The organism is Cellulomonas sp. ACRRI (genome assembly GCF_022346185.1).
Lineage (GTDB): Bacteria > Actinomycetota > Actinomycetes > Actinomycetales > Cellulomonadaceae > Cellulomonas.
In genome coordinates this window covers 1-51,095 of record NZ_JAKRMS010000011.1, presented here as the reverse complement: position 1 = coordinate 51,095, position 51,095 = coordinate 1, and the positions used below count along the sequence as shown (strand labels likewise).

Genomic DNA, 51,095 nt, shown 5'->3' with positions numbered 1-51,095 from the left:
GGGTGGGGGTGGGCGGGTCAGCCCTTGCGGCCCTGCGTCGCCACGCCCTCGATGAAGTACCGCTGCCCGAACGCGAACAGCGCGAGCATCGGCAGCGTCACGAGCAGGGAGGCCACCATCACGTACTGGTAGTCGCCCTGGCCGCCGGCCGTCGGGGAGTACTTCGTCATCGCGTAGGCGATGCCGAGGGGCGCCGTGAAGTCCTCCGGGCTGCCGGCGTTCAGGTAGATCAGCGCCGCCTGCAGGTTGTTCCAGGACGCCTGGAACTCGAACAGCAGCACGATGATGAACGACGGCAGCGACAGCGGGAACACGATCCGCCAGTAGGTCCGCCACTGGTTCGCGCCGTCGATGCGGGCGGCCTCGAACAGCTCGCGCGGCAGACCCAGGTAGAACTGCCGCTGCAGGAAGATGTAGAACGCCGAGCCGAACAGGTTCGCGCCGAACAGCGGGACCCAGGTGCCGAGGAACCCCAGCTCCTTCCAGATCAGGTAGATCGGGATCATCGTCACGGCGCCGGGCAGCATCATCGTCGCGAGCACCAGCCCGAACAGCGGGCCGCGCAGCGGGAACCGGAAGTGCGCGAAGCCCCACGCCACCAGCGACGACGACACCGCGACGGAGACCGCCGCGAGCACCGCGATGCCGATGCTGTTCATCATCCAGCTGGCGAGCGGCAGCTCGTCGAACACCTTGACGTAGTTGTCCCAGTGGAACTCGCTCGGCCACAGGGAGTTGTCGAACACCTGGCCGCGGCCCTTGAGGCTCGCGGCGAGCAGCCAGGCGAACGGGTACAGGAACACGAACGAGATCGCGATGAGCGTCGCGATGACGACGCCGCGGCGGATGCGGCGGCCGGTGCGCCCGCCGGGGCGGCTCTCGTCGAGCGGCGGACGGTTCGGGTCGATCGGGCGGTCGCCCTGCCCGGTGGCGTCCTCCGGCAGGCCGGGGACCTGGCGGACGGGCGTGTTCGCGGTGCCGGTGCTGGCCATCAGTCCTTGCCCCCCTCGTAGTAGACGAACCGGTTGCCGAACTTCATCTGGATGGCCGTGATGATCATGATGATGACGAACAGCAGCCACGCCATCGCGGCGGCGAACCCGAAGTTGAACTGCCGGAACGCCTGCTGGAACAGGTAGATCGCGTAGAACAGCGACGCCTCGGGCGAGGCGTTCGACTGGTCGCGCCAGAACAGCAGGTACGCCTGGTCGAAGACCTGGAACGCGGCGATCGACAGCACGATCACGTTGAAGAAGATGGCGCTGGAGATCATCGGCAGGGTGATGTTGCGGAACCGGTGCCAGACGCCGGCGCCGTCGAGCTCGGCGACCTCGTACAGCTCGCGCGGCACGTTCTTGAGCGCCGCCAGGAAGATCACCATCGTGCCGGAGACGCCCCAGAGGGTCATCAGCACGATCGACGGCTTGATCCACGTCGGGTCGACGAGCCACTGCGGCCCCTCGATCCCGAAGATCCGCAGGAACTGGTTGACGGCGCCGCTGTTGCCGTTGAGCAGCAGGAAGAACACCGCCGCCGTCGCCACCGCGGGCGTCATCTTGGGCAGGTAGTACACCGTCCGGAAGAACCCGGCGCCCCGGCCCGCCTGGTTGAGCAGCGAGGCGAGGCCCAGCGCGACCAGGATCTCGAGCGGCACCGCCAGCACCGCGTAGAACAGCGTGTTCCCGAGCGAGGTCGCGACCCGGGGGTCGGTGAACAGCTGCGCGTAGTTGTCGAAGCCCGCGGGGCGGGCCGTGTTCGTCGCCAGGTTGTAGTGGCTGAACGAGATCACCAGGCTGTAGATCATCGCGCCGGCCGTGAAGACCAGGAACCCGACGATCCAGGGCGAGATGAACAGGTACCCGGTCAGCGCCTCGCGCTTGTTGTAGGGCACCTTGGCGCGGCGCTTGCGCGCGGGGCGTGACGTGCGTGCGACGGCCGGAGCGGCGTCGGCTCTCAGCTGCGTCATCGAGGCCTCCAGTCGGACCGTGGACGCCGGTAGGAGGCCTGCCCAGCTCCGCTGCCCGACGATGTGGCAACGATGCCACATGCCGTGACTATAGGTGTCGGGTCCGGCCGCCGCAAGGCTCCGGCGCCGCCCGCGACTTCACCGCACGGGCGATATGTCCGGAGCGTGGCACGGAGCGCGGTCGTCCGCCTCCGGAGGGCCGTGCTCCTGGCGCCTCGGTCGGCGACGGTCGCGCGGCGGCTTCCGGGTGCCCGGCTCCTCGGGTGCGCGGGGTGCTCAAAGCGTGCCTTCGTGCGGACGCGTGGCGGTTCGGGGTGGAGATGAGGGGCCCCGGTTCACCCCTAGCCTGCGAGCCGCGTCACCCCGACCCGGGGGTCGTCAGCCGCCGTTACCGGACGAACGAGTGAGGACGCTCATGCGACGCACCGCACGCACGACCGTGGGTCTGCTGACCGCGGCGACGATGGCGCTGACGACCGTGGGGACCGCGCAGGCCGCCCCGGTCCGCACCGCCCCCGAGCCGGTGCCCGAGGTCGCGCTGGCCGAGATGGTCGCCGAGGTGAACGAGGCCGAGCGGGCCCTGGGCTCGCTCGGCCTGTCGTTCGCCGACTTCGCCGACCTCGAGGACCGTGGCCCGGAGTTCCTGGCCGAGCTCGAGGAGCTGCTCGACGGGTTGGGCGGCGAGCCGGAGCCCGACCCGGATCCGGAGCCCGACCCGGACCCGGAGCCCGACCCGGACCTGGAGCCCGACCCGGACCCGGAGCCCGACCCGGGGCCGGGCGGCATGGTCGTCGGCCCGCCGATGCTCGGCGAGGGCGTGCTGTGGGGCAGTGGCCTGCCGGTCGGCCCGCTGGCGGAGCCGGTGCCGTCCGGCTCGGCCTCGGCCACGGGTGCCGACGACGCCGTCCGCGACCTGCAGGCGGAGTGGCTGGCGCACGCCTACGACATGGCGGAGCTGAACTCCCGGCGGGACCGCAACGCCCGGGACATCGGCTCCGAGACGGTCTCCATGTACCTGTCGCACTACGTGGACCTGCCGCAGGACCCGGCGCTGTACCCGGTCGACTACAACTCGCACGCGAACCGGTACGCCTCGTGGCTGACCGAGGAGGACCGGCTGGTCTTCGAGCGGTTCCTCCAGGTGGGTCCGAACGCACAACTCGGCAAGGACCTGAGCGACGCGGGGTTTGCGATGGCGAGCATCGCGAAGGCGCCCGCGAGCATCCGCGAGGTGTTCCAGGGGTCGAAGCAGGTGGTGGAGCGAATCGCTCGAGGCGCCGAAGAGTGGTGGGACTTGTGGCAGGTGGTCGACCACAGCGCCGCTCTGCAGCGTCTGAAGGACGCGTGGAAGGCCGGCGACAGCCCGGAGGTGATCGTCAACCGGATCGAGGAGGGGTTGAACGTCGGCGACTACCGCGACGAGATCGGTAAGGCGGTCGTCGGCGTCCTGCTCGCGACCGCGGTAGCGGCAGCCGGCTCCACTGGCGGGGTGGCCGTGGCGATCGCCCTTGCGGGGGTGTCGATCGCGACCCTGGCGATGAAGGACGTCATCAACCAGGCCGCCGTCGCGGGCCTGCTGCTCACGGCGACGAGCCGGGTGACGCTGCGGTACCTGCGGTCGATCGGCATGGACTGACTCCGGCGGTCGTGCGCTGATGCCGCACGAGGGGGTCGGGCGCGGGCCGCGTGAGCAGCCTGCGCCCGACCTGGCGGGGTGGAGCCGGCTGCTCGCCGAGTCGGAGCGGTTGCGCGCGCGTGCGCGGGCCCGGGTGCGCTCGGCCGTGACCGGCCTGCCGCTGTTCGTCCTGGTCGTGTCTCTGCACGCCCTGCTGCCCCGGGACCCGCACGGTTCGCCGGCCAACCGGTCCGTCGGGTCGCAGCTCGGGGTGGTGGTGATCGCGGTGTTCGTGGTCTGGGGGGTCGCTCCGATCTGCATGGCGCGGTGGGTGCGTTCGGGGGAGCGGCGCGGGTGGCTCTGGGGGGGCGCTGGCGGGTCAGTCGGTGCTGGCGGCGGTCTGGTTCGCGGTGGCGATGGCGGCGTACGACGCGTTCGACGATGCGCACCCGAGCTGGACCTCGAACCTGCAGCACTGGCTGGGGTTCGACCCGCAGACCAACACCGGGCTGCGCTACCTGGTGGCGGCGGGCGTCGTCGTGCTGCTGGTCGCGGCCCTCGTGTGGGAGGTGGTCGCGGTCGAGCGGGACGTGCGGCGCCTGGAGGCGCTCGGCGGAGTGCCGGACTGCCCGCGCCGCCCTGGCGTGACCTGCCTGACGTGGTGCGACTGTGAGCGGTGAGGCGGGGCGGAACGCGCTGCTGGCGGAGTCCGAACGGCTCCGCGCCCGCCGGCGGTCCCAGGTGCGCTCAGGCGTGACCGGCCTTCCGCTCTTCGTCCTGGTCATGTCCCTGGCTCTCCTGCTACCCCGGGACCCGCACGGCTCGGTGTCCAACCGGCACGCCGGGTGGCAGCTCGGAGTGGTGGCGATCGCGGTGTCCGCGGTCTGGGGAGTTGCTCCGGCATGCATGGCGCGGTGGCCGCGTTCGGGAGAGCGCCGCGGGTGGCTGTGGGGGGCGCTGGCGGGTCAGCCGGCGCTGGCGCTGGTCTGGTTCAGCCTGGCGACGGCGGCGCACGATGCGTTCGACGTCGCGCACCCGAGCTGGCTCTCGATCTCCCAGCAATGGCTGGGCTTCGATCGGGAGTCCAACACGGGGCTGCGCTACCTGGTCTCGGCGGCGGTCGTCGTGGTCCTGGTGCTGGCGGCGGCCTGGGAGGTGTACGCGGTCCACCGGGACGTACGGCGCCTGGACGCGCTGGGCGGAGTGCCGAACTGCTCGCGCTGCCGGGGTCCGGCCTGCGTCACGTGGTGCGCCGGCCGGTGAGAGCCGACCGCCCGGCCGCCCTCAGAGCCGGTCGGCCAGCTCCGTCAGCGTCTCCGACGCTCCCGCGTCCAGGGTCAGCGTCGCCAGCGGGTCCCCGCGGGTTGCGCCGCGGTTGAGGATCACGACCGGCTTGCCCTCCTCGGCCGCGTGCCGCACGAACCGCAGCCCGGACTGGACCGTCAGCGACGACCCCGCCACGAGCAGCGCGTCCGCCTCGTCGACCAGTGCGTACGCCTCCGCCACCCGGGGCCCGGGCACCGTCTCGCCGAAGTAGACGATGTCCGGCTTCAGCATCCCGCCGCACGGGCCGTCGCCGCCGTCGGGGTCGGGCAGCCAGCAGTCGACGACCCGGAAGTGCGAGGTCTGCTCGATGACGGCGTCCGCGTCGGGTGCGATCTCCACGTCGCCGACCGCACCGACCGACTCGGCGAAGCCGGGGTTGGCCGCCTCCAGCCGCTCGGCGAGCTCGGCGCGCGTCACGGTCCGGTGGCACCGCAGGCAGATCACCCGGTCGTACCGGCCGTGCAGGTCGATCACGCGGCGGGAGCCCGCCTGCTCGTGCAGCAGGTCGACGTTCTGCGTGATGACGCCGAGCACGACCCCGTGCGCCTCCATCGACGCCAGCGCGCGGTGCCCGGCGTTCGGGTGCGTGCGGTGCACGTACCGCCAGCCGACGTGGTTGCGCGCCCAGTAGTGCCGGCGGAACCCCTCGTCGCCGACGAACTGCTGGTACGTCATGGGGTTCCGCGGTGGGGAGTCCGGGCTGCGGTAGTCGGGGATGCCGGAGTCGGTCGACAGGCCGGCCCCGGTGAGCACCGTGAGGCGGCTGCCGCGGAGCAGCCGGACCGCGTCGTCGACGGTCCCCGGGTTCGGCCGGACGGCGTCGTGGAGCGGGATCGGCAGGCGCGGGGGTGTCACGTGCACCACCGTACGACTCCCGATGCGGAGGTTCTGCCTCGCATCCGGTACTGTTCTGGCCCGAGGTAGCGTGTCCGAGCGGCCTAAGGAGCACGCCTCGAAAGCGTGTGTGGGTGAAAGTCCACCGTGGGTTCAAATCCCACCGCTACCGCCAGCAGGAAGTCCCCTCACCAGGACCTCCTGAGTGACGAAACCCCCGCCGGGTCCCCGGCGGGGGTTTCGTCGTGTCTGAGCGTGGTGGGTCGCTCGGTGGTCGTGCCCGAGGGTGTGCCCGGCACGGTCGACCGCCCGGTCGACGCCGATGACACGACCGTTCACCCGATGTTCGGTTCGCGGTCCGGCGGTCTCGTAATTCCCGGCCACCTCGTCGAGTTGGAGTACGACCGATCTCGGAAGTCCCGTACTCCTCGAAAGGTCCCCCGATGCGCCGCTACCCGCTCCCCGCGATGGGCATGCTCGGCATCACCGCTCTCGCCCTGGCCGCGTGCCAGTCGCCGTCCGCCGACGCGGCCACCGCGACCGGCGCGCCCGACTCCCCGATCACCATCGCCACCCTGCCCGTCTCCGACGACCCGACCCAGGTCAACCCGGTCGAGGCGCTCGTCGACCTGCTCGAGGCGGAGACCGGCCGCGAGGTCGAGGTCACCGACGTCCCCGACTACCTCAGCGTCGTCGAGGCGATCCGTGCCGACCACGTCGACATCGGCATCATGAGCGGCTTCCCGTCCGCGCTGGCGGTCAACACCGGCGAGGTGGACGCGCTGCTGGCCTGGGAGGGCAGCGACGACCCCGTGTCCACCTGCGTGGTGCTGGAGGACTCGCCGATCCAGACGGTCGCGGACCTCGAGGGCGCGACGGTCGCGTTCGCCGACCAGGCGTCGAGCTCGGGCTACTTCATGCCGGTGTACATGCTGCACGAGGCGGGCCTGGAGCAGGGCTCGGACTACGAGGCGGTCTTCTCCGGCGGCCACGAGGGGAGCTTCGCCGCCCTGCAGCAGGGCCAGGTCGACGCCGCCTGCACCGCGGTCGTCCTGACCGAGATGGGCGCGCCGGTGTTCCCGTTCGCCGACGGCGAGTGGCGTGCCGTCGGCGAGAGCCCGGCGATGGAGATCATGGGCACGGTGCTGGCGCGCCAGTCGCTCGACGACGAGACCCGCGCTCTGCTCCAGGAGGCGCTCCCGCGGGTGTTCTCCGCGGAGAACGCCGAGGCCCTCGGCGCCTACGGCACGTTCGCGGGCCTGGACGTGACCATCGCCCCGGAGCCCGGTGCCTTCGCGTCGTTCGCCGAGATCGCCGCCGTCGCCGGCGTCGAGCTCGAGGACCTCGAGTGACCCTCGCGGCGGCGGGCACCACGGTCCCCGCCGCGACGGTGCCGCCGACGCTCCCCCTGGTGACCGTGCGCGACCTGCGGGTCGCCTACGACGAGCACGTCGTGCTGGACGGGGTCGACCTCGACCTCCGCCCCGGCGAGATGGTGGCGCTCCTCGGCGCGTCCGGTTCGGGCAAGTCGACGCTGATGCGGAGCCTGACCGGGTTCGTGCCGGTGAGCCGCGGCTCGGTGCGGGTCGCCGGGCACGACGTCACGAACCTGCCTCGCGGCGGGCTGCGGACGTTGCGGTCGGACGTGGGCCAGGTGTTCCAGCAGTTCCACCTGATCCCGCGCCTGAGCGTGCTGACCAACGTGCTCACCGGCGCGCTGCACGGCGCCGGGCCGGTCAACCTGGTCGGCGGCTTCTCCAGCGCGCACCGGGTCCGGGCCCTGCAGCTGCTCGACCGGGTGGGCATCGCGCACAAGGCGGAGGAGCCGGCCCGGTCGCTGTCGGGCGGCCAGCAGCAGCGCGTCGCCATCGCGCGTGCCCTGATGCAGCAGCCGAAGGTGATCCTCGCCGACGAGCCCGTGGCGTCGCTCGACCCGAAGCTCGCCGGCTCGGTCCTGCGGCTGCTCCGGCAGATCGCCACCGAGGACGGCATCCCGGTGCTGGTCAGCCTGCACGTGCTGCACCTGGCGCTGGAGCACGGCGACCGCGTCGTCGGGCTGCGGCAGGGCCGGGTCCTGGTCTCCGCGCCGACCGCCCGGCTGGACGCCGCGGCGCTCGCCGGGCTCTACGAGGAGGAGGACGACGATGACCACGACCTCTGAGGCGCCGGCCCGCCGCAGCGCCCCGCCCGCGCTCCCGCCGGGTGAGCGGGCCCGCCTGGAGCGTGCCTTCTCCGTCCCGCGCGCCCGGTTCCTGGTCGGGCTGCCGATCGCGCTCGTCGTCCTGATCTGGTCGATGGGCGGAGCGGAGTTCAACGTCGTCGAGCTCGGCGAGGGCACCGTGAACATGGGCGAGTTCCTGTCGCGCCTGTTCCCGCCGAGCTTCGCGAAGTTCGGCGTGATCGTCGAGCTGCTCGTGGAGACGCTGCAGATGGCGATCGTCGGCACGGTGCTCGGCGCCGTGCTGTCCCTGCTGGTCGCGTTCGCCGCGGCGTCGAACATCGCCCCGCGCTGGCTCTACTACCCCGCGCGCTGGGTCATGAACATCATCCGCTCGGTACCCGACCTCGTGTTCGCGCTGATGTTCGTCTCCGCCGTGGGGCTCGGGCCGTTCGCGGGCATCCTCGCCATGACCCTCGGGTCGCTCGGCTCCATCGGCAAGATCTTCGCCGAGGCGATGGAGTCCGTGGACCGCGGACCGATCGTCGCCATGCAGGCGGTCGGGGCGTCGAAGCGGCAGGTCATCCAGTACGGCGTCCTGCCGCAGGCGGCGCCCCTGCTCGTCTCCTACACGCTCCTGCTGTTCGAGGGGAACGTGCGCGGCGCGACCATCCTCGGGCTGGTGGGCGCCGGCGGCATCGGCCTGGAGCTCACCACGGCCATGCGCATGTACGACTACGGCCACCTCAGCGCCATCATCATCTGCATCATCGTGCTGGTCACGGTGATCGACCAGGGCAGCGCCCTGATCCGAAGGAGGATCACGTGACCACCACCACCGACCTCGTCCTCAGCGCACCGGTGAACCTGCGCGACCTCGGCGGCATCCCGGTCCACGGGGGCGTGGTCCGCCAGGGCGTCGCGATCCGCGCCGACGACCTGTCGACGATCACGGCGCGGGACGCGGACGCGCTCGTCGCCGCGGGGCTCACCGCCGTCGTCGACCTCCGGTCCCCGGCCGAGGTGGCGATCACCGGCCGCGGGCCGCTCGCCGCCCACCCCGTCGGGTACCACCACATCCCGCTGATCGCGGACGTCGGCGCCTCGACGCCGGACGGGTTCACCCACGAGGGCATGGGGGACATGTACGTCCGGCTGGTCGAGGACGCCGCCCCGCAGCTCGTCACCGCCCTCACGGTGATGGCCTGCGCCACCGGCGCGACCGCGTTCCACTGCGCCGCCGGACGTGACCGCACCGGCGTGCTCGCCGCCGCCCTGCTGCTCACGCTCGGCGCGGACGACGACGCGGTGGTGGCGGACTACGCCCGGACGGGGCCGAACATGCGCGCGATCATGGAGCGCACGCGCGCGCTGATGGCCGCGATGTTCGCCGCGCTCGACCTGGACGCGCTCACCAGCACGTCGGGTCTGCTGGAGGGGTCCATGGAGGTGGCCATGCGCCGGATGCTCGCGCGGCTGCGCGAGCGGCACGGCGACCCGCTCGCCCCTCTGCGCGCCGCGGGCCTGGGGGCGGAGACGACCGCCAGGCTGCGGGTCCGGGCCGTCGCGGCATGACGACCGGCACCGCGACGGCCGAGGGTGCGGTTCGTCGCGCGCCCGGCCGGCCGCGCGACGAGGAGCTCGACGGCCAGATCATCGCGGCGACGCTCGCCCTGATCGACGCCGAGGAGGAGGTGACGGTCGCCCGCGTGGTGGCCCGCAGCGGCGTGAGCCGGGCGGCGCTGTACCGGCGTTGGCCCTCGCTGACCACGCTGATCGCCGCGGCGCTCGACGTCGGTCGCACCGTGCCGCCGGACCTCCCGGCCGACGGCGACCTGCGCGCGACCGTCTTCGGCGCGATGTTCGGGGGCCCGGGCACGGTGACCGCCGTCGGCTACTCCGAGGCCCGGTTCCGCCAGCGGATCCGGCTGGTGATGAGCGACCGGGCGCTGCAGCGGGCGTACTGGACGTCGCACGTCGCGCGCCGCCGCGTGCCCGTGGAGACCGCCCTGCGGTCCGGGATGGAGCGTGGGGTGCTCCGCCCCGACCTGGACGTGGCGGCCTGCTTCGACGCGGTCGCGGGCGCGGCGTACTACCAGGTGGTGGTGCGCGGCGACCGGTTCGAGGACCCGGAGACGCAGGTGAGGCTCCGGGCCGCCTTCGACGTCGTGTGGCGCGGGATGCTCGCCTGAGCGTCCCGCGGCCGGTCGAGCGCCCCGGGTTCACGCACACCTCCCAGGTGGTCGGGAAGAGGGGGTAGCCTCGCACTACCGACCATGCGGTAGGTAGTGGCTCGCCCCGGCGTCCGCGCCCGCCGCAGCACGCGCGCGGGCGCCCGCGGCCGGGCGCCTGCGACCCGGGGCCGCCGTGGTCCCCGTGGACGACGAAGTGGAGTGTGCGATGCGCATCGCGAGCTGGACCAGCACGACCGAGCACGAGCGCTGGACGGACCTCGGCGCCGTCGAGCCCGCCGCGGTCGAGCGGATCCCCGACGTGTTCGTGCAGCTGGACGACGAGCGGCAGGAGATCGAGGGCTTCGGCGCCACGTTCAACGAGCTCGGCTGGACGTCGCTGGCCCACCTGACCGAGGACCAGCGCGCCGAGATCTTCCGGGAGATGTACGCCCCGGGCGTCGGCGGGAACTTCACGATCGGGCGGATGCCGATCGCCGCGAACGACTTCGCCCGCGACTACTACTCCTACGACGACGTGCCGGGGGACTTCGACCTCGAGCACTTCAGCATCGCGAACGACCACGAGACCCTCGTCCCGTACATCCGGGCCGCGCTGGCGCACCAGGGGTCGCTGAAGCTGTGGGCCTCGCCGTGGGTGCCGCCGCAGTGGATGAAGACCAACGGCCACTACGCCTCCGTCCAGCCGTGGATCAACGGCGTCGAGAACGGCCTGCGGCCCGACCAGGTGCAGGCCGAGGGCACCGACTCGTTCATCCAGGACGAGCGGCACCTCGCGACCTACGCGGCGTACTTCGGCAAGTTCGTCGACGCGTACCGCGAGCTGGGCATCGAGATCGGCATGGTCATGCCGCAGAACGAGTTCAACTCCGCCCAGCCGTACCCCAGCTGCACCTGGACCCCGGCCGGCCTCGCGGCGTTCCTCCGGCACCTCGGGCCCGAGATGCGCGAGCGCGGCGTCGAGGTGTTCCTCGGCACCGTCGAGCGGCCGAAGCAGGCCCTGGTCGACGAGGTGCTGGCGGACCCGGACGCCGCCGCGGCGGTCGCCGGCATCGGCGTGCAGTGGCACGGCAAGTCGATCGTGCCGTTCCTGACGAAGGACTACCCGGAGCTGCGGCTCTACCAGACCGAGCAGGAGTGCGGGGACGGCAAGAACGACTGGCGGTACGCCCGCTACGCGTGGCGCCTGATGCGCGACTTCCTCAACGACGGCGCGAACGCCTACCAGTACTGGAACCTGTCGCTGGAGCGCGGCGGCGTGAGCCGCTGGGGCTGGTCGCAGAACTCGCTCGTCGTCGTCGACCCCGACGCCGGCTCGTTCGAGTACACCCACGAGTACCACGTGCTCAAGCACGTCAGCCACTTCGTGCGCCCCGGCGCCCGCCTGGTGCCGACGCTGAGCTACGCCGGGTACGAGAACCAGGTCGCGTTCCGCAACCCCGACGGGTCGCTGGTCGTCGTCATGCAGAACGACACCGCGGAGGAGATGCCGGTCTCGGTGCTCGTCGGCGACCAGGTCGTCACCCCGGTGCTGCCCGCCGACTCGCTCAATACCTTCGTGCTCGAGGTCTGACGCCGCGGCACCCGTTCGTCGTGCCGCCGGGCGCGACCCCTGCCACGATGCCCGGATGAGGCGGTGGCGCATCCCGGCGGGCGCGGCCCTGGTGGCGGCGCTGCTGGCCGCGTGCGGGCCGGGGGCGACGGCCCGCGCGGCCGAGGACGTGGCGGTCGCGTTCTCCGCGGCGGTGGCCGACCGGGACGGCGACGCGGCCTGCGCGCTGCTCGCCGCGTCGGTGGCGCAGACCGTGGCCGCGGACGCGGAGGCCCCGTGCGCGCAGGCCCTGTCCGAGGGGCCGGTCGCCGACGACCTCGCGGAGCGCGCCGCGGACGCCCGGCCGGAGGAGACCCGGGTCGCCGGCCGCCAGGCGCAGGTGCGGCTGGGCAGCGACACGGTCTTCCTCGCGCGCTCCGGCGCCGGGTGGGTCGTCACCGCCGCCGGCTGCGACCCGCGCCCGGACCGGCCCTACGACTGCGAGGTGGCGGCATGAGGTCCCAGCGGGCGCTGTTCGCGGTCGTGCTCGGCGGCACGTACCTGGTGCTGCTGCTGGCGGTCGTGCTCGCGGTGGTGCGGCGGTGAGGGCGCCCCGGTGGGTCCGGGAGAACGGGCTGAGCCTGTTCTTCCTCGGGATCTTCCTCGCGGCGGTGGCCGGGCAGGCGGTCAGCGGCGTGGCCGTGTTCAACCGCGAGCAGGTGGCGGCCGGCCTCGACCCCGTGACGCTCGGCCAGTACGTCACGTCGTCGGCGTTCGCCGTCGACCTCAGCGAGAACTGGCAGTCGGAGTTCCTGCAGTTCCTGCTCTACATCGCCGCGACCGTCTGGTTCGTGCAGCGGGGCTCGCCCGAGTCGAAGCCGCTGGACCAGGCCGGGCGGGAGAGCGACGAGGAGCAGGCGGTCGGTGAGCACGCCGGCCCGCAGTCGCCGCCGTGGGCGCGCGTCCGGGGCTGGCGGCTGTCCGTGTACTCGCACTCGCTGACCCTGGTGATGGGCTCGATCTTCCTCGGGTCGTGGTTCGTGCAGTCGCTGACCGGCGCGGTGGCGTACTCCGAGGAGCAGATGCGCGACCTCCAGGACCCGGTGACGTGGCCGGAGTACCTGCGCGAGCCGGACTTCTGGAGCCGGACCCTGCAGAACTGGCAGTCCGAGTTCCTCGCCGTGCTGTCGATGGTCGTGCTGGCGATCTACCTGCGCGAGCGCGGGTCCCCGGAGTCGAAGCCCGTGGGCGCCCCGCACGGCGCCACCGGCATCGAGTCCTGACCCCGCCGAGCACTGGCGCGGCGGCCCGGCGGACCCGAGAGTGGTCGCATGACCGTCGTGAACCCGCCTCGCGACCTGCGCGAGTACATCGAGTTCCTCCGCGACAGCGGCTACACGGTCCGGGACGGGCACACGCCGGACCCGGACCTGATCGACCCGCAGGGCAACCCGGTCTACACCTGGCAGGAGGGGTACCCGTACCCCGAGCTGATGGACCGCGACGCCTACGAGCTCGAGAAGTACCGCCTCCAGGTCGAGCTGCTGAAGTTCCAGTACTGGCTCGAGGACAACGACAAGCGGGCGATCGTCCTGTTCGAGGGCCGCGACGCCGCGGGCAAGGGCGGCACGATCAAGCGGTTCACCGAGCACCTCAACCCGCGGACGTCGCGGGTGGTCGCGCTGTCGAAGCCGAGCGACCGCGAGCGCGGCCAGTGGTACTTCCAGCGCTACGTGCAGCACCTGCCCACGGCCGGCGAGATCGTCATGTTCGACCGGTCCTGGTACAACCGCGCCGGCGTCGAGCGGGTCATGGGCTTCTGCACCGACGAGGAGTACCAGACCTTCATGGCGCAGGCCCCGGCCTTCGAGAAGATGCTCGTCGACTCCGGCATCCACGTGACCAAGCTGTGGTTCTCCGTGTCCCGCAAGGAGCAGCGCACCCGGTTCGCGATCCGCCAGCTCGACCCCGTGCGCCGCTGGAAGCTGTCCCCGATGGACCTCGCCTCGCTGGACCGCTGGGAGGAGTACACCCGGGCCAAGGAGGAGATGTTCCACCGCACGGACAAGCGGCACGCCCGGTGGACGATCATCCGGTCCAACGACAAGAAGCGGGCGCGGATCAACGCGATGCGGTTCTTCCTCAACCAGTTCGACTACGAGGGCAAGGACCTGGAGGTCGTCGGGCGGCCCGACCCGCTGCTGGTGATCCGCAGCAAGAACGAGCCCGCGGACGAGTAGCGCCGGCCCGGGTCCGCCTTGTCGGGGGCTCGCCGCGCCCGGGATGCTGGCGGGATGGCCGGTGAGCGCATGTACCCGATCCTGCCCTGCCCCGACCTCGACGCCGCGGTGGCGTTCTACGAGGCGCTCGGGTTCCGCCCGACGTACCGGCAGAAGCGCCCGAACCCGCACGCCGTCGTGCGGCTCGAGGACATGCACATCCACCTCGCGGGGATCGACGGCTTCGACCCGGAAGGATCCTACGCCAGCGTGATCGCCGTGGTTCCCGACGCCGAGGCGCTCTACCAGCAGTTCGCCGCCGGCCTGCGCGCCCACCTCGGCCGGCTGCCGACGGCGGGTGTCCCGCGCCTGCTGCGGCCGCGGCGCAAGCAGGGCACCACCACCGGCTTCTCCGTGGTGGACGTCGGCGGGAACTGGCTCCGGTTCTACCGCGAGGCCGACGTGGGCACCGAGGAGCCCGCCGCGACCGGCCTCGCGCGCGCCGTCGAGGTCGCGGCCCGGCAGGGCGACGCGCGCGGCGACGACGCGCAGGCGCTGGTCGCGCTCGACGCCGGGCTGACCCGGCACCCGGACGCGCCGGCCGACGAGCGGGTCCGGGCGCTCGCGTACCGCGCCGAGCTGCTGGTCCGGCTCGGGCGGGCCGGGGACGCGGGGGCCGCGCTGGCCGAGGCGGAGGCGCTGCGGCTCAGCGCGGCGCAGGCGGAGGCCGTCGCGCCGGACCTGGCCCACGCGCGGGAGGTCCTGGCCGGCGCCGCGGGCGCCTGACCTCCGCGGTCAGAACCGGAACGGGATCGGGATGCCGCCGCAGCAGCACACCCCGCGCACGTCCGACTGCGCCAGCATGCCCGCGGCCTGGTAGCACGCGACGAACCGGGCGACGCTCGGCCGGACGCCCCGCAGCACCCCCCGGGCGACGACCGTCCGCCGGATCGCCTCCGAGCAGGACGTCCCGCCGTGCGCGACCCGGTGCGCGCAGGCGTAGCCCTTCCGCGGCGAGATCCGGCGCTGGTAGACCCGGATGAGGCGGTCGGCGGCAGAGGCGGCGAGGCTCATCGCGCCACGGTAGGCGCGGGTGGGAGCGGACGCGCGCCGACCGGCGCGCCGGTGCTCAGCGCAGCACCTGCGTCAGCACCGACCCCCCGTCGCCGTGCTCGACCGTGGCGAGCGCCCCGTTCACCAGCGCCAGGTGCGGCGGGACGTGCCCGCAGTCGACGTCGGCCAGCACCGGGACCCCGAGGTCGGCCAGGGCGTGCCGCGCGGCGTCGTGCTGCGTCAGTCCCGGCACGTCCGCGCCACGGGTCCGCCCGAGGAGCACGGCGTTCGCGCCGACGAAGAACCCGGCGTACCGGAGGCCGAGGAGGCGGCGGGCGACGTCGGCCGCGTCGGCCGCCGCGGCCTCCAGGTAGACGATGGTGCCCTCCGGGGCGTGCGCCGCGGCGAACGCCGCCACGTCGCCGTACGGCGTCCCGGCGAGGTGCGACACCGTCTCCAGGCACCCGCCCACCAAGCGGCCGGAGACGCGCACGGCGTCGTCCCCGTCGAGCCGGGTCCATCCTCCGGCGGCGTCGAGGGGCTCCTCCGTGGCCTCCGGATCGACGGCGACGTCGGTGAACCCGGCCGACCGGTACCGGGTCGCGGCGCCCTGGACGAGGGTCGCGCCGGGCTCGGCCTGCACGACGTCGAGCCACGGCAGCATCGGCGCCGGCACCCGGAACGGCGTCTCCATCAGGTTCTGCCCGTGCAGCGTGGCGACGCCCGTGCGGAGCGTCAGGGGCAGCAGCAGCGTCGAGATGTCGGAGTAGCCGACGAGCCACGTCGGGTCCGCCGCGAGGGTGTCCCAGTCGAGGCGGTCGAGCAGGTCGAGCGCGATCTCCCCGCCCCACGGCGGCACGACCGCCCGCACGGCGGGGTCCGTCATCAGCCCGGTGAGCTCGGCGGCGCGGGCGTCCACGGGCCCGCTGGTCACGCCCACGCCGCGGACGAGCGGCCCGAGCCGGACCTCGAACCCGCGGTCGGTGAGGTGCCGGACGGCCACGTCGAGCCGGCGGGCGTGCGGGGTGGCGACCCCCGCGGACGGGGAGGCCACGCCGATGACGTCGCCGGCGACCAGCGGACGCGGGTAGCGGATCATGCGCCGCAGTCTGGCAGCGTGCCCCGACCCCTGGTGGCCCCGAGACCCCGCGGCGTAGCGTCGTGTGGTGCCGGAGCACCAGCCGATCGCGCGAGGGGTGGATGAGCCATGAGCATGATGATGGACATGATGAAGTCGATGCCGACGGGCACGACGGGGATGGACATGACGGCGATGCAGCCGTGCATCGAGGCCTGCTCCGCCGCGGCGATGGCCGCGACCATGTGTGCCGACGCCGACGCAGGCGAGAACATGGCGCGATGTGCGTCCATGTGCACGAGCACCGCGGACGTCGCCACCACCACGATGCGGATGATGATGCGGCCCGCGGGCTACGACATGGCCGCCATGTCGGCGATGATGCAGGCCTGCGTCGCCATGGGCGAGGCGTGCGCGGCGGAGTGCGAGATGCACGCGTCGATGTCCGAGCACTGCCGCATCTGCGCCCAGGCGTGCCGGGCGATGGTCGACGCCTGCCGCTCGATGATGTCCTCGATGGCCTGACCGCCGACGCGACGCCGTCCGGCCCGGTCAGCCGCCTGGCCGGACGGTCGTCGCGACCGCGGGAGGCGGGGGCGACGTCAGACGGACGGCCGTGCGGCGTACCAGACGCCGCCGACGGCCAGCAGCTCGGCCACCGGGTGCACGGCGACCGGCTCGCCGGGCTGCGGGGTCGCGCGCGTCGTCAGCACGCGGCGCTCGCCGTCGAGCAGGACGACGGTCACCTGGGCGTCGCCCTGCGCGTGGACGAGGCCGTCGCGCCAGGCGCTGGGGGAGGCGGAGGCGACGACCTCCTGGATGGGGAGGACGTCGACGCGGGTCTGCTGCGGCACTGCGGGGCTCCTGGGGTCCGGCGCGGGGGTGCGGGTACGCCCGCGCGACGGGGACCGGCGGACCGGGGCGACGCGGAGGGCGGCTGCTGCGGGTGACGGGACGGGTCCCGGCCGGGCGCGCTCAGGCGCGGGCGGGGGACCGGTGGGGCGTCAGCGACACATTCGACAGCGGCACCGCACCGTCGGCACGGCGACGGGCCCCGCGGGGAGCGGGGTCGCGTGGGCGTGCCGGGCGGCGGACATGCCGACGAGTCTGGGCAGGCCGCCGGGACGTGTCAAGGGACGGCGGGCGAGGGTGCGCGGCTGCGCTGGTCACGCGGGGGAGCGTGGTCCCGGTCCGGTCCGCCCTGTGGACGGTCAGCCGGCGGCGAGGGTCCGCAGCTCGGCCAGCGCCGCCCGCACGTGGTCGTCGAGGCCGCGGCCGCCGTCGCCCGCGACCCACGCCTCGAAGCCCACCCGGAACGCCGCCACGGCGGCCTCGCTCGCGAGCGCCGCGGCCGGCTCGGGCGTGCCGCGGTCCCGGAGCGCCGCGGCGAGCGCCCGGCCGAGCGCGGCCATCTTGAGCAGCTCGCGCTCCTGCAGCCCGGGGTTCGCGGCGACGACCCCCGCGCGGGTGCGGGCGTGCTCGATCCGGTCGGCGAGGGCGTCGCAGCCCCGGACGACGCCCGCGCCGGCGGCCTCGAGCGGTCCCGCGCCGGGCGGAGCGCCGACGACTCCGGCGACGGCCAGGCGCTCGAGGGTGTGCGCGCCGTCGAACAGCACCTCGCGCTTGTCGGCGAAGTACCGGAAGTAGGTGCGCTCGGTGACGCCCGCCCGCTCGGCGATGTCCTGGACGGTGGTCTGCTCGTACCCCCGCTCGGCGTACAGCTCCAGCGCGGCGCGCGCCATCCGCCCCTGCGCGTCCGGCTCCCAGCGTCCCATGCGGTCAGTCTAGTGATGACAGCACCTGACATCAGGCGTACGGTGACGGCAGCGACTGACATCAGCCGCCCCGGGGTGTCCACCCCGGGTGCTCGTCCTGGAGGACTCCCATGCGTGTGTTCGTCACCGGTGCATCCGGCTGGATCGGCTCGGCCGCCGTGCCCGAGCTGCTCGCCGCGGGGCACGACGTCGTCGGCCTCGCCCGCTCCGAGGCGTCCGCCGCCTCGCTGGCCGCCGCCGGCGTGGAGGTCCGGCGCGGCGACCTCGACGACCTCGCCGCGCTCCGGGCCGGCGCCGAGGACGCCGACGCGGTCCTGCACCTCGCGTTCAAGCACGACTTCAGCGACATGGCCGGGTCCGGCCGCACCGAGCGCGCCGCCGTCGAGGCGCTCGGCGACGTGCTCGCCGGCACCGACCGGCCGCTGCTGCTCGCGTCCGGCATCGCCGGTGTCGCCCCCGGCCGGCTGCTGACCGAGGACCTGAAGTCGCCCTACGTGGCTCCGGACGCCCCGCGCGGCGCGAGCGAGACCTACGCCCTCGGGCTCGCGGAGCGCGGCGTGCGGCCCGTCGCGCTCCGGTTCGCGCCCACGGTCCACGGCTCCGGGGACCACGGGTTCGTCGCCGAGCTGGTCCGGGTCGCGCGGCAGCGCGGGGTCGCGGGCTACGTCGGCGACGGCTCGAACCGGTGGCCCGCGGTGCACCGGTCGGACGCCGGGCGCCTGATCGCGCTCGCGCTGGCGCGGGCGGCGGCGCAGGGCGACGTCCCGGTGGTGCACGCCGCCGGCGAGGAGGGCGTGCCCGCCCGCGACATCGCCGAGGCGATCGGGCGCTCGCTCGGGGTCCCGGCCGCGTCGGTCGCGGCCGAGGAGGCGACGACGCACTTCGGCTGGATCGGCGGGTTCTTCGCGCTCGACCTGCCCGCCTCCAGCGCGCTCACCCGCGAGCGGCTGGGCTGGCGGCCCACCGGCCCGACGCTGCTCGAGGACCTGACGGCGGGCGCGTACACACCGAGCCGGTGACGGGGGTCTAGGCACGCGCCGCGCGGGTGGGGTCTCATGAGGGACCCGCACCCGCGCGGCGCTGCGCGCCCGCCCGAAGGAGGACCCGCGATGGCGACGATCGTCTCCACCCTGTTCATCTCGCTCGACGGCGTGGCCGAGATCGACCCGGCGTGGCACTTCCCGTACTTCGACGACCACATGGGCGCCGCGGTCACCGAGGACTACGCGGGCGCCGACGTCCTGCTGCTCGGGCGGGTCACGTACGACAGCTTCGCGGGCGCGTGGCCGGAGCGGGAGGCCGCCGGCGACGTGGACGCCGCGTTCGCGACGCAGCTCGGCGACATCCGCAAGCTCGTCGCCACCCGCGGCAGCGCCGACCTCGGCTGGCGGAACGCCGAGCGCGTCGAGGGCGACCTGGTCGAGGCGGTGACCGCCCTCAAGGCGCAGCCCGGCGTCGGCAAGGTCGTCGTGCCCGGGTCGCTGTCCGTGGTGCGGCAGCTGCTCGCGGCGGGCCTGCTCGACGAGCTCCGGCTCCTCGTCCACCCGGTCGCCGCCCGGCACGGCGAGCGGCTGTTCGACGAGGGGTCGCCGGTCTACCCGCTGCGGCTGCTGGCGTCGGACGTGTTCCCGACCGGGGTGGTGCGGCTGGTGTACGCGCCCGGCGAGCTGCCGAACGCGCACGGGTACGAGGACGTGAAGGGCGAGGTGCCGGGCGCGGGCGAGGGGTGAGCGCGAGGACGGTCAGAACGTGAAGTTCCGCAGCTGGATCACGACCCAGACGTAGAACGCCACGACTGCGACGATCGCGGCCCCGGAGAACGTCAGGACGATCCGCAGGGCCCGGCGGGGCCGCTGACGCTCGCGCGGCTTCTTGCCACGCCAGGACCAGATCAGGCCGCCGGCGAAGGCGAGCAGCGCGGCGGCGAGGGCGCCGTTCACCACGAGCCAGTCCACACCAGTACCTCCTCGCTCGGCGGTATCGCCTGCGGCGGTGGGCCCGGCGCGGAACGCGTGCCCGGGCAGAGGTGAGTGACGAGACGGCTCACCGCATGTAGTAGTAAGACAGGCCGATCATCAGGTACGCGCAGTACCCGAGGTACAGCGCGATCACCGCCCCCGAGACCGTCAGGAGGGTCCTCCGCACCCTGCGGCGGATCGTGCCCTCACCTCGCTTCCTGCTCCGGCGCCACCAGATCAGGCCGCCGATGAAGACGAGCACCGCGGTGGCGAACGCCCAGTGGATCAGGACAACCGAGTCCATGGTGGTCCTCCCTGCTCGATGGTGCGGGACGTCGCGGTCAGAACGTGAAGTTCCGCAGCTGGGTCAGGAACCGGATGTAGGCCCCCACGGCGGGCACGATGAGGGAACCCGAGATGGTCAGGATGACCCGCAGCACCCGGCGGGGCCGTCGGTCCTCGCGGGGGGGGGGCGCCCGCCCCATCGCCACCAGATCAGGCCGACGACGAAGATGAGAAACCCGACCGCCATCGCGACGTTGATCAGTCCCAAGATGCCCACGGCGACCTCCGCGGTCGATGTCGTGCCTCACCCGCCCGCCCCGTCGGGTGGTCCGCCCACTGAGCGTCGGCGGACGGACACGACGGCCCCGGCGCCGAGGGTGGCGATCGTGAGCGTGACGAGGAGCCCGACCAGGGGCCCGGTGAGCGCGAGCCCGCCGCCGGCGTCGTTCCCCGGTGCGGGCGCCGCCGCCGGAGACGTCCCGGGGTCAGGCGTGGTGCCCTGCGTCGTCGGAACCAGGCCGGCGAGGTAGCCGGTGGCCGTGGACCCGATCCCGGGCAGCACGATCCCGGTGACCCGATCGCCGTCCGGTTCGCCGGGCAGGAAGCCGGCGTCGTCGTCGGCGGCCCCTCCCGCGTGGAGCAGGGCCCCGGGCACGTGCAGGTCGTACACCCCTGGCAGGAGCCCGCCGACCCTCCCAGGCGCCGTCCGGGCCGGTGACGCACCCTGCCCCAGCGCCGCCGTGCCATCTGTCGACTCCCAGCCGACCACGACACGGGTTGCGGCGGACCGGGCCGGCCCTGGTCGGCGGATGTGCGATCCCGGTGCGTCACCCCGGTGGCGCCTGTGCCGCACGGAGTGCTCCGGAACCTAGGAGCGCCGTGACCCGACCAAATCCCGGGTGACACCTACTCGAATGCGGGATTCCACGAGACCGTCGGTCGCGGTGGAGCCTGTCGGGGCGTGCGCGGCGTCCGGGGCGCGGACGCGGTGGTGGGGAGCGCCCGTCAGCCCGCCAGCGCCGCCGTCGCCGCCTCGACCGCGGTCCGCGCCTCCTCGGCCGCCGTCGTCGCGCCGATGACCGCGTCGATGTCCTCGGCGTCGACCGGCTGGGCGCCCACGGCCGCCGCGGCGTCCAGCGCGCCCTGGAGGGCGGCGCGGGCGTCGGCGTCGCCGGTGCCCGCGGCGAGCGCCCGCTGCCCGGCGGCGACCGCGCCGTCGAGCGCTGCCGTCGCGGCGTCGCGCGCCGTGGCCTCCTGCTGGAGGTCGAAGCGGTAGCTGTCCTCGAAGACCGCGGCGGACGCGTCCTGGATGGTCTGCAGGTGGTCGAGCGCCGCCGCGCGCGTCTCCTCGACCGCCGCGGCCTGCTCCGCCGGCGAGCCCGCGGTCGGCGCGGTGGTGTCCAGCGCCTCGGCCGCGGTCAGCGCGTCGGCGAGCGCGGTCCCGAGGGCCGGGTCGGTGAGCCGGCCCTCGACGGACGCGAGCGCCTCGTGCGAGGAGCCGATCGCCTGCTGCAGCTCGGTGGCGACGGGTGCCAGGCGGGCGACGGCCTCGTCGAGCGCGGCGGCGTCCTGGGCCCGGGAGCGCTGGGCGGACGCGAACCAGACGCCGCCCGCGACCAGCAGCAGGACCACGACCAGGGCCACGCCGGCGAGCCGGGCGCGGCGGGCGCCGTCGGCCGGCGCGTCGGTCCCCGGCGGCGTGCTCCCGGCCATGTGGTGCCCCCTGATCGGTTCGAGCGGTCGGTCCTCGCAGCGTACCCGGGGCCGCCCGGCCCCTCCGTCGCGCCCGGCTGCCGAGACGGTCTCCTCGCCGCCCGGCACCCCGGGCCCTCGGCCGCCGCGCACGCGGTGCGGGGTCCCGGGGGGTGGAGGCCCGCGGGGCGTGCACGGTCGGCGCGTGCGGTCCCCGGCGGGTGTCGGACGCGGCCCCTAGCCTGGGCGCATGCCCGAGGGTCACACCGTCCACCGCATCGCCCGGCAGTTCGCCCGGGACTTCGTCGGGCACCGCGTCGCGGTGTCCTCGCCCCAGGGGCGGTTCGCCCAGGGGGCCGCGCTGCTCGACGGGCGCGAGCTGCTGACGTCGGCGGCCGTCGGCAAGCAGCTGTTCCTCGGCTTCGCCGGCGGGCACGTGCTGCGGGTGCACCTCGGCCTGTACGGCGCGTGGGACTTCCTCGGCGTGGTGTCGCCGCTGGTCGAGGGCGGCGGCGCGGTCGCGAGCCTGGGCGCGCCGCGGGTGCGCCGGTCGGTCCGGATGGGCGAGGGGGAGCGCGAGGGCGACGAGGGCGCGGAGCTCGAGGACTTCCCGCCGGAGCCCGTCGGCCAGGTGCGGGTGCGCCTGGCGACCGAGCAGACGGTCGCCGACCTGCGCGGGCCCACGGCGTGCGAGGTGCTGGACCCCGCCGCGACGGCGGCCGCGCTCGCGAGGCTCGGCCCGGACCCGGCGGTCGAGGACGACGTCCGTGCCCGGATGGCCGACCCGCACGCGGTCGCGGCGGCCACCGGGGCGGCGCACCACGAGCCGGGCGAGGCCGACGGCTCGGTGGCGGACGCGGTGGCGCCCGGCCCGGGGTCCGCCGCCGACGTGATGGTGCAGCGGCTCACCGCGCGCGGCACCGCCGTCGGGCAGCTGCTGATGGACCAGGCGGTGGTCGCGGGCATCGGCAACATCTACCGCGCGGAGCTGCTCTACCGCGCGCGGCTCGACCCGCACACCCCGGGCAAGCGGGTCCCGGCGGAGACCGCCCGCGCCCTGTGGGACGACTGGTCGGTCCTGCTGGCCGACGGCATCGCCACCGGGGTGATGCTCACCCGGGAGGACCTGGACGACGCCGGCCGCGCGGCGGCGCTGCGGGACCCGGCCGAGCGGCACTGGGTGTACGGGCGCGCGGGGGAGCCGTGCCGGACCTGCGGCACGCCCGTCGCGGTCGAGGAGATGGCGGGCCGCAAGCTCTACTGGTGCCCGACCTGCCAGCGCTGACCCGGGCCGGCCGCGGTCCGCACGCTTCCGGCCCGTCCGCCGGTGACCCGGACGCGGGCGGTCCGTCCCGCCCGGGTCAGCGCGGCGCCCGCACCATCGGCACGTGCGGGATGCCGTCCTCGTCGTAGTCGGCGCCCGCCCGCTCGAACCCGAACCGGCCGTACCAGCCCTCGAGGTGCGCCTGCGCGTGCAGGTGGATCGTCGCGCCCGGGCCGCAGAGCGCGATGCCGTGCTCCAGCAGCGCCCCGGCGACGCCCCGCCCCCGCGCGGCCGCGGCGGTCGCCACCCGCCCGATCGCCGGGTGGTCGCTGCCGGCCCGCAGCACGCGGATGGTGCCCAGCAGCTCGCCGTCGTCGTGCGCCCACACCTGCAGCGAGTCCTCGAGCAGGTCCTGGCCGTCGAGCTCGGGGTACGGGCAGGTCTGCTCGACGACGAACACGTCGACGCGCAGCCGCAGCAGGGCGTACAGCTCGGCGGCGGTGATCTCGCCGGGGGTGCGGGTCTCGATGGTCACGGGCACGCGGGTCAGCGTAGGCGCTGGTGGCCGGGCGGCCCCGTGCGCCATGCTGCGGTACGCGGCGGGCGCGGTCCGCCCCGACCGCACCCGGCGCCGGAGGAACAGGCCATGAGCAGCACCGACACCCCGACCAGCCGCCCGAACCCCGTCGTCACGTTCCTCCAGCGCCGGTGGCTGAGCGTCCTGCTCGTCGTGGTCGCCGTGGTGTTCGTGGCGCAGAACCGCCAGCCGGTCCGCGTCCACCTGCTCGCCACGACGGTGACGACGCCGCTGTGGGTCGCGCTGACGGCGGTGCTGGTGCTCGGGCTGGCGGCGGGCACGTTCCGGATCCGCCGCGCGGGCCGCCGCGACCGCTGACCTCACGTCGGCGGGGCCGCCCCGCGCACGCCGTCCGCGGCCGCGCCCGGCCCGGGCTCACTCCAGCTCGAAGTCCGCCACCAGCTTCGGGTCCGGCTGCTGCTCGCCCACCGGCACCGGCGCCGGCAGCACGTTGCCGCGGGTGGCCAGCGGGCACGCCCACGCCGGGTCGTACGCGCAGGACGGGTTGTAGGCGAAGTTCAGGTCGAGGATCAGCCCGCCGTCGGTGGCCCGGCCGAGGTCCGCGTGCTTGATGGTGTCGAGCAGGTACCGTCCGCCGCCGTACGTCCCCTTGCCCGCGGTGGCGTCCTTGACCGGGATGAAGATGCCTCCGCCGTAGGTGCGCAGCGCCCACACGGACAGCGACCCGAGCCCGTCGAGCTCGACCCGGCCCACCCGGTCGAACGGGACGACGCCGTCGGTCCCCGTCGCGACCTCCAGCCGCTGCGCCGACGTGGCCCGCACCCGCACCTCGAACCGGTAGGCCGGGTCGTACGGCGCGACGGACAGCCCCTCGAACACCGCCTTGGCGGCGTGGTGCAGCGGGGAGGCGGCGTGCGTGGCGAACAGCTCGTCGCGGCGCGCGACCCACTCGGCGTGCGCGGCGGCGGGGTCGTCCTCGGCCAGCCGCCGGACGTCGGCGTACATCTGCGCGGTGCGCCGCCGCCAGTCCGCGACCGCGAGCGCATCGAGGGCCAGGCCGAGCTGCGTCACCATGCCCTCACCGTCTCACGGGCGCGGCGGCCGGGCGGTCCGAGCGCGCCGGTCCAGCCGCTGCAGCGCCCGGACCTCCCGCACCGCAATCGCCGCGCACACGAACCCGACCAGCCACGCCCACGGCCGCCCGCGCAGAGCCAGGACGAGGCAGACCAGCGCCAGCGCCCCCGCGCCCAGCACGACGGCGAGGCTCGACCACCGGACCCCACGCAGCACGCCCCCGACGCTACCGCCGGCCCGTGGCGCGACCCACCCCGCGCACCGTGAAAGGCTGCCCGCATGGACCTGAGGATCTTCACCGAACCGCAGCAGGGCGCCACCTACGACGACCTCCTCGCCGTCGCGCGCGCCACCGAGGACCTGGGCTTCGACGCCTTCTTCCGCTCGGACCACTACCTGTCGATGGGCTCCGGCGACGGCCTGCCCGGCCCGACCGACGCGTGGACGACGCTCGCCGGCCTGGCGCGCGAGACCAGCCGCATCCGGCTCGGCACGCTCGTGTCGTCGGCCACGTTCCGGCACCCGGGCGTGCTGGCCATCCAGGTGGCGCAGGTCGACCAGATGTCCGGCGGCCGGGTGGAGCTCGGGCTGGGCACCGGCTGGTACGCCGAGGAGCACGAGGCCTACGGCATCCCGTTCCCGGACAAGCGGTTCGGCCTGCTCGCCGAGCAGCTGGAGGTCGTCACCGGCCTGTGGGGCACGCCCGCGGGTGGCCGGTTCGACCACGCCGGCGAGCACTACACCCTGAAGCGCAGCCCGGCGCTGCCGAAGCCGGTGCAGACGTCGCCGCTCGACGGGACCACGCCCGGCGTGCCGCTGATCGTCGGCGGCCTCGGCCCGAAGAAGACCCCGGCGCTCGCCGCGCGGTTCGCGTCCGAGTTCAACCTGACCTTCCCGCCCCTGGACGTCGTGGGCGAGAAGCTCGAGACGGTCCGCGAGGCGTGCCGCGCGATCGGCCGCGACCCGCAGACCCTCACGATGTCGGCCGCGCTGGTGCTCGCGGGCGGCCGGGACGACGCCGAGGTGGACCGCCGCGCCGCCGCCATCGGCCGCGACCCGAAGGAGGTCCGCGCGGTGGGGATCGCCGGCACGCCGACCGCCATGGTCGACCGGCTGGGCACGCTCGCGGAGCAGGGCGTCACCCGGGTCTACCTCCAGGTGCTCGACCTGCACGACCTGGACCACCTGGAGCTGATCGCCTCCGAGGTCATGCCGCAGGTGCGCTGACGCGCACCCCCTCGCCCGGGCCGGTGGCCCGCGACCCCGCGCGACCGACGCGGACCAGGTCGCGGGCCACCGCCACGAGCAGCGCGACCAGCAGCAGGTTCCGCAGGACCAGCACCAGCGACGGGCCGACCTGCTGCGCCGTGATCCCGTCGTAGGCGATCGGGAACACCACCTGGGTGAGCGCGGCGACCACCAGCACCAGCGCCGCGGGCACGCGCCAGGACCGCACGCCGCCCGCACCCGGACGCGCCAGGCCGACGACCACCGGCCCGGCGAGCCACCCGACGAACTGCGGCGAGCCGACCTTGTTCGCGAGGATCAGCGTCACCGCGACGAGCAGCGCCCCGCGGGCGAGGAACCCGGCGGTGTCCAGGCGGTCGCCGGTGCGCAGCCGCACCCACGCGAGCAGCCCGGTGACCGCGGCGAGCGCCACCGGCAGGAGCACGCCGAGCGCGCCCGCCACGGCGGCGGTCCCCGGGCCCGCGATCTCCCACGTGGTGATCTCCTGGTTGAGCACGACCCGCACGGGGTCGCCGCCGATCCCGCCCGCGATCCCCGCCAGCACGAACGGCGTCGCCGCCACGGACTCGACCTGGAGCCCGCGCTCCCCCTGCTCGCCCAGGAAGCTGGTCAGGTGCCCGAGCCCGCCGCCCGCCGCGACCGCGCCGGCCACGACCGCGCAGACCGCCGCGGCCGGCAGCACCAGGTCCCGCCAGGGGCGGCGCAGCACGAGCACCAGGGGCAGCAGCAGCGCGCCCGGCGCCACCTTGACCCACGCCCCGAACGTGAGCAGCGCGGACGCGACCGCGGGGTGCCGCAGCGCGACCGCCAGCGCGATCACCACGACCGGCGCCACCACCGCGTCGAGCCGGCCGACGGCCACCGGCCCCAGCAGCAGGACGAACGCCAGCCACCACCACGCGCCCACGGCGGGGTCCCGCCCCGGCGCCGCGACGTCGCCGCGCACCAGGTCCGCGCGGGCGGGTCGCCCGGCGCACCGCAGCAGCACGACCACCGCGACGGCGTCGAGCAGCGTGATCAGCGCCGACCACGCGACCGCGTACGGCTGGGTGCCCACGGCGTCGACCAGAGCGGGCAGCAGCATCGGCAGCACGGCGCCGGCGGGGTACACCCAGTCGCCGTCGAGCACCGGCCACACCCCCTGGTGCAGGCCCTGCCACATCCACCACCGGTACAGGTCCAGGTCCCAGAACGCGCGCGCGGGGATCAGCACGGTCCCGACGTAGGCGATCCAGCCGTGGACGGCGACGAACGCGGTCCAGAGGGCGGCGCGCGAGCGCAGCAGCCGGTCGATGGGGCACCTCCACGCGGACGGTCACGGGCCGCGGCACACCCTACGCGGGGCCGCTGCGAGGCCGGGGTGCGGCCCGTGGGCGCGGCCGGACGGGTGACGCGTCAGCCGCTAGCCTGCCCTGCGGCGCGCGGACCGACCGGGGCGCCGACTCAGGAGGAGGACCGCGGTGAGCGCGATCGGCTGGCGGGTGCACGGTGACGGCAGGAGGGTCGAGCCGGGAGCGGTCGTCGCCCCCGACGAGCGGCTGTCCTGGCCGCGGACCATCGGCATCGGCATGCAGCACGTCGTCGCCATGTTCGGCGCGACCTTCCTGGTGCCGCTGCTGACCGGCTTCTCCCCGGCGACCACGCTGCTGTTCTCGGCCGTCGGCACCGTGGTGTTCCTGCTCGTGACGGGCAACCGGCTGCCGTCCTACCTGGGGTCGAGCTTCGCGTTCATCGGCCCGATCGTCGCCGCCACCGCCTCGGGCGGGCAGTCCGCGGCCGTCGGCGGCATCCTCGCCACCGGCGTGCTGCTCGCGGTGATCGGCCTGGTCGTGCACCTGGCCGGTTCGCGGTGGATCGACCTCGTCATGCCGCCGGTCGTCACGGGCACCGTGGTCGCGCTGATCGGGTTCAACCTCGCGCCGACCGCGTGGGGCACCTGCGACGACGCCGGCGCGTGCAGCGGGTTCCGCGCCGCCCCGGTCACGGCGATCGTCACGCTCGGGGCGATCGTGCTGTCCGCGGTGCTGTTCCGCGGCATCCTCGGCCGGCTGTCGATCCTGGTCGGGGTGGTCGTCGGCTACCTGGTCGCCACGCTGCGCGGCGAGGTCGACTTCGCCGCGGTGCGCGCGGCCGACTGGTTCGGGCTGCCGCACTTCGTGGCCCCGACCTTCGAGCCCCGGCTGCTCGGCCTGTTCCTGCCCGTCGTGTTCGTGCTCATCGCCGAGAACGTGGGCCACGTGAAGTCGGTCGCGGCCATGACCGGCAAGGACCTCGACCCGCTGACCGGGCGCGCGCTGCTGGCCGACGGTCTGGCCACGACGCTCGCCGGCCTCGGCGGCGGCTCGGGCACGACCACCTACGCCGAGAACATCGGCGTGATGGCGGCGACCAAGGTGTACTCGACCGCCGCGTACTGGGTGGCGGCCGCGACCGCGCTGGTGCTCAGCCTGTCGCCGAAGTTCGGCGAGCTGATCAACACGATCCCCGCCGGCGTCCTGGGCGGGGCGACGACGGTCCTCTACGGGATGATCGGCGTGCTCGGCGCCCGCATCTGGGTGCAGAACAAGGTGGACTTCTCCGACCCGGTGAACCTCACGACCGCCGCCGTCGCGCTGGTGATCGGCATCGCCAACTACACGTGGACCGCGGGCGACCTCACGTTCGAGGGCATCGCGCTCGGCACCGCGGCCGCGATCGGCGTCTACCACGTGATGCGCGGCGTGGCCCGGTGGCGCGGCACGAGCCAGGAGCCGGCGTCCCCGGCGTCCGTCCCGGGCGGCGTCGAGCTGGAGCGCTGACGGCCGGCGGCCGGGGGCGGCTCAGCCCTCGGCCGCGGCCTGCTCCTCCGCCGGGGCCTCGGTGGCCGGCGGCGGGGTGGCCTGCGGGACCGGGGTGACCTGGTCGAGGGCGATGCAGCCCTCGGGCACGGCGAACGGCTGGTCCGCCACGAGCACCACGTCCGACGCGGCGACCAGGGCGTTGTAGGACGACCCGACGACGACGTCCACCGACGCGTCCGCGCGGGTGTCCAGCACGAGCTGCGGGGTGTCGAACTGCGCGGCGACGGTGTAGGCCGCGGCGACGCCCTGGGTGCCGAACTGGATCAGCGCGGTGCCCGCGTACGTCGAGTAGCCCATCTGGCTCGCGTTCAGCTGCTGCGCGACGGTGAAGCCGCGCTGCGAGAGCGCCGAGGCGGTGTCGCCCGCGAGCCCGACGCGGGTGGTGCCGTTCAGGACGTTCAGGGAGACCTGGCCGTACGGGACCGGCGTGGCGCCCTCCGGCGGGCACGGCGAGTCCTCCGCGGCCAGACCCGTCGGCTCGGGGGACGAGAAGTCGCGGGACAGGAACGGCAGCGACACGTTCCCGGTGTAGACGGCGGCGGCGCCGAACGCGGCGACGGCGAGGCCGCCGAGCAGCACGCCGAACACGACGGCCTGGCGCTCGCGGGTGTGCCGGCGGCGGCGCTGACGGGCGGCGTCCGGCGTGCGGTCAGCGCTCATCGGACTCGATCACGAGGACGCGCGCGTGCAGCACGGGCCGCTGCTGCAGGGCGGCGCGCACCGCGCGGTGCAGGCCGTCCTCCAGGTACAGGACGCCGCGCCACTGCACGACGTGCGCGAACAGGTCGCCGTAGAACGTGGAGTCCTCCGACAGGAGGTTGTCCAGGTTCAGCGTGCGCTTGGTGGTCACCAGCTCGTCCAGGCGCACCTGGCGAGGCGGGACGTCGGCCCACTGCTTGGGCGTGACCAGGCCGTGGTCGGGATAGGGCCTGCCCTCGCCCACGGACTTGAAGATCACGGACGCGAGTGTAGGTGAGACGGGCCTGCCGCGGGGCACCGGCTCGCGGGTGGGTGGTCGGGGGGGCGGCACCCGGGTGAACTTGCCCCGCGGGGTCGTCCGGACCGGCCTTCCGGCCGATGGGACGGGTACGGCGGGGCCCCGGGTCGGACGGGTCCGGCCGCCGCGGGCTCGGGGAGGGGTGCGCATGCAGAGCGACGCAGGCGGTCGCGCCCGCAGGCGGGTGCGTCTCGTGGTGCTCGTGCTGGTGCCCGTCGGGCTCGTGCTGTCCCTGGTCGCCTCGGCGTTCGACGCCCACCAGCAGCGGGACCGCGCGGAGCAGGCGACCCGCGCCGACCTCGCGGTGTCCGCGGAGGCCCTCACCGCGCGGCTCGGCGGGCAGCTCCGGGTCGCGTCGACCTCGGCGTCCCTCCTCACGCCCGCGACCGGCACGTCGTGGGACGACGCCGCGGCGGCGTGGGAGGGCCACCTGCGCGTCCTGGCCGGCGCGCCGGCACCCGGGGCGGACCCGACCGCCGTCCCGGTGTCCGCGCCGGTGCTCACCTCGGGCGTCGGGTGGCTCCCGGCGCCCGCGAGCCCGGCGGACCGCGCCGGCGCGCTGGACGTGCTCCCCACCGGGGGCGCGGCCGTGCCGGGCGACGTGCACGTGGCGCGCGTCGTGCGGCTCGGGTCGTCCTCCCTGCTCGACGTGCTGGCCGCCGGCACCGACGACGCCGCGGGCGCGGCGGCGGTGGCGGACGCGCTCGCGGCGGCGCGCGACGCCGGCCAGCCGGTGCTGAGCGCCGCCTACCCGGCCCCCGCGGCCCCCGTCGACGTCTCCGACGTCGGCAAGGTGGCGCGCGCGGGCGGCGGGACGCAGGCCGAGGCGGCGATCGCGGTGCCCGTCTACGACTCCGCGGACGCGCCCGGCAGCACGGGCGAGCGCCGGCGGCGCCTGCTCGGCTGGACGGTCACGACCTTCGCCGTCGCCCCGCTGCTCGACGCCGTGAGCGCCCGGCCGCGGGACGCCGCCCTGGTCACGGACGGCAGCGCGGTGCTCGGCGTGCTCGTCGAGGACCGCGACGCCCGCCAGGCCGCGGGCGGCCGGCTCGCGGTGGCGGTGCCCGTGGCGGGCCGCACCTGGACGCTCGCCGCGGAACCGCGGGACGCCGCCGGGCCGCTCGCCCCGCTCCCGCTGCTCGGCGGCGCCGTGCTCACCGCGCTCGTCGTCTCCCTCGTCGCCTCCCGCGCGGCCGCGGAGCTGCGCGCCGTCGAGGTCGCCGCCGACCGCACGCGCGCGCTGGCGGCGCGGACCCGCGACCTGGAGTCGATCACCCGGAACACGCCGGACGCGCTCGCCCGGGTCGACGGCGACGGCCGGCTCCGGTTCGTCAACGCCGCGATGCGCCGCGCCGCGCGGGTGTCGGAGGCGGACCTCGGGGCGCCGGTGGGCGACCTGGCCGACCGGTCGCCGGTGATGCACTCGGTGCGCGCGCTCGTCCACCACATGATCGCGATCTCCGCGGACCCGGGCTGCGACCCGGACACCGACCCCCGGCGGCTGATCAGCATGTCCGCGCAGGTCGAGGGCCACTGGTACGAGGTCCGGGCGGTGCCCGAGCGCGGGCCGGACGGCTCCGTCGACTCCGTGCTCGCGGTCGCCCGGGACGTCACCCGGTTCCGCGACGCCCAGGACCGGCTGACCCACGCCGCGACCCACGACCCGCTCACCGGCCTCGCGAACCGCGACGTCGCCCGGGAGCGGGCGGTCGCGGCGCTCACCACCTCGAGGGCGGGCACGGCGCTGCTGCTGCTCGACCTGGACCGGTTCAAGCTCGTGAACGACTCGTACGGCCACGTGGTCGGCGACCAGCTCCTCCAGCGGGCCGCCGGGCGGGTGGGCGCCGACCTGCCGGAGCGGGCGGTCGCGGCGCGCCTGGGCGGCGACGAGTTCGTCGTGCTGCTGCCGGACGCCACGCCGGAGGCGGCCGACCAGGTCGCGCTGCGGCTGGTCGCGGCGTTCGACGAGCCGTTCGAGGTCCGCGGCGAGGAGTTCGCGGTCGGCTGCTCCGTCGGGGTGGTGCACACCGAGCCGGGCGGCGCGGCCTGGGACGAGCTGCTGCGGTGCGCCGACGTCGCGATGTACCGGGCGAAGGCCGCCGGCGGCGGCTGCCACGAGTGGTACCAGGAGCACGGCGCGGACCACGCGCGGCAGCGGCTCACGATGGCCGCCGACCTGCGCCGGGCGACCGAGGAGGGCGAGCTGTCGCTCGTCTACCAGGGGGAGGTCGACCTGGTCACCGGCCGGGTCGAGGGCGTCGAGGCGCTGATGCGCTGGACCAGCCGCACCCGCGGGCCCGTGTCCCCGGCCGAGTTCATCCCGGTGGCGGAGGAGACCGGGCTGATCGGCGAGCTCGGCGCCTGGGCCCTCGACCGGGCGCTCGCCGAGGTCACCGCGCACAACCGGAGCACCGGCGCGGGGCTGCGGGTGTGGGTGAACGTCTCGCCCCGGCAGTTCGCCGGCGGGCAGGAGCGGCCCGACCTCGTGACCCTGGTGGTCGACCTGCTGGCGGCCTACGACTCCCCGGCGAGCTGGCTCGGCATCGAGGTCACCGAGAGCGCGCTCGCCGACGACGCCCGGGCGGTGCCCGTGCTGAGCGCGCTGCGCGAGCTCGGGGTGGGCGTCGCCATCGACGACTTCGGCACCGGGTACTCGTCGCTGTCCCGGCTGCACGACTACCCGGTGACGCTGCTCAAGATCGACCAGTCCTTCGTCCAGGAGCTCGGCGGGTCCGGTGCCGCCGGCCCGCGCGCGGCGGGCGTGGTCGAGGCGGTCGTCGCGCTGGGCCGGTCGCTCGGCGCCGACGTGATCGCCGAGGGCGTCGAGGACGAGGCGCGGTACACCGCCCTGCGGGCGCTCGGCTGCGACCTGGCGCAGGGCTACCTGTTCGGCAGGCCCTGCGCGTTCGCCGACGCGGTGCGACCCGTCTCCGTGCCGGGGCCGGTGCTGCCGGGGATGGTCGGGGCCAGGCTGCCCGGGCCGCGCTGAGCCGCGGGCTGCTGCAGCAGCATCCACGTCGAGCAGGCCGCCGCGAGCAGGGGCACCGCCAGCCCGATCCCGGTGGCCGGCACCACCACGCCCGAGTCGTTGAGCGCGAAGCCGATGCCCAGCGTGGTGGCGAGTGCGACCAGGCCCTTCATCAGCATCGGCGCGTCGGTGCCGATCTGCCGCAGCGGCGCGCCGGCGGACAGCCAGGCGTAGGGCCCGCCGTCGGGCGCGCTCACCGCGGACCTGGCCGGGCGCCCCACCAGCAGCACGACCAGCAGCAGGCCGCCGATCGCGAGCAGCGTCTGCTCGCTGCCGAACAGGATCCGCAGGTTGGTCTCGCCCTTGCGCAGCAGCACCGTCCACAGCCCGCCGTCGAGCACCGTCTCGACGAACGCGCCCAGGTGGGTGCGCGCGTCCGGCGGGCGCAGCCAGTCGACGACGGCGATGCCCACGACGGTGACGGCGCCCGCCGCCAGCACCGCGAGCACCCGCCGCCAGGTCAGCCGGATGCCGGCCGTGAGCAGGGCGAGGACGGCGAACCCGGGGACCAGCGCCGGCGGGCCGCCGAAGTCCGCGCCGATCGACGGGCTGCCGTTGACGACCACCGCGACCAGCCCGACCGCGGCGACCACCGCGACGGCGGCGCCGCGGCGCCCCGCGCGCAGCAGGGGGTCGGCGAACGCGACCGCCGTGAGGATCATCGCCGTGGCGAACAGCGCGAACGCCGGGTTGCCGAAGCCGTAGAACCGGCCGGCCACCAGCGAGCCCGGGCCCATCATCGAGTCGAGCGCGAGCCGCGCGCCGGTGGCGACGTCGACCGCGAGCACCAGGGCGGTGATGCCCCCGACGGCGCCCATCGGGCCGAGCAGCCGACCGCGCCACCACGGCGGCAGCAGGGTGACCGCGACGATCGCCGCGCAGCAGAGCGCGACCGCCCCGGCGAGCGCCCAGGCGGGGTTGCCGGCGCGCCACCACGGCAGCAGGTTCGCGAGGAAGGTCGACACCGGCACCGCGGCCACGGCGACGGCGCCGACCCGCAGGCCGTGCAGCACGCGCCGCGGGTGCCCGACGCCCGGCGGCCGGCGGCGCAGCCGCGAGATCAGCCGGGTCCACCACAGGCGGACGCGGTTGTTCAGCCCGACCATCACCAGGAGGTACAGCGCGAGGTTCAGGCCGACCCAGAGCACGTAGAACCCGCCGACCAGCGGCGCGGCCGCCTGCGCGTGCCGGTTCTGGTCGATCAGGTACGCGACCCGCGCGCCGGCGGTCGCGTCGTCCGGGCTGAACCGGATCACCGAGCCCACGAGCGCGCCGGTCGGCGCCAGGTCCCGGATGCCCAGCGCCTGGAGCACGGTCGGCGTGATGTCGGTCGTCTGCAGGAAGCCGTCCTGCCGGGTCGACGACGAGCCGATGAGGCCGCCCGCGTACGTGCCGCCGTCGGGGGTCGGGCCGGCCGCCGCGGCCACCTGCAGGTTCGCGCGCCGGTTCGAGTCCGCCACCGAGAACAGCAGCACGGTCGGGTCGCTGCCCGCGTCGGCGACCGCGTCCAGCACCGCCCCGATCCGGGCGTCGATCTCCTGCACCTGCTCGGCGCGGGTCGGCTCGATCACCACGTCGGTGCCGGAGACCGGCGGCTCCTCCTGGGCGTCGCTCGGGACGTCGGTGTCGGCCTCGGAGCGGCCCCGGGTCTGGTAGCCGGGGTCGCGCACCGTGCCGGCGTCGACCACCACGAGCTGCGAGCCGTCGAGGGCGCCCGCGACGGCGTCCTCCAGCCCGCCCGCGTCCGCCGGGTTGCGCACGTGGGCGCCGACCGGCGTGCCGTCCGCGTCCGCCAGCGCGATCGCCGCGCCGGGGCCGATCCCGGTCGCGGTCAGGCCGGCCGTGGCGACCGTGTCGCCCAGGAGGCCGAGCCGGGAGTCGTACGAGGACGCGCGCATCGCCTCCTGGTAGTCCGACCACCCGGGCACCGCGCCGTTCGCCAGCGGGTCGCGCAGCGTGCGGCAGCTGCCGTCCGCGACCGCCAGGTCGGTGGCGCGGCCGCCCGCGGACACCGCGAGCCAGCCCATCGACGGGCAGGTGAACGAGATCGCGCTCCGCACCACGGTGGTGCCCAGCGAGGCCGTCCGGGACAGCTCCCACAGCGCCGGCGTCGTCAGCGAGCCCAGGTCGTCCCAGCGGAGCCCCGCGACGCCGACCAGGACCACGGGGCCGCGGTCGGCCTCGCCGGTGCCGTCGGCCGCGGCGGCACGCGGGGCGCCGGCCCAGCCGAGGGCGACCGCCAGCAGCGCCGCGAGCGTCGCGGCGACCAGGCGGGCCGGGGCGGTGCGGGCGGGCGCGGGGCGGGCCGTCGTGCGCGGCTGAGGCGTGGACAGGGGCACCGGCCCAGCGTACGGGCGCACTACGCTCGGACGCGTCGCCCGCGAGCGCCCCCCGAACGACGACACGGCACGTGCACGCACGCCGCACAGGGAGCGCACGCGGCGGCCACACGCGCCCGCGCTACGCCTACCTCGGCCCCGCGGGCACGTTCACCGAGGTGGCGCTGCGGCAGGTCGTGACCCCGGAGGAGGCGGACTACCTCCCGCAGGCCGACGTGGTGAGCGCGATCGAGGCCGTCCGGTCCGGCGCCGCCGACCACGCCGTCGTCGCGATCGAGAGCACCATCGAGGGCGGCGTGACGGCCACCCTGGACGCCCTCGCCGTGGGGGAGCCGCTGGTGCTCCGGCGCGAGGTGCTGGTGCCGGTCGGCTTCACGCTGGTGGGGCGGCCCGGGGTCGCGCTCGCGGACGTCCGGCGCGTGGCCGCGCACCCGCACGCCTGGGTGCAGTGCCGCCGGTGGCTGAGCACGCACGCGCCCGGCGCGGTGCACCTGCCCGCCACGTCGAACACCGCGCCCGCCGCCCTGCTCGCCGAGGCCGGCGCGGACGCGGAGACGCTCGGCTTCGACGCCGCCCTGGTCCCGCCCGCGGCCCCGGCGCACTACGGCCTCGAGGGCCAGGTCCTCGCCGAGGACGTCGCCGACAACCCGCACGCGGTCACCCGGTTCGTCGTGCTCGGCCGCCCCGGCGAGGTGCCGCCGCCCACCGGCGCCGACAAGACGACCCTGGTCGTGCACCTGCCCAGCAACGAGGCGGGCGCCCTGCTCACCATGCTGGAGCAGTTCGCGGCGCGCGGCGTGAACCTGTCCCGGATCGAGTCCCGGCCGATCGGCGACTCCCTCGGCCGGTACTCGTTCTCGATCGACGCGGAGGGGCACATCGCCGAGGAGCGGATGGGCGAGGCGTTCATGGGCCTGCACCGCGTGTGCCCGCACGTCCGCTACCTCGGCTCCTACCCGCGCGCCGACCGGCACCCGGCGGACGTGCACATCGGCACCGCCGACGACGACTTCCGCACCGCACGCGACTGGCTGCGCTCGGTGCGCGGGGGCGTCTCGGTCTGACCGGCGCGCGGGCGGCGCGCCGGTCAGGCGTGCCGCACGGCCAGGAGCAGGTGCGTGCCGCCGTCCGTGGCGCCGGGCTCCGCGCAGGCGGCGACCTCGTGGTCGAGGAACCGCCGCCAGCGGTCGGGCTCGGCCTCCAGGTCCGCCAGCGTCGCCGGGTCGCCGAGCGACGCCCAGTTGCTGCCGCTGAGCGCGACCAGCTCACCGCCGGCCGCGGCGGCGAGCCCGGCGAGCTCCGACGACCGGTACATCCGGCACACGTGCGCGGCCCCGGGCAGGTGCCGCAGGTCCCCGGTGCGCAGCACGCGGTCGTTCGCGTCCTCGCCGGCGACCGCGGCGGCGCGGGCCACGCCGGGCAGTGCCGCCCGCCAGGTGCCGAGCGCCGACATGACGGACGCGACGACCGCGCCGCCCGGCGCGGTGACCCGGAGCAGCCCGCGCAGCGCCTCCTCGGCCCGGTCGAACGCGTACGACAGCGGCCCGCCGTACGCCACGACCGCGTCGAACTCCCCGTCGGCGTACCGGCTCGCGTCGCCGACGTCGAGCAGCTCGCGGCGCTCCACCGCGGCCTCCGCGGCGGTCCGGCCCACGCGCTCGCGGTTCAGGTCGAGCTGCACCGGCGACAGGTCGGTCACCACCACGGTCGCGCCGAGCGCGGCCAGCGCGAACGTGAACCGGCCGGGTCCCGCGCCGACCTCGAGCACCCGGTCACCGGGACGGACGAACCGCGCGAGGAACCGGCGGTGCACCTCCAGCGAGACCCGTCCCGCGACGTCCGCCTCGAGGCGGGACCACTCCGCGTCGCCGAGGTCGTCGTAGTACGCCCGGGTGGTCGCGGTGTCGTGGGTGCTCACCCCGGCAGTCTGCCGGGTGCGGGGGCCGGCGGGGGCGGGTTCCGCGCGGCTCAGGCCGACGCGACGCGGACGACCAGCGCACCCGGCTCGACGCGGGCCGAGAGCTCGGTGACCTGGCCGATGACGTCGCCGTCCACCTGCACGTACTCGCCGCCCTGCACCGACACGTGCACCTCGCGGGCGCGGGCGTGGTCGATCCGGCCGATCTTGGCCGGCAGCTGGCTGCGCACGCCGACGCCCTGCAGCACCACCTCGCCGAACAGCTGGGCCCAGCCCGCGACGCCGCCCCGGGTGTCGATGGCCGCGACGTCCAGCCAGCCGTCGTCCAGCAGGGCGTCCGGCAGCAGGGTGATCCCGCCGGGCAGCCGGCCGCAGTTCCCGATCAGCAGGCTGCGCACCCGCGCGGGCTCGCCCGGGGCGTCGTCCAGGCGGACCGTGGTCCGCAGCCGGCGGCCGTGCAGGTGCTTGATGCCGGCGACGAAGTACGCGACCCAGCCGACCCGGGCCTTGAGGTCGTCGTCCGCGTCCGCGACCATCGCCGCGTCGAAGCCGACCCCCGCGATCACCAGGAAGATGTGGTCCCGCGGCACGTCGGTGTCCGCGGGCAGGTCGTCGGCGGCCTCCGCGATGTCGTCGTCGACGCGCGACTCGTACCTCAGCACCTTCAGCCAGCCGACGTCGATCGTCCGGTCGGTGCCGTCCAGCGCGATCTGCAGCGCGGCCAGGGGGTCGCCGATCGGGATGTCCAGGTTCCGGGCGAGGAGGTTGCCGGTGCCGACCGGGACGAGCCCCATGGGGACGCCCGTGCCGACCAGGGCCTCGGCCACGGCGCGCACGGTGCCGTCGCCGCCGAGCGCCACGACGATGTCGGCGCCCCGGGCGACCGCGTCCCTGGTCTGCCCGATGCCCGGGTCCTCCAGGGTGGTCTCGAGCCACAGCGGCTCGGGCAGGTACTGCTCGGCGCAGGCGCGGCGCACGGTCGCCCGCAGGTCCGGCACGCCCGGCTTCGACGGGTTCGCCACGAACGCCACCAGCGGCCGGTGCGGCTCGGGCTGCGCGGGCGTGGTGACGGAGGAGTGGTGGCTAGCCGCGGTCCCCAGGATCTGCCCGGCGCGGCGCGCGTGCCGCTCGGCGGCGGTCGCGCGCCAGGCGACCGCGGCGACGACGAGAGCGGTGACGGACAGCGCGGCGGCGGCGACGGCGAGCCATCCCTCCCAGGTCATGCGAGGAATCTACGCGGCGCGGACGGGCGGCCGCCTCAGGTTCGCGCGGCCGCGTCGCGGCGGGCGCGGCGGCGGGCGCGCGGCGGCGGTCGGTAGGCTCGGTGCGTGATCGATCTCAAGCTGCTGCGCCAGGACCCGGACGTCGTGCGCGCGAGCCAGGTGGCCCGCGGCGACGACCCGGGCCTCGTGGACCAGGTGCTGGACGCGGACGCCCGGCGCCGCGCCGCGCTCACCGACTTCGAGAGCCTCCGTGCGGAGCAGAAGGCGCTCGGCAAGAAGGTCGCGTCCGCGCAGGGCGAGGAGAAGCAGTCCCTCCTCGCGCACGCGAAGCAGCTCGCGGAGCAGGTCAAGGCGCTCCAGGCCGACGCCGACGCGGCGGAGGAGCTCGCGACCGACCTGGCGCGCCGGATCGGCAACGTCGTCGCCGACGGCGTGCCCGCCGGCGGCGAGGACGACTACGTCGTGCTGCGCCACGAGGGCACCCCGCGCGACTTCGCCGACGAGTACGGCGCCGAGTTCGCCGTCCGCGACCACCTGGAGCTCGGCGAGGGCCTGCGGGCGATCGACACCGAGCGCGGCGCCAAGGTGTCGGGCGCGCGGTTCTACTACCTGACCGGGGTCGGGGCCCGGCTGGAGCTGGCCCTGCTGAACGCCGCGGTCGACCTGGCCCTGAAGGCGGGCTTCACCCCGGTCATCACGCCGACGCTGGTCAAGCCCGAGGTGATGGCCGGCACCGGGTTCCTCGGCGCGCACGCGGACGAGATCTACCGCCTCGAGGCCGACGACCTGTACCTGGTCGGCACCTCGGAGGTCGCGCTCGCGGGCTACCACTCGGGCGAGATCCTCGACCTGTCGGGCGGCCCGCTGCGGTACGCCGGCTGGTCCGCCTGCTACCGGCGCGAGGCCGGGTCCTACGGCAAGGACACCCGCGGCATCATCCGGGTGCACCAGTTCCACAAGGTCGAGGCGTTCTCCTACACGACCGTCGAGGACGCCGCGGACGAGCACCGCCGCATCCTCGGCTGGGAGGAGGACATGCTCCGCCTCGTCGAGCTGCCGTACCGGGTGATCGACACCGCGGCGGGCGACCTCGGGTCGAGCGCGGCCCGCAAGTTCGACTGCGAGGCGTGGCTGCCCAGCCAGCAGCGGTTCCTGGAGCTCACCTCGACCTCCAACTGCACGACGTTCCAGGCTCGGCGGCTCGGGGTGCGCGAGAGGACGGCCGACGGCGAGGTCCGGCCCGTCGCGACGCTCAACGGCACGCTGGCGACCACGCGGTGGATCGTCGCGATCCTGGAGAACCACCAGCAGGCCGACGGCTCGGTGCGGGTCCCGGAGGGCCTGCGGCCGTACCTCGGCGGCCTCGAGGTGCTGGAGCCGGTCGGGGGCGGGTCGCGATGACGCACCCGCGCACGGCGGCCGGCACCCTCGTCGCCCTCGACGTCGACGGCACGCTGCTGTCCTACGACGGCGCGGTGTCGCCGGCCGTGCGCGCGGCCGTGGCGGCGCTCCGCGACGCGGGCGCGCACGTCGTGCTCGCGACCGGCCGCGGCGTGCGGAGCGCCGTGCCGGTGGCGACCGACCTCGGCCTCGCCTCCGGCTGGATCGTGTGCTCGAACGGCGCCGTCACGGCGCGCCTCGACCCCGCGGCGCCGGAGGGCTACGAGGTCACCAGCACGACCACGTTCGACCCCGAGCCCGCGCTCCGCGTGCTCCAGGCCGAGCTGCCGGACGCGCTGTTCGCGGTCGAGGACCTCGGCCACGGCTTCCGGGTGTCCCGGCCGTTCCCGGACCACGAGCTGACGGGCGTGCAGACGGTGCTGCCGTTCGACGAGCTGGTCGCGCAGCCGGCCACCCGCGTCGTCGTGCGGGACCCGGGCAGCACGCCCGAGGAGTTCCGCGAGCTGGTCGAGCGCGTCGGCCTGCACCAGGTGTCGTACGCCGTCGGCTGGAGCGCGTGGCTGGACCTGACGCCGGGCGGCGTGTCCAAGGCGAGCGCCCTGGAGGAGCTGCGCCGGGACCTGGGCGTCGAGCCGTTCGCGACCGTCGCGGTGGGCGACGGCGGCAACGACGTCGAGATGCTCCGCTGGGCCGCGCGCGGCGTGGCGATGGGGCACGCGCCGGAGTTCGTGCGGCTCGCCGCCGACGAGGTCACGGGCACGGTCGAGGACGACGGCGTGGTCGCGGTGCTGCGGACCGTCGGGCACGCCGCGGGCTGACCGCGGTGCGCCGCACCGGGCCGCCGGCCGCGGGAAAGCGGTAGCGCTCCCACGGCCACCGGTCCCCCGGAAGGGTGGACCGGCCCCCTCGCCGCGGAGCACAATCCCCGCCATGGCGCACGGCATCGTCGACGTGGCCCGGGCTGCCGGGGTGTCCACCGCGACGGTGTCGCGCGCGCTGCGCGGGCTGCCGAACGTCACCGCCGCCACGCGCGAGCGGGTCCGCCGCGCCGCGGACGAGCTCGGCTACGTCCCGTCGCCGTCGGCCTCCTCGCTCGCGTCCGGGCGCACCCGCACGATCGGCCTGATCACGCCGTGGGTCGCGCACTGGTTCTTCGCGAACGTCATCGAGGGCGCCGAGCGGGCGCTGCGGGTCGAGGACTTCGACGCGCTGCTCTACACGTTCGAGGTGTCCCGCGACGTCCGGCGGCTGCGCCTCGACCCGGACGTGCTGCGCCGCCGGGTCGACGGCGTGCTGGTCGTCGGGCTGCCGCTGGAGGCGGAGGAGGTGGCCGCCCTCGACCAGCTCGGCTACCCGCTGGTGTTCGTCGGCGCCGGCGCGCCCGGGCACGTCACGGTGGGGCTGGACGACTCCGGGACCGCGCGCCGGGCGGTCGCGCACCTCGCCGACCTGGGGCACACCGTGATCGCCCACCTGTCCGGGGAGCCCGACGACAACCTGCCGTGGTCGCCGGCGCTCCGCCGGGCCGAGGGCTGGCGCGCGGAGCTGGCGGCGCGCGGGCTGGCGTCGGAGGGGCTCGAGGTGCACGGTCACTTCGACGTCCGGGGCGGCCGTGCGTCGATGCACGGGCTGCTCGACCGGCGCCCCGACGTGACCGCGGTGTTCGCGGCGTCGGACGAGATGGCGATGGGCGCCCTGCTCGCGCTGCGCGACCGCGGGCTGCGGGTGCCCCAGGACGTGTCGGTCGTCGGGGTCGACGGGCACGACATGGGGGAGCACCTGGGGCTGACCACGATGATGCAGAACGCGCAGGAGCAGGGGGTCACCGCGGCCTCGATGCTGCTGGAGATGATCACCGGCGCGCCGGTGCCCGAGGAGGTCGTGTTCCCGACGGTCCTGGTCGAGCGCGGGTCGACGGCGGCGCCGCGTGACCGAATTGTGACAAGTCCGAACCCGTCAGGTGGTTGTGCGCCGGCCATGTAAACGCTTGCATATAGCCCACGCACCGAGGCGCACCCGCCTCGGCCCGCAACCACGACGAGGTGGAGGCAGACGCATGATGAGAATCCGTCGTCGCGGCGCGAGCGCCGCGGTGGCCGGCGGGCTCGGGCTGGCGCTCGTGCTCACGGCTTGTTCCGGTGGGGGAGACGACTCCGGGGACGAGGGGACGGGCGGCGGCGGTGGCGACACCGGCGCCGCGAGCGAGATCGACTGCGCCCCGTACGAGGAGTTCGGCGACCTGGAGGGCACGTCCGTCTCGGTCTACACCTCGATCGTCGAGCCCGAGCAGCAGACGCAGGAGGACTCCTACGACCCGTTCGAGGAGTGCACCGGCGTCACGGTCGAGTACGAGGGCTCGCGCGAGTTCGAGGCCCAGCTCCTGGTGCGCATCCAGGCCGGCAACGCGCCGGACATCGCGTACCTGCCGCAGCCCGGCCTGCTGAACACGATCGTCACGGACTTCCCGGACGCCATCGTGCCGGCGCCGGACGCGACCGTCGCCAACGTCGACGAGTTCTTCAGCGAGTCCTGGAAGGAGTACGGCACGGTCGACGGCACGTTCTACGCGGCCCCGCTGGGCTCCAACGTGAAGTCGTACGTCTGGTACTCGCCGTCCATGTTCGAGGACGCGGGCTACGAGGTCCCGGAGACCTGGGACGACCTGATCGCCCTGTCGGACCAGATCGTCGAGGACGGCGCCATGCCGTGGTGCGCGGGCGTGGAGTCCGGCGACGCCACCGGCTGGCCGGGCACCGACTTCATCGAGGACATCGTGCTCCGCACCGCCGGGCCCGAGGTCTACGACCAGTGGTACACGCACGAGATCCCGTTCAACGACCCCCAGATCATCGAGGCCTGGGACACCGCGGGCGAGATCCTCAAGAACGACGAGTACGTGAACGCCGGTCTCGGCGGCGTCGACTCGATCGCCACCACGCCGTGGACGGACGCGGGCTTCCCGATCCTCGACGGCACCTGCTGGCTGCACCGCGCGGCGAACTTCTACCAGACGCAGTGGCCCGAGGGCACCGAGGTGGCGCCGGACGGCGACGTCTACGCCTTCTACCTGCCGACCAACCAGACCGACATCAAGCCGGTCCTCGGCGGCGGCGAGTTCGTGGCGGCGTTCGACGACCGTCCCGAGGTGCAGGCGTTCCAGACCTACCTGTCGAGCGCGGACTGGGCCAACACCAAGGCCACGACCACCCCGATGGGCGGCTGGGTCAGCGCCAACAACGGCCTGGACCCGGAGAACCTGGCCACCGAGTTCGACCAGCTGTCGGCGGAGATCCTCGCCGACCCGAACTCCGTGATCCGGTTCGACGCGTCCGACCTGATGCCGGGCGAGGTCGGCGCCGGCACGTTCTGGACCGCGATCGTCAACTGGCTGACGGGCACCTCCACGGAGGAGGCCGCCAAGTCGGTCGAGGACTCCTGGCCCGCCGGCTCCTGACGGGGTCGGGCAGCTATCGACTGATCGGCTGACGGCCCGCTCGGCGGGGCGCGGGGGAACCCGCGACCCCGCCGGGCGGGCCCACCCGGCTCGGAGGCGTACATGGACTGGTTGACGAGCGCGAGCTCGGTGGGCGAGAAGTTCGCCCTGATGTTCCTGGCGATCGCGCTGTTCGTGGTCGTCATGGGCGCGATCCTGTTTCTGGTGGACCGGCCCAAGCGGGTCCCGCGCTGGGTGGTGGCCGCGGCGTTCGCCGGGCCCGCCCTGCTGCTGCTCGCGTGGGGCCTGGTGCGCCCCGCGGTCCTCACCCTGTGGAACTCGTTCTTCGACAAGCGCGGCAACGAGTTCATCGGGGTGGACAACTACACCCGCGTGCTGACGGGCGGGCAGTTCCAGAGCGTCCTGACGAACACCGCGATCTGGGTCATCCTCGTGCCGATCGCCTCGACGGTGATCGGCCTGATCTACGCCGTGCTCGTGGACCGCACGCGGTTCGAGAAGCTCGCCAAGGCGCTCGTGTTCATCCCGATGGCGATCTCGATGGTCGGCGCGTCGATCATCTGGAAGTTCGTCTACGAGTTCCGGCCGGACCAGCCCGGCGTGAAGCAGACCGGCCTGCTGAACCAGGTGCTGGTCTGGGTGGGCCTGGAACCGCAGCAGTTCCTCATCAACTCCCCGTGGAACACCGTGTTCCTCATCGTGGTGATGGTGTGGATCCAGACCGGTTTCGCGATGACCGTGCTGTCCGCGGCCATCAAGGCCATCCCGGACGACATCGTCGAGGCCGCGCGCCTGGACGGGCTCGGCGGGACGCGAATGTTCCGCTACATCACCGTGCCGTCCATCCGGCCGGCGCTGGTGGTCGTGCTCACCACGATCGCGATCGGCACCCTCAAGGTGTTCGACATCGTCCGCACCATGACCGGCGGGCAGTTCGACACGCAGGTCATCGCGAACGAGTTCTACACGCAGGCGTTCCGGCAGAACAACCAGGGCCTGAGCGCCGCCCTCGCGGTGATCCTGTTCATCCTGGTGATCCCGATCGTCGTCTACAACGTGCGGCAGCTGCGCAAGTCGGAGGAGATCCGATGACCACCACACCGCTCCCCCCGACCGGGCCGTTCGCCGAGGCGTTCGAGGAGACCGCCGACGCCGGCGGCGAGCCGGGACGCCAGCGCCGGCTGAGCCGCCTCGAGCGGCGGGCGATCGCCACCAAGGGCCGGCTGTCGTCGCCGTGGGCGTCGTTCATCGCGATCCTCATCGCGATCCTGTGGACGATCCCGTCGATCGGCCTGCTCGTCACGTCGTTCCGGCCCGAGCTCGACATCCGCCGGTCCGGCTGGTGGACCGTGTTCGGCGGGCTGTTCAACGGCGAGGCCGAGTTCACGCTCGACAACTACGACCAGGCGCTGTTCGGCTCCGGTGCGAACCTGGCGACGTACTTCGTCAACTCGTTCGTCATCACGATCCCCGCCGTGGTCATCCCGATCACCATCGCGCTGCTCGCGGCGTACGCGTTCGCGTGGATCGACTTCAAGGGCCGGAACATCCTGTTCGTCGCGGTGTTCGCGCTGCAGATCGTGCCGCTGCAGGTGGCACTGGTGCCGCTGCTGCGGGACTACGTGAGCGCGGGCGTCGCGGGGTCGTTCTGGACGGTCTGGCTGTCGCACTCGATCTTCGGCCTGCCGCTGGCGATCTTCCTGCTGCACAACTTCATGAAGGACATCCCCTCGTCCCTCGTGGAGGCGGCCCGCGTCGACGGGGCCGGGCACGTGAAGATCTTCTTCCGGGTGCTGCTGCCGCTGCTGGTCCCGGCCATCGCGGCGTTCGGCATCTTCCAGTTCCTCTGGGTGTGGAACGACCTGCTGGTCGGCCTGACGTTCGCGTCGCCGAACTCCCGGCCGCTGACCGTGGCGGTCGCCGAGATGGCGGGCAGCCGCGGCGGCGACTGGCACGTGCTGACCGCCGGCGCGTTCATCTCGATGGTGGTGCCGCTGATCGTGTTCATCTCGCTGCAGCGGTACTTCGTGCGCGGCCTGCTGGCGGGCTCCGTCAAGGGCTGACCCCGCCCGCCGAGTGGAAGGTCTGGCCCGACACGCCGACGGCGTGTCGGGCCAGACCTTCCACTGTCACCGCGGGGACGGCCACGGGCCCGTAGAGTGCGGGGTCGATGAGCGGACGACCGGGTGGCGTGCTGGGGCGGGCCCCGGCGCCCGCGCTGTTCGCGGTCTCCGGGCTCGCCCAGTACGGCGGTGCCGCGCTCGCCGTGGCGCTGTTCGCCGTCGTCCCCGCGCCGACGGTCGCCTGGCTGCGGATCGCCGTCGCCGCGCTGGTGCTCCTCGCCTGGCGCCGGCCGTGGCGCGCGCGGTGGACCCGGGCCGACCTGGCCGCGGCCGCGGTGTTCGGCGTGGTGCTCGCCGCCATGAACGTGTCCTTCTACGTCGCGATCGACGTGCTGCCGCTCGGCACCGCCGTGGCGATCGAGTTCCTCGGCCCCGTGGCCGTCGCCGCGGTCACCGGGCGGAGCTGGCGGGAGCGGCTCGGCATCGTCGTGGCCGCGGCGGGCGTCGTGGCGCTCGCGGGGGTGGAGCTGAGCACCGGCGGCGCGGACGCGGTGCGCGGGCTGGTCGCCATCGGGATCGCGGCGGCGTGCTGGGCGGGGTACATCCTGCTGGGCCGCCGGGTGGCGCAGGGGGCGCGGCGGGCGGCGGACGCCCCGCACGCCGACGCGCGGCCCGGCCCGGACGGCATCACCTCGCTCGCGGTCGGCATGACGGCGGGCGCCCTGGTCGGCGCCCCGTTCCTCGCCGGGCCCGCCGCGCCGGTGCTCACGGACGCCGGGCTGGGGCTCGCCGTCGTCGGCATCGCGGTGCTGTCCTCGGTGGTGCCGTACGCGATCGAGCAGGTGGTGCTCCGCCGGGTGACGGCGGCGACGTTCGCCGTGCTGCTGGCGATGCTGCCGGCGACCGCCGCGGTGGTGGGGGCGGTGGCCCTGCGGCAGTGGCCGCACGGCTGGGAGGTCGTCGGGCTGGTGTGCGTGTCCGTGGCGATCGTGCTGACGGCGACCCGCCGCGCGCCGGGCGACGACCGCGGCGCGTCCGCCTAGCAGCGCGCGCCCCGCCGGCCGCGCGCGTTCGCGCCGCCGCGCCCTGCGGCCGGAGCGCCGGGGGTGGCGGGGCTAGAGGTACTGGCCGGGGCCCTGGTCCGCCTGCGGGGGGCCCGGGACGCCGCCCGGGCCCGCGGGGTGCGCCGGGCCGTGGCCGCCCGGCAGGGCGCGCCGCATCTGGGTGAGCTGTGCCTGCGCCGCCATCTGCTGCGCGACCAGCGCCGTCTGGATGCCGTGGAACAGGCCCTCCAGCCAGCCGACCAGCTGCGCCTGCGCGATCCGCAGCTCGGCGTCGCTCGGGGTCTGCTCGTCCGCGAACGGCAGCGTGATCCGGTGCAGCTCCTCGATGAGCTCGGGCGACAGCCCGTCCTCGAGCTCGTGCAGGGAGCGCTCGTGCACCTCGGCGAGCCGCGCGCGGGCCGCCTCGTCGAGGGGAGCGCTGCGCACCTCGTCGAGCAGCTGCTTGATCATCGTGCCGATCCGCATGACCTTGGCGGGCTGGCCCACGGAGGCGGCGGCCTCCTCGGCCGCGTCAGCCTGCCCCGAGGCGGCGCCGGCGTCGGCCGGCTCGGCGGGGTCGCCGGAGCCGCCGCCGAGCACGACGACGCGGGGGCGCTGGGGGCCGGTGCTGGAGTCGCTCATGCGCGCCATCCTCTCGCGGGCGGGCGGGAACGGCACCCCTGCGGGCCGTGCCCCGTCACGGCACCAGCAGGACCTTGCCGAACACCTCGCCCGAGTCGAGCAGCCGGTGCGCGTCCGCGGCCCGGCCGAGCGGCAGCCGCGCGTGGACCACGGGCCGCAGCCGCCCGTCGGTCAGCATCGGCCAGGCGTGCTCCCGCACGTCGGCCACGATCCGCTCCTTCTCCGCGAGCGGCCGGCCGCGGAGCGTCGTCCCGATCACGCTGCCCCGGCGGGCCATGAGCAGGCCGAGGTCGAGCTCGCCCCGCGCACCGCGCTGGGTGCCGATCACCACGAGCCGGCCCCCGGTCGCGAGCGCGGCCAGGTTCGTCGCGAGCCCGCCGGCGCCCAGCACGTCGAGGACCACGTCGGCGCCGTGCCCGTCGGTCGCCGCCCGCACCGCCTCGGCGACGTCCTGGGCGCGGTGGTCGACGACCGTGCGGGCGCCGAGGTCGCGGCAGCGCTCCGCCCGCCCGGCCCCGCCCGCGGTCGCGACGACGTGCGCGCCGAGTGCCGCGCCGAGCTGGACCGCGACGGACCCGACCCCGCCGGAGCCGCCCTGGACCAGCAGCACCTCGCCGGGAGCGAGCCGCCCCGCGTCCACGACGTTCGTCCACGAGGTGAGCAGCGCCTCGGGCAGCCCGGCGGCGTCCACCAGGTCCACCTCCTCCGGCACCGGCAGCAGCAGGCCGGCCGGCACGGCGGCCAGGGTGGCGTAGCCGCCGCCGGGCAGCAGCGCCGCCACCCGCGCTCCGAGGGGCCACGCCGCGACGTCCACCCCGGGGCCGTGACCTGCGACGACGCCGGACACCTCCAGGCCCGGCCAGGCGGGCGCCCCCGGTGGCGGCGGGTACCTCCCCTCGCGCTGGAGCAGGTCCGCGCGGTTGACGCCGGCGGCCGCGACCCGCACCAGCACCTCGCCGGGGCCGGGCTCGGGGTCCGGCCGCGCGACCAGCTCCAGCTCGTCGGGTCCGCCCGGGCTCTTGACCTGCACCACGTCCACCGTGCGAGCCTACGCACCGTGTCCCCGCAGGACACGGGCGGATGAATCCTGCGGATGCGCTCATGTCGGGGCCCGGGCGCGCCGATGTGGTTCGGACGGGGGCCCTCGGCGGGTGCCTTGCACCTGGCCGCGCCCGCGTGACCAGGTGGGACGCGAGGATCGGGAGGCAGGTCGACATGCTGCGCAGGCTCGGCATCCGCACCAAGGTGCTGGCGGTCCTCGCGCTGCCCGTGCTGGTCCTGCTGCTGACCGCGGCCTTCATCACCGCCCAGTCGGTCGGGGAGGCCCGCACCGCGGGCACCGTGCGCGACGTCGTCACCACCATGCCCCTGTACGCGCGGGCGGCCGAGGCCCTGCAGCAGGAGCGGACCCTCTCCGTGCAGCAGGCCACCGACGCGGCCCTCGGCGGCAACCTGAGCGCGGCCCGGTCCGCGACCGACGACGCGGTGGCCGCCCTCGGCACCGCCCTGCGCGACATCGACCTGTCCACCCTGGACGCCCGCGTCGCCGAGTCCGTGCAGCGGGCGAGCGACCAGCACACGCGCCTCGTCGAGATCCGCGACCGCGTCGACGCCGGCTCGATCCCCGGCACGCTCGTCGACAGCAACTACACCGACATCGTGTCCGCCGACAACGACGTGCCCGTCGTCGCCGCCGAGACGCTGTCGGAGCGGTCGCTGGCGAGCCGGATGTCCGCCTACGGCGCCATCGCCGACACGATCGAGCAGGTCCTGCGCGCCCAGCCGCTCGCGTCGGGCGTGCTCGCCGACGACGGCTCCGACTCCTCCGACGTGCGGGAGCTCGCCGCCCTGTTCGCCGTGCAGGACCAGGCGCGCGCCGACGCCCGGGACCGCACGAACAGCCTGCGGCTGCCCGGCGTGCAGCTGAGCTCCCGCGACGCCGACCTCACGGCCATGCAGCTGTCGATGGTGTCGGGCAACGAGCTCACCGTCTCCGCGCTGGACCCCACCCGGTGGAACGGCCTGGTCAACGCGGAGCTCGCGTCGCTGCGCCCCGTCGGCACCGACCTGCTCGAGTCCGCGGCCGACCGCGCCGACGTGGTCGCCGACCAGGCGCGGGAGCGCGCGCTGCTCACCGGTGGCATCGCCGCCGCGGCCGCCGCGCTGTCCATCGTCATCGCCCTGGTCGTCGCCCGCGGGATCGTCGTCCCGATGCGCCGGCTGACGGCCGCGGCCGGCACCGTCCGCGAGGAGCTGCCCCGCCTGGTCGAGCAGGTGGCCGTCCCGGGCCAGACGCCGGACCTCACCCTCGCGAACATCCCGGTCGAGTCGCAGGACGAGGTCGGCCGGCTGGCCCAGGCCTTCAACGACGTCAACTCGACGACGATCCAGGTCGCGCGCGAGCAGGCCGCGCTCCGCGGCTCGATCGCCGAGATGTTCGTCAACGTCGCCCGCCGCGACCAGGTGCTGCTCGGCCGCCAGCTGTCCTTCATCGACACGCTCGAGCGCTCCGAGGAGGACCCGGCGGTCCTCGCGAACCTGTTCCGCCTCGACCACCTCGCGACCCGCATGCGCCGCAACGCGGAGTCGCTGCTGGTGCTCGCCGGCATCGACTCCGGCCGGCGCCTGCGCGAGGCCATGCCGCTGTCGGACGTCGTCCGCACCGCGTCGTCCGAGATCGAGCAGTACGACCGGGTCCAGCTCGAGCTCGACGCCGACCCGCTCATGCACGGCTTCAACGCGCTGGGCGCCGCGCACCTCCTCGCGGAGCTGCTGGAGAACGCGACGCTGTTCTCCGAGCCCGGCACCCCCGTCGTGGTGCAGACCGGTGTCGACGGGGAGCACGTCGTCGTGCGGATCGTCGACCAGGGCCTGGGCATGTCGGCCGACGAGATCGCGGCCGCGAACGCCACCATCGCCTCCACGTCGCCCACCGAGGCGCTGGGCGCGCAGCGCCTCGGCCTGTTCGTGGTGGCGCGCCTCTCCCAGCGCCTCGGCGCCACCGTCGTGCTGGAGCGCGCCTCCGGCGAGCTGTCCGGCACGGCCGCGGTCGTGCGCTTCCCGGTCGCGCTGTTCACCGCGAACGACCCCGCCCTCGCCGGCTCCGGCGGCGCCGCGCGCGGCACCGGTCCGTCGACGGGGTCGGTGCCGACGGTCGAGGCGCCCGCCGCCGTCCCGGTCGACCTGGCCGCCCTGACCGACGGCGCGACCCCGACCGGGCTGCCGCGCCGCCGCACCGCGGGCGACCCGGCCCCGGAGTCCGCCCCGGCGGCAGCGCCCGCGGCGCGCTCCGACCTGCCGACCGAGCAGGACGTGGTCCTGCCCGCCCCCGCCGAGGCCACGCTCGCGCCGGAGATCGCGGCCGAGGCCGGCGGGTGGACGCCGCTCGTCGCGCCGGCGCCCGACGCGCCCGCCGCCCTGCCGTCCCGTGGCGCGCTGCCGACCCGCGGCGGCCTGCCCTCCCGCGCCCCCGCGGCGCCGACCGAGGAGCCCGAGGTTCCGGCTCCGGCGCCCGCCGGGCCGCGCGCCGGACTGTTCTCCGGGTTCCGCGGCCGCGACGCGCTGGCGCAGCCCGCCACCGACGGGGCGGACGGTCCCGAGGACGCCGCCGGCGACGGCGCGGCCGCCGAGCAGGCCGCCGCCCCCGCGCCGGCGCTGCGCCGCCGACCGATCACGTCGCCCGCCGAGGTCCGGTCGATCGTCGACGAGCTGGTGGACCACGAGCCCGAGGTGTCGGCGGCCGACCACGCCCGCCTCGACGCGCTGTCCGCGCCGCTGACGGCCAGCCTGCCGATCGTGCCCGCGCCCGTGCCCGCGCCGGACGAGGCCGAGGTCGAGCCGGTGGCCGCCGAGCCCGAGCCGCTGTCCGCCGAGGCCGCGGTCGCCGGCGCGGGCGTCTCCGAGCAGGCCGCCCCGGCCCTCGCGACCCCCGACGAGGCCGAGCCGGAGTCGCTCGCGCCCCGGCCGATGGTCGTGCCGGGCCTCGCTCCCGACGAGCCGCTCGACGAGTCGCACGCCTGGGCCTCGTGGTCCGGTGCCCCCGCGACGCCCGAGCAGCCGTCCTGGGCCCAGCCCGCCGCGCAGGCCGAGCCGGAGCCGGCGCCGGACGCCCTCGGGTCCGCGCCCGTCGCCCCCGCGCCCGTCGCCCCCGCGGCGGCGGACTCGCCGGCCGTGTGGTCGGGGGCCGCCGCCCCGGTCGCCGACCAGCCGCTCGCCCCCGTGGGCCGCGCGGACGACACCGCCGTGCTGGGGGCGCCGGTCCTGGGCACGCCGGCGGTCGAGCCGACGGCCCCCGCCCTGGCCCCCGCCGCCGCGACCGCCGCGGTCCCGCCGGCGTTCCCG

Annotated in this window: 52 protein-coding genes and 1 tRNA gene; 31 read left to right on the top strand and 22 right to left on the bottom strand. The window is 75.2% G+C overall.

Annotated elements, in window-relative coordinates; genetic code table 11:
- Positions 1–17: 17 nt before the first annotated feature.
- A complete protein-coding gene (locus MHY85_RS04420; RefSeq protein WP_239193491.1) occupies positions 18–992 on the bottom strand; it encodes a carbohydrate ABC transporter permease in 975 nt (324 codons plus the stop codon).
- A complete protein-coding gene (locus MHY85_RS04415) occupies positions 992–1,966 on the bottom strand; it encodes a carbohydrate ABC transporter permease (protein WP_239193489.1) in 975 nt (324 codons plus the stop codon). The genes MHY85_RS04420 and MHY85_RS04415 overlap by 1 nt, the downstream gene beginning before the upstream one ends.
- A 415-nt stretch (positions 1,967–2,381) precedes the next feature.
- Between MHY85_RS04415 and MHY85_RS04410 the strand changes: the two genes are divergently transcribed.
- From MHY85_RS04410 to MHY85_RS04400, 3 genes are all read left to right on the top strand, one after another.
- On the top strand, positions 2,382–3,602 hold the full coding sequence (locus MHY85_RS04410) for a hypothetical protein (protein ID WP_239193488.1): 1,221 nt from the start codon (positions 2,382–2,384) through the stop codon (positions 3,600–3,602).
- 365 nt (positions 3,603–3,967) lie between these two features.
- A complete protein-coding gene (locus tag MHY85_RS04405; RefSeq protein WP_239193487.1) occupies positions 3,968–4,261 on the top strand; it encodes a hypothetical protein in 294 nt (97 codons plus the stop codon).
- Between the two features lie 73 nt (positions 4,262–4,334).
- Positions 4,335–4,844 (top strand): hypothetical protein, encoded by a 510-nt coding sequence (locus tag MHY85_RS04400; RefSeq protein WP_239193486.1) that lies wholly within the window; start codon positions 4,335–4,337, stop codon positions 4,842–4,844.
- Between the two features lie 21 nt (positions 4,845–4,865).
- On the opposite strand, the gene MHY85_RS04395 is transcribed toward MHY85_RS04400, so the two are convergent.
- Positions 4,866–5,762, bottom strand: a complete 897-nt coding sequence (locus MHY85_RS04395; protein WP_239193484.1) for a Sir2 family NAD-dependent protein deacetylase — start codon at positions 5,760–5,762, stop codon at positions 4,866–4,868.
- Positions 5,763–5,826: 64 nt separating this feature from the next.
- Between MHY85_RS04395 and MHY85_RS04390 the strand changes: the two genes are divergently transcribed.
- The 11 genes from MHY85_RS04390 (at position 5,827) to MHY85_RS04340 (ending at position 14,627) form a co-directional block, all read left to right on the top strand.
- Positions 5,827–5,916 (top strand) — tRNA-Ser (locus MHY85_RS04390).
- Positions 5,917–6,184: 268 nt separating this feature from the next.
- On the top strand, positions 6,185–7,093 hold the full coding sequence (phnD, locus tag MHY85_RS04385) for a phosphate/phosphite/phosphonate ABC transporter substrate-binding protein (RefSeq protein WP_239193482.1): 909 nt from the start codon (positions 6,185–6,187) through the stop codon (positions 7,091–7,093).
- Entirely contained in the window at positions 7,090–7,902 is an 813-nt protein-coding gene (locus tag MHY85_RS04380) for a phosphonate ABC transporter ATP-binding protein (RefSeq protein WP_239193480.1), read from the top strand. The genes phnD and MHY85_RS04380 overlap by 4 nt, the downstream gene beginning before the upstream one ends.
- A complete protein-coding gene (gene phnE / locus MHY85_RS04375) occupies positions 7,886–8,728 on the top strand; it encodes a phosphonate ABC transporter, permease protein PhnE (protein ID WP_239193478.1) in 843 nt (280 codons plus the stop codon). Before MHY85_RS04380 ends, phnE begins: the two co-directional genes overlap by 17 nt.
- Positions 8,725–9,474 (top strand): tyrosine-protein phosphatase, encoded by a 750-nt coding sequence (locus tag MHY85_RS04370; RefSeq protein ID WP_239193476.1) that lies wholly within the window; start codon positions 8,725–8,727, stop codon positions 9,472–9,474. The genes phnE and MHY85_RS04370 overlap by 4 nt, the downstream gene beginning before the upstream one ends.
- A complete protein-coding gene (locus tag MHY85_RS04365) occupies positions 9,471–10,091 on the top strand; it encodes a TetR/AcrR family transcriptional regulator (RefSeq protein WP_239193474.1) in 621 nt (206 codons plus the stop codon). Before MHY85_RS04370 ends, MHY85_RS04365 begins: the two co-directional genes overlap by 4 nt.
- Positions 10,092–10,299: 208 nt before the next feature.
- Positions 10,300–11,664 carry a glycoside hydrolase family 30 beta sandwich domain-containing protein gene (locus MHY85_RS04360; RefSeq protein WP_239193472.1) on the top strand — a complete coding sequence of 455 codons (1,365 nt, stop codon included), beginning with the start codon at positions 10,300–10,302 and terminating at the stop codon, positions 11,662–11,664.
- Between the two features lie 55 nt (positions 11,665–11,719).
- The gene (locus MHY85_RS04355; RefSeq protein WP_239193470.1) at positions 11,720–12,139 is read left to right on the top strand and encodes a hypothetical protein; all 420 of its coding nucleotides are present in this window, start codon (positions 11,720–11,722) and stop codon (positions 12,137–12,139) included.
- An 85-nt stretch (positions 12,140–12,224) separates the two neighbouring features.
- On the top strand, positions 12,225–12,905 hold the full coding sequence (locus MHY85_RS04350) for a DUF6766 family protein (protein ID WP_239193468.1): 681 nt from the start codon (positions 12,225–12,227) through the stop codon (positions 12,903–12,905).
- Positions 12,906–12,953: 48 nt separating this feature from the next.
- Positions 12,954–13,862 carry a polyphosphate kinase 2 gene (ppk2, locus tag MHY85_RS04345; RefSeq protein WP_239193466.1) on the top strand — a complete coding sequence of 303 codons (909 nt, stop codon included), beginning with the start codon at positions 12,954–12,956 and terminating at the stop codon, positions 13,860–13,862.
- A gap of 54 nt (positions 13,863–13,916) precedes the next feature.
- A complete protein-coding gene (locus MHY85_RS04340) occupies positions 13,917–14,627 on the top strand; it encodes a hypothetical protein (protein WP_239193464.1) in 711 nt (236 codons plus the stop codon).
- Between the two features lie 9 nt (positions 14,628–14,636).
- Here the strand turns inward: MHY85_RS04340 and yidD are convergent, their stop codons facing one another.
- Both yidD and MHY85_RS04330 read right to left on the bottom strand, forming a co-directional pair.
- Complete coding sequence (gene yidD, locus MHY85_RS04335; RefSeq protein ID WP_239193462.1) at positions 14,637–14,915, bottom strand: membrane protein insertion efficiency factor YidD; 279 nt, start codon at positions 14,913–14,915, stop codon at positions 14,637–14,639.
- 55 nt (positions 14,916–14,970) lie between these two features.
- Positions 14,971–15,993 carry an LD-carboxypeptidase gene (locus tag MHY85_RS04330; RefSeq protein WP_239193452.1) on the bottom strand — a complete coding sequence of 341 codons (1,023 nt, stop codon included), beginning with the start codon at positions 15,991–15,993 and terminating at the stop codon, positions 14,971–14,973.
- A 108-nt stretch (positions 15,994–16,101) separates the two neighbouring features.
- Between MHY85_RS04330 and MHY85_RS04325 the strand changes: the two genes are divergently transcribed.
- On the top strand, positions 16,102–16,497 hold the full coding sequence (locus MHY85_RS04325; RefSeq protein WP_239193450.1) for an aldehyde dehydrogenase: 396 nt from the start codon (positions 16,102–16,104) through the stop codon (positions 16,495–16,497).
- Between the two features lie 77 nt (positions 16,498–16,574).
- On the opposite strand, the gene MHY85_RS04320 is transcribed toward MHY85_RS04325, so the two are convergent.
- Both MHY85_RS04320 and MHY85_RS04315 read right to left on the bottom strand, forming a co-directional pair.
- Positions 16,575–16,826 carry a nuclease gene (locus tag MHY85_RS04320; RefSeq protein WP_239193438.1) on the bottom strand — a complete coding sequence of 84 codons (252 nt, stop codon included), beginning with the start codon at positions 16,824–16,826 and terminating at the stop codon, positions 16,575–16,577.
- 357 nt (positions 16,827–17,183) lie between these two features.
- Positions 17,184–17,747, bottom strand: a complete 564-nt coding sequence (locus MHY85_RS04315; RefSeq protein WP_239193436.1) for a TetR/AcrR family transcriptional regulator — start codon at positions 17,745–17,747, stop codon at positions 17,184–17,186.
- Between the two features lie 110 nt (positions 17,748–17,857).
- On the opposite strand from MHY85_RS04315, the gene MHY85_RS04310 reads away from it, so the two are divergent.
- Both MHY85_RS04310 and MHY85_RS04305 read left to right on the top strand, forming a co-directional pair.
- Positions 17,858–18,766 (top strand): SDR family oxidoreductase, encoded by a 909-nt coding sequence (locus MHY85_RS04310; RefSeq protein WP_239193434.1) that lies wholly within the window; start codon positions 17,858–17,860, stop codon positions 18,764–18,766.
- Between the two features lie 90 nt (positions 18,767–18,856).
- Positions 18,857–19,477, top strand: a complete 621-nt coding sequence (locus tag MHY85_RS04305) for a dihydrofolate reductase family protein (protein ID WP_239193432.1) — start codon at positions 18,857–18,859, stop codon at positions 19,475–19,477.
- A 12-nt stretch (positions 19,478–19,489) separates the two neighbouring features.
- Here the strand turns inward: MHY85_RS04305 and MHY85_RS04300 are convergent, their stop codons facing one another.
- From MHY85_RS04300 to MHY85_RS04285, 4 genes are all read right to left on the bottom strand, one after another.
- Entirely contained in the window at positions 19,490–19,702 is a 213-nt protein-coding gene (locus MHY85_RS04300) for a hypothetical protein (protein WP_239193430.1), read from the bottom strand.
- A gap of 88 nt (positions 19,703–19,790) precedes the next feature.
- Positions 19,791–20,009 (bottom strand): hypothetical protein, encoded by a 219-nt coding sequence (locus tag MHY85_RS04295; RefSeq protein WP_239193428.1) that lies wholly within the window; start codon positions 20,007–20,009, stop codon positions 19,791–19,793.
- Between the two features lie 285 nt (positions 20,010–20,294).
- Positions 20,295–20,660, bottom strand: coding sequence for a hypothetical protein (locus tag MHY85_RS04290; protein WP_239193426.1), 366 nt, complete (start codon positions 20,658–20,660; stop codon positions 20,295–20,297).
- A 335-nt stretch (positions 20,661–20,995) separates the two neighbouring features.
- On the bottom strand, positions 20,996–21,703 hold the full coding sequence (locus MHY85_RS04285; protein WP_239193424.1) for a hypothetical protein: 708 nt from the start codon (positions 21,701–21,703) through the stop codon (positions 20,996–20,998).
- Between the two features lie 229 nt (positions 21,704–21,932).
- On the opposite strand from MHY85_RS04285, the gene MHY85_RS04280 reads away from it, so the two are divergent.
- The gene (locus tag MHY85_RS04280; protein ID WP_239193423.1) at positions 21,933–22,967 is read left to right on the top strand and encodes an Fpg/Nei family DNA glycosylase; all 1,035 of its coding nucleotides are present in this window, start codon (positions 21,933–21,935) and stop codon (positions 22,965–22,967) included.
- A gap of 76 nt (positions 22,968–23,043) precedes the next feature.
- Here the strand turns inward: MHY85_RS04280 and MHY85_RS04275 are convergent, their stop codons facing one another.
- Positions 23,044–23,487 (bottom strand): GNAT family N-acetyltransferase, encoded by a 444-nt coding sequence (locus MHY85_RS04275; protein ID WP_239193422.1) that lies wholly within the window; start codon positions 23,485–23,487, stop codon positions 23,044–23,046.
- Between the two features lie 105 nt (positions 23,488–23,592).
- Between MHY85_RS04275 and MHY85_RS04270 the strand changes: the two genes are divergently transcribed.
- Positions 23,593–23,841: a LapA family protein gene (locus MHY85_RS04270; RefSeq protein ID WP_239193421.1), complete on the top strand. Its 249-nt coding sequence runs from the start codon at positions 23,593–23,595 to the stop codon at positions 23,839–23,841.
- A gap of 57 nt (positions 23,842–23,898) precedes the next feature.
- Here the strand turns inward: MHY85_RS04270 and MHY85_RS04265 are convergent, their stop codons facing one another.
- Together MHY85_RS04265 and MHY85_RS04260 are read right to left on the bottom strand one after the other, a co-directional pair.
- Positions 23,899–24,558 carry a DUF1684 domain-containing protein gene (locus MHY85_RS04265; RefSeq protein ID WP_158373447.1) on the bottom strand — a complete coding sequence of 220 codons (660 nt, stop codon included), beginning with the start codon at positions 24,556–24,558 and terminating at the stop codon, positions 23,899–23,901.
- A gap of 12 nt (positions 24,559–24,570) precedes the next feature.
- Positions 24,571–24,774, bottom strand: coding sequence for a hypothetical protein (locus MHY85_RS04260; RefSeq protein WP_239193420.1), 204 nt, complete (start codon positions 24,772–24,774; stop codon positions 24,571–24,573).
- A 63-nt stretch (positions 24,775–24,837) separates the two neighbouring features.
- Here MHY85_RS04260 and MHY85_RS04255 point away from each other — a divergent pair, with 63 nt between their 5' ends.
- The gene (locus tag MHY85_RS04255; RefSeq protein ID WP_239193419.1) at positions 24,838–25,785 is read left to right on the top strand and encodes an LLM class F420-dependent oxidoreductase; all 948 of its coding nucleotides are present in this window, start codon (positions 24,838–24,840) and stop codon (positions 25,783–25,785) included.
- On the opposite strand, the gene MHY85_RS04250 is transcribed toward MHY85_RS04255, so the two are convergent.
- Entirely contained in the window at positions 25,766–27,019 is a 1,254-nt protein-coding gene (locus MHY85_RS04250; protein WP_239193418.1) for a glycosyltransferase 87 family protein, read from the bottom strand. The genes MHY85_RS04255 and MHY85_RS04250 overlap by 20 nt on opposite strands.
- Before the next feature lie 247 nt (positions 27,020–27,266).
- On the opposite strand from MHY85_RS04250, the gene MHY85_RS04245 reads away from it, so the two are divergent.
- Positions 27,267–28,604: a uracil-xanthine permease family protein gene (locus tag MHY85_RS04245; RefSeq protein ID WP_239193416.1), complete on the top strand. Its 1,338-nt coding sequence runs from the start codon at positions 27,267–27,269 to the stop codon at positions 28,602–28,604.
- A 21-nt stretch (positions 28,605–28,625) separates the two neighbouring features.
- Here MHY85_RS04245 and MHY85_RS04240 read toward each other — a convergent pair whose 3' ends face one another.
- Both MHY85_RS04240 and MHY85_RS04235 read right to left on the bottom strand, forming a co-directional pair.
- The gene (locus MHY85_RS04240; protein ID WP_239193414.1) at positions 28,626–29,306 is read right to left on the bottom strand and encodes a LytR C-terminal domain-containing protein; all 681 of its coding nucleotides are present in this window, start codon (positions 29,304–29,306) and stop codon (positions 28,626–28,628) included.
- On the bottom strand, positions 29,296–29,604 hold the full coding sequence (locus tag MHY85_RS04235) for a type II toxin-antitoxin system VapB family antitoxin (protein ID WP_147794834.1): 309 nt from the start codon (positions 29,602–29,604) through the stop codon (positions 29,296–29,298). The genes MHY85_RS04240 and MHY85_RS04235 overlap by 11 nt, the downstream gene beginning before the upstream one ends.
- Before the next feature lie 187 nt (positions 29,605–29,791).
- Between MHY85_RS04235 and MHY85_RS04230 the strand changes: the two genes are divergently transcribed.
- Positions 29,792–32,632 (top strand): bifunctional diguanylate cyclase/phosphodiesterase, encoded by a 2,841-nt coding sequence (locus tag MHY85_RS04230; protein WP_239193412.1) that lies wholly within the window; start codon positions 29,792–29,794, stop codon positions 32,630–32,632.
- On the opposite strand, the gene MHY85_RS04225 is transcribed toward MHY85_RS04230, so the two are convergent.
- On the bottom strand, positions 32,524–35,010 hold the full coding sequence (locus MHY85_RS04225) for a hypothetical protein (RefSeq protein ID WP_239193410.1): 2,487 nt from the start codon (positions 35,008–35,010) through the stop codon (positions 32,524–32,526). The two genes, MHY85_RS04230 and MHY85_RS04225, sit on opposite strands and share 109 nt — an antisense overlap.
- 71 nt (positions 35,011–35,081) lie before the next feature.
- On the opposite strand from MHY85_RS04225, the gene pheA reads away from it, so the two are divergent.
- Positions 35,082–36,074, top strand: a complete 993-nt coding sequence (gene pheA, locus MHY85_RS04220; RefSeq protein WP_239193408.1) for a prephenate dehydratase — start codon at positions 35,082–35,084, stop codon at positions 36,072–36,074.
- A gap of 23 nt (positions 36,075–36,097) precedes the next feature.
- Here the strand turns inward: pheA and MHY85_RS04215 are convergent, their stop codons facing one another.
- Both MHY85_RS04215 and MHY85_RS04210 read right to left on the bottom strand, forming a co-directional pair.
- The gene (locus MHY85_RS04215; RefSeq protein WP_239193406.1) at positions 36,098–36,928 is read right to left on the bottom strand and encodes a class I SAM-dependent methyltransferase; all 831 of its coding nucleotides are present in this window, start codon (positions 36,926–36,928) and stop codon (positions 36,098–36,100) included.
- A gap of 50 nt (positions 36,929–36,978) precedes the next feature.
- Complete coding sequence (locus MHY85_RS04210) at positions 36,979–38,151, bottom strand: diacylglycerol kinase family protein (protein WP_239193404.1); 1,173 nt, start codon at positions 38,149–38,151, stop codon at positions 36,979–36,981.
- Positions 38,152–38,256: 105 nt separating this feature from the next.
- On the opposite strand from MHY85_RS04210, the gene serS reads away from it, so the two are divergent.
- From serS to MHY85_RS04175, 7 genes are all read left to right on the top strand, one after another.
- Positions 38,257–39,552 carry a serine--tRNA ligase gene (gene serS, locus MHY85_RS04205; protein WP_239193402.1) on the top strand — a complete coding sequence of 432 codons (1,296 nt, stop codon included), beginning with the start codon at positions 38,257–38,259 and terminating at the stop codon, positions 39,550–39,552.
- Complete coding sequence (locus tag MHY85_RS04200) at positions 39,549–40,370, top strand: HAD family hydrolase (protein WP_239193400.1); 822 nt, start codon at positions 39,549–39,551, stop codon at positions 40,368–40,370. Before serS ends, MHY85_RS04200 begins: the two co-directional genes overlap by 4 nt.
- Before the next feature lie 112 nt (positions 40,371–40,482).
- The gene (locus MHY85_RS04195; protein ID WP_239193398.1) at positions 40,483–41,535 is read left to right on the top strand and encodes a LacI family DNA-binding transcriptional regulator; all 1,053 of its coding nucleotides are present in this window, start codon (positions 40,483–40,485) and stop codon (positions 41,533–41,535) included.
- A 73-nt stretch (positions 41,536–41,608) separates the two neighbouring features.
- Positions 41,609–43,006 carry an ABC transporter substrate-binding protein gene (locus MHY85_RS04190; protein WP_239193396.1) on the top strand — a complete coding sequence of 466 codons (1,398 nt, stop codon included), beginning with the start codon at positions 41,609–41,611 and terminating at the stop codon, positions 43,004–43,006.
- Between the two features lie 102 nt (positions 43,007–43,108).
- Positions 43,109–44,098: a carbohydrate ABC transporter permease gene (locus tag MHY85_RS04185; protein ID WP_239193394.1), complete on the top strand. Its 990-nt coding sequence runs from the start codon at positions 43,109–43,111 to the stop codon at positions 44,096–44,098.
- Positions 44,095–45,069 carry a carbohydrate ABC transporter permease gene (locus MHY85_RS04180; protein ID WP_239193392.1) on the top strand — a complete coding sequence of 325 codons (975 nt, stop codon included), beginning with the start codon at positions 44,095–44,097 and terminating at the stop codon, positions 45,067–45,069. The genes MHY85_RS04185 and MHY85_RS04180 overlap by 4 nt, the downstream gene beginning before the upstream one ends.
- A 107-nt stretch (positions 45,070–45,176) precedes the next feature.
- Entirely contained in the window at positions 45,177–46,112 is a 936-nt protein-coding gene (locus MHY85_RS04175; RefSeq protein ID WP_239193390.1) for a DMT family transporter, read from the top strand.
- 72 nt (positions 46,113–46,184) lie between these two features.
- Here MHY85_RS04175 and MHY85_RS04170 read toward each other — a convergent pair whose 3' ends face one another.
- The gene (locus tag MHY85_RS04170; RefSeq protein WP_374232835.1) at positions 46,185–46,763 is read right to left on the bottom strand and encodes a bacterial proteasome activator family protein; all 579 of its coding nucleotides are present in this window, start codon (positions 46,761–46,763) and stop codon (positions 46,185–46,187) included.
- 46 nt (positions 46,764–46,809) lie between these two features.
- Positions 46,810–47,793 carry an NAD(P)H-quinone oxidoreductase gene (locus tag MHY85_RS04165; protein WP_239193386.1) on the bottom strand — a complete coding sequence of 328 codons (984 nt, stop codon included), beginning with the start codon at positions 47,791–47,793 and terminating at the stop codon, positions 46,810–46,812.
- 176 nt (positions 47,794–47,969) lie between these two features.
- Between MHY85_RS04165 and MHY85_RS04160 the strand changes: the two genes are divergently transcribed.
- Positions 47,970–51,095: nitrate- and nitrite sensing domain-containing protein (locus MHY85_RS04160; RefSeq protein WP_239193384.1), on the top strand; the 3,126-nt coding region annotated here is incomplete at its 3' end.

Bases quoted from the DNA above. Each gene is read 5' to 3' on its own strand.
- MHY85_RS04325 (WP_239193450.1), top strand. From the start codon at position 16,102: ATGAGCATGATGATGGACATGATGAAGTCGATGCCGACGGGCACGACG.
- phnE (WP_239193478.1), top strand. From the start codon at position 7,886: ATGACCACGACCTCTGAGGCGCCGGCCCGCCGCAGCGCCCCGCCCGCG.
- MHY85_RS04310 (WP_239193434.1), top strand. From the start codon at position 17,858: ATGCGTGTGTTCGTCACCGGTGCATCCGGCTGGATCGGCTCGGCCGCC.
- MHY85_RS04340 (WP_239193464.1), top strand. From the start codon at position 13,917: ATGGCCGGTGAGCGCATGTACCCGATCCTGCCCTGCCCCGACCTCGAC.
- MHY85_RS04175 (WP_239193390.1), top strand. From the start codon at position 45,177: ATGAGCGGACGACCGGGTGGCGTGCTGGGGCGGGCCCCGGCGCCCGCG.
- MHY85_RS04315 (WP_239193436.1), bottom strand. From the start codon at position 17,747: ATGGGACGCTGGGAGCCGGACGCGCAGGGGCGGATGGCGCGCGCCGCG.
- MHY85_RS04170 (WP_374232835.1), bottom strand. From the start codon at position 46,763: ATGGCGCGCATGAGCGACTCCAGCACCGGCCCCCAGCGCCCCCGCGTC.
- MHY85_RS04410 (WP_239193488.1), top strand. From the start codon at position 2,382: ATGCGACGCACCGCACGCACGACCGTGGGTCTGCTGACCGCGGCGACG.
- MHY85_RS04240 (WP_239193414.1), bottom strand. From the start codon at position 29,306: ATGAGCGCTGACCGCACGCCGGACGCCGCCCGTCAGCGCCGCCGCCGG.
- MHY85_RS04270 (WP_239193421.1), top strand. From the start codon at position 23,593: ATGAGCAGCACCGACACCCCGACCAGCCGCCCGAACCCCGTCGTCACG.
- MHY85_RS04415 (WP_239193489.1), bottom strand. From the start codon at position 1,966: ATGACGCAGCTGAGAGCCGACGCCGCTCCGGCCGTCGCACGCACGTCA.
- phnD (WP_239193482.1), top strand. From the start codon at position 6,185: ATGCGCCGCTACCCGCTCCCCGCGATGGGCATGCTCGGCATCACCGCT.
- MHY85_RS04210 (WP_239193404.1), bottom strand. From the start codon at position 38,151: ATGACCTGGGAGGGATGGCTCGCCGTCGCCGCCGCCGCGCTGTCCGTC.
- MHY85_RS04265 (WP_158373447.1), bottom strand. From the start codon at position 24,558: ATGGTGACGCAGCTCGGCCTGGCCCTCGATGCGCTCGCGGTCGCGGAC.
- MHY85_RS04255 (WP_239193419.1), top strand. From the start codon at position 24,838: ATGGACCTGAGGATCTTCACCGAACCGCAGCAGGGCGCCACCTACGAC.
- MHY85_RS04365 (WP_239193474.1), top strand. From the start codon at position 9,471: ATGACGACCGGCACCGCGACGGCCGAGGGTGCGGTTCGTCGCGCGCCC.
- MHY85_RS04185 (WP_239193394.1), top strand. From the start codon at position 43,109: ATGGACTGGTTGACGAGCGCGAGCTCGGTGGGCGAGAAGTTCGCCCTG.
- MHY85_RS04280 (WP_239193423.1), top strand. From the start codon at position 21,933: ATGCCCGAGGGTCACACCGTCCACCGCATCGCCCGGCAGTTCGCCCGG.
- MHY85_RS04190 (WP_239193396.1), top strand. From the start codon at position 41,609: ATGATGAGAATCCGTCGTCGCGGCGCGAGCGCCGCGGTGGCCGGCGGG.
- MHY85_RS04180 (WP_239193392.1), top strand. From the start codon at position 44,095: ATGACCACCACACCGCTCCCCCCGACCGGGCCGTTCGCCGAGGCGTTC.
- yidD (WP_239193462.1), bottom strand. From the start codon at position 14,915: ATGAGCCTCGCCGCCTCTGCCGCCGACCGCCTCATCCGGGTCTACCAG.
- MHY85_RS04195 (WP_239193398.1), top strand. From the start codon at position 40,483: ATGGCGCACGGCATCGTCGACGTGGCCCGGGCTGCCGGGGTGTCCACC.
- MHY85_RS04295 (WP_239193428.1), bottom strand. From the start codon at position 20,009: ATGGACTCGGTTGTCCTGATCCACTGGGCGTTCGCCACCGCGGTGCTC.
- MHY85_RS04330 (WP_239193452.1), bottom strand. From the start codon at position 15,993: ATGATCCGCTACCCGCGTCCGCTGGTCGCCGGCGACGTCATCGGCGTG.
- MHY85_RS04420 (WP_239193491.1), bottom strand. From the start codon at position 992: ATGGCCAGCACCGGCACCGCGAACACGCCCGTCCGCCAGGTCCCCGGC.
- MHY85_RS04285 (WP_239193424.1), bottom strand. From the start codon at position 21,703: ATGGCCGGGAGCACGCCGCCGGGGACCGACGCGCCGGCCGACGGCGCC.
- MHY85_RS04305 (WP_239193432.1), top strand. From the start codon at position 18,857: ATGGCGACGATCGTCTCCACCCTGTTCATCTCGCTCGACGGCGTGGCC.
- MHY85_RS04355 (WP_239193470.1), top strand. From the start codon at position 11,720: ATGAGGCGGTGGCGCATCCCGGCGGGCGCGGCCCTGGTGGCGGCGCTG.
- MHY85_RS04200 (WP_239193400.1), top strand. From the start codon at position 39,549: ATGACGCACCCGCGCACGGCGGCCGGCACCCTCGTCGCCCTCGACGTC.
- MHY85_RS04230 (WP_239193412.1), top strand. From the start codon at position 29,792: ATGCAGAGCGACGCAGGCGGTCGCGCCCGCAGGCGGGTGCGTCTCGTG.
- MHY85_RS04360 (WP_239193472.1), top strand. From the start codon at position 10,300: ATGCGCATCGCGAGCTGGACCAGCACGACCGAGCACGAGCGCTGGACG.
- ppk2 (WP_239193466.1), top strand. From the start codon at position 12,954: ATGACCGTCGTGAACCCGCCTCGCGACCTGCGCGAGTACATCGAGTTC.